At 62.6% G+C, this 52780-nt stretch carries 55 protein-coding genes (1 of these 55 only partly in view); 26 read left to right on the plus strand and 29 right to left on the minus strand.

Features of this window, described 5'->3' with window-relative positions; genetic code table 11:
- The 3 genes in view from KQ296_RS02045 to KQ296_RS02055 are tightly spaced (at most 56 nt apart) and all read right to left on the minus strand, a layout consistent with a single transcriptional unit that may run on beyond the window.
- Positions 1-555, minus strand: partial view of a hypothetical protein gene (locus tag KQ296_RS02045; RefSeq protein ID WP_011934185.1) — the start only. It extends 669 nt beyond the left edge of the window; only the first 555 of its 1224 coding nucleotides appear in the window; the start codon lies at positions 553-555; its stop codon lies beyond the left edge, outside the window.
- 56 nt (positions 556-611) lie between these two features.
- Positions 612-1862 carry a tryptophan synthase subunit beta gene (gene trpB, locus KQ296_RS02050; RefSeq protein WP_011934186.1) on the minus strand — a complete coding sequence of 417 codons (1251 nt, stop codon included), beginning with the start codon at positions 1860-1862 and terminating at the stop codon, positions 612-614.
- A 38-nt stretch (positions 1863-1900) separates the two neighbouring features.
- Entirely contained in the window at positions 1901-2860 is a 960-nt protein-coding gene (locus KQ296_RS02055; RefSeq protein WP_011934187.1) for a class I SAM-dependent methyltransferase, read from the minus strand.
- Positions 2861-2899: 39 nt separating this feature from the next.
- On the opposite strand from KQ296_RS02055, the gene KQ296_RS02060 reads away from it, so the two are divergent.
- On the plus strand, positions 2900-3226 hold the full coding sequence (locus KQ296_RS02060) for a translation initiation factor (RefSeq protein WP_011934188.1): 327 nt from the start codon (positions 2900-2902) through the stop codon (positions 3224-3226).
- 38 nt (positions 3227-3264) lie between these two features.
- Positions 3265-3888: an adenylyl-sulfate kinase gene (gene cysC, locus KQ296_RS02065; RefSeq protein ID WP_011934189.1), complete on the plus strand. Its 624-nt coding sequence runs from the start codon at positions 3265-3267 to the stop codon at positions 3886-3888.
- Here the strand turns inward: cysC and KQ296_RS02070 are convergent.
- Together KQ296_RS02070 and purE are read right to left on the minus strand one after the other, a co-directional pair.
- On the minus strand, positions 3869-4948 hold the full coding sequence (locus tag KQ296_RS02070; protein ID WP_011934190.1) for an AI-2E family transporter: 1080 nt from the start codon (positions 4946-4948) through the stop codon (positions 3869-3871). The genes cysC and KQ296_RS02070 overlap by 20 nt on opposite strands.
- Positions 4945-5466: a 5-(carboxyamino)imidazole ribonucleotide mutase gene (gene purE, locus KQ296_RS02075; RefSeq protein ID WP_011934191.1), complete on the minus strand. Its 522-nt coding sequence runs from the start codon at positions 5464-5466 to the stop codon at positions 4945-4947. The genes KQ296_RS02070 and purE overlap by 4 nt, the downstream gene beginning before the upstream one ends.
- A gap of 115 nt (positions 5467-5581) precedes the next feature.
- On the opposite strand from purE, the gene KQ296_RS02080 reads away from it, so the two are divergent.
- Both KQ296_RS02080 and bchM read left to right on the plus strand, forming a co-directional pair.
- Entirely contained in the window at positions 5582-6736 is a 1155-nt protein-coding gene (locus tag KQ296_RS02080; RefSeq protein ID WP_011934192.1) for an N-acetylglucosamine-6-phosphate deacetylase, read from the plus strand.
- A gap of 26 nt (positions 6737-6762) precedes the next feature.
- Positions 6763-7479 carry a magnesium protoporphyrin IX methyltransferase gene (gene bchM, locus KQ296_RS02085; protein WP_011934193.1) on the plus strand — a complete coding sequence of 239 codons (717 nt, stop codon included), beginning with the start codon at positions 6763-6765 and terminating at the stop codon, positions 7477-7479.
- Here the strand turns inward: bchM and KQ296_RS02090 are convergent, their stop codons facing one another.
- Genes KQ296_RS02090 through KQ296_RS02105 form a run of 4 tightly spaced genes read right to left on the minus strand, consistent with a single transcriptional unit; the run spans position 7480 to position 10297 of the window.
- Positions 7480-8052 (minus strand): hypothetical protein, encoded by a 573-nt coding sequence (locus tag KQ296_RS02090; protein ID WP_011934194.1) that lies wholly within the window; start codon positions 8050-8052, stop codon positions 7480-7482.
- Between the two features lie 41 nt (positions 8053-8093).
- On the minus strand, positions 8094-9038 hold the full coding sequence (locus KQ296_RS02095) for a pseudouridine synthase (RefSeq protein WP_011934195.1): 945 nt from the start codon (positions 9036-9038) through the stop codon (positions 8094-8096).
- A complete protein-coding gene (locus KQ296_RS02100) occupies positions 9035-9748 on the minus strand; it encodes a response regulator transcription factor (protein ID WP_011934196.1) in 714 nt (237 codons plus the stop codon). The genes KQ296_RS02095 and KQ296_RS02100 overlap by 4 nt, the downstream gene beginning before the upstream one ends.
- Positions 9749-9781: 33 nt before the next feature.
- Positions 9782-10297 (minus strand): hypothetical protein, encoded by a 516-nt coding sequence (locus KQ296_RS02105; protein WP_011934197.1) that lies wholly within the window; start codon positions 10295-10297, stop codon positions 9782-9784.
- Positions 10298-10320: 23 nt separating this feature from the next.
- Between KQ296_RS02105 and KQ296_RS02110 the strand changes: the two genes are divergently transcribed.
- Together KQ296_RS02110 and KQ296_RS02115 are read left to right on the plus strand one after the other, a co-directional pair.
- Positions 10321-11499 carry a cysteine desulfurase family protein gene (locus tag KQ296_RS02110; protein ID WP_011934198.1) on the plus strand — a complete coding sequence of 393 codons (1179 nt, stop codon included), beginning with the start codon at positions 10321-10323 and terminating at the stop codon, positions 11497-11499.
- A gap of 87 nt (positions 11500-11586) precedes the next feature.
- A complete protein-coding gene (locus tag KQ296_RS02115) occupies positions 11587-12357 on the plus strand; it encodes a hypothetical protein (protein ID WP_011934199.1) in 771 nt (256 codons plus the stop codon).
- Here the strand turns inward: KQ296_RS02115 and KQ296_RS02120 are convergent.
- Both KQ296_RS02120 and rsmH read right to left on the minus strand, forming a co-directional pair.
- The gene (locus KQ296_RS02120; RefSeq protein ID WP_259726318.1) at positions 12344-12517 is read right to left on the minus strand and encodes a hypothetical protein; all 174 of its coding nucleotides are present in this window, start codon (positions 12515-12517) and stop codon (positions 12344-12346) included. The two genes, KQ296_RS02115 and KQ296_RS02120, sit on opposite strands and share 14 nt — an antisense overlap.
- A 96-nt stretch (positions 12518-12613) precedes the next feature.
- Positions 12614-13531 carry a 16S rRNA (cytosine(1402)-N(4))-methyltransferase RsmH gene (gene rsmH / locus KQ296_RS02125; RefSeq protein ID WP_011934200.1) on the minus strand — a complete coding sequence of 306 codons (918 nt, stop codon included), beginning with the start codon at positions 13529-13531 and terminating at the stop codon, positions 12614-12616.
- A 44-nt stretch (positions 13532-13575) separates the two neighbouring features.
- Here rsmH and KQ296_RS02130 point away from each other — a divergent pair, with 44 nt between their 5' ends.
- Positions 13576-14760 (plus strand): NAD(P)H-quinone oxidoreductase subunit H, encoded by a 1185-nt coding sequence (locus KQ296_RS02130; RefSeq protein ID WP_011934201.1) that lies wholly within the window; start codon positions 13576-13578, stop codon positions 14758-14760.
- Positions 14750-15211 (plus strand): thioesterase family protein, encoded by a 462-nt coding sequence (locus KQ296_RS02135; RefSeq protein WP_011934202.1) that lies wholly within the window; start codon positions 14750-14752, stop codon positions 15209-15211. The genes KQ296_RS02130 and KQ296_RS02135 overlap by 11 nt, the downstream gene beginning before the upstream one ends.
- A gap of 23 nt (positions 15212-15234) precedes the next feature.
- On the opposite strand, the gene KQ296_RS02140 is transcribed toward KQ296_RS02135, so the two are convergent.
- Genes KQ296_RS02140 through menA form a run of 3 tightly spaced genes read right to left on the minus strand, consistent with a single transcriptional unit; the run spans position 15235 to position 18465 of the window.
- Positions 15235-16473: an AMP-binding protein gene (locus tag KQ296_RS02140; RefSeq protein ID WP_011934203.1), complete on the minus strand. Its 1239-nt coding sequence runs from the start codon at positions 16471-16473 to the stop codon at positions 15235-15237.
- Positions 16470-17480, minus strand: a complete 1011-nt coding sequence (gene menC / locus KQ296_RS02145) for an o-succinylbenzoate synthase (RefSeq protein ID WP_011934204.1) — start codon at positions 17478-17480, stop codon at positions 16470-16472. Before menC ends, KQ296_RS02140 begins: the two co-directional genes overlap by 4 nt.
- A 4-nt stretch (positions 17481-17484) precedes the next feature.
- Positions 17485-18465: a 2-carboxy-1,4-naphthoquinone phytyltransferase gene (menA, locus tag KQ296_RS02150; protein ID WP_011934205.1), complete on the minus strand. Its 981-nt coding sequence runs from the start codon at positions 18463-18465 to the stop codon at positions 17485-17487.
- Between the two features lie 70 nt (positions 18466-18535).
- On the opposite strand from menA, the gene KQ296_RS02155 reads away from it, so the two are divergent.
- Complete coding sequence (locus tag KQ296_RS02155; RefSeq protein WP_011934206.1) at positions 18536-19975, plus strand: isochorismate synthase MenF; 1440 nt, start codon at positions 18536-18538, stop codon at positions 19973-19975.
- Here KQ296_RS02155 and KQ296_RS02160 read toward each other — a convergent pair.
- From KQ296_RS02160 to grxC, 3 genes are read right to left on the minus strand one after another with little or no spacing between them, the layout of a single operon-like run.
- Positions 19928-21949, minus strand: coding sequence for a S9 family peptidase (locus KQ296_RS02160; protein ID WP_011934207.1), 2022 nt, complete (start codon positions 21947-21949; stop codon positions 19928-19930). The genes KQ296_RS02155 and KQ296_RS02160 overlap by 48 nt on opposite strands.
- A 35-nt stretch (positions 21950-21984) precedes the next feature.
- Entirely contained in the window at positions 21985-22908 is a 924-nt protein-coding gene (gshB, locus tag KQ296_RS02165; RefSeq protein WP_011934208.1) for a glutathione synthase, read from the minus strand.
- 23 nt (positions 22909-22931) lie between these two features.
- Positions 22932-23186: a glutaredoxin 3 gene (gene grxC / locus KQ296_RS02170; protein ID WP_011934209.1), complete on the minus strand. Its 255-nt coding sequence runs from the start codon at positions 23184-23186 to the stop codon at positions 22932-22934.
- A 52-nt stretch (positions 23187-23238) separates the two neighbouring features.
- Between grxC and KQ296_RS02175 the strand changes: the two genes are divergently transcribed.
- From KQ296_RS02175 to KQ296_RS02210, 8 genes are all read left to right on the plus strand, one after another.
- Entirely contained in the window at positions 23239-24033 is a 795-nt protein-coding gene (locus KQ296_RS02175; RefSeq protein WP_011934210.1) for a hypothetical protein, read from the plus strand.
- The gene (locus KQ296_RS02180; protein ID WP_011934211.1) at positions 24030-25061 is read left to right on the plus strand and encodes an aromatic acid exporter family protein; all 1032 of its coding nucleotides are present in this window, start codon (positions 24030-24032) and stop codon (positions 25059-25061) included. Before KQ296_RS02175 ends, KQ296_RS02180 begins: the two co-directional genes overlap by 4 nt.
- Before the next feature lie 33 nt (positions 25062-25094).
- A protein-coding gene (gene prfB / locus KQ296_RS02185; protein WP_259726319.1) for a peptide chain release factor 2 occupies positions 25095-26223 on the plus strand; the annotation gives its coding sequence in 2 pieces (ribosomal slippage) (positions 25095-25169 and positions 25171-26223; 1128 coding nt in all).
- A 2-nt stretch (positions 26224-26225) separates the two neighbouring features.
- On the plus strand, positions 26226-26399 hold the full coding sequence (locus KQ296_RS02190; protein WP_011934213.1) for a DUF3285 domain-containing protein: 174 nt from the start codon (positions 26226-26228) through the stop codon (positions 26397-26399).
- Positions 26396-26998, plus strand: coding sequence for an rRNA maturation RNase YbeY (gene ybeY, locus KQ296_RS02195; RefSeq protein WP_011934214.1), 603 nt, complete (start codon positions 26396-26398; stop codon positions 26996-26998). The genes KQ296_RS02190 and ybeY overlap by 4 nt, the downstream gene beginning before the upstream one ends.
- A complete protein-coding gene (locus KQ296_RS02200; protein ID WP_011934215.1) occupies positions 26976-27449 on the plus strand; it encodes a diacylglycerol kinase family protein in 474 nt (157 codons plus the stop codon). Before ybeY ends, KQ296_RS02200 begins: the two co-directional genes overlap by 23 nt.
- A gap of 3 nt (positions 27450-27452) precedes the next feature.
- Positions 27453-28061 (plus strand): aminodeoxychorismate/anthranilate synthase component II, encoded by a 609-nt coding sequence (locus KQ296_RS02205; protein ID WP_011934216.1) that lies wholly within the window; start codon positions 27453-27455, stop codon positions 28059-28061.
- 26 nt (positions 28062-28087) lie between these two features.
- Positions 28088-28831 (plus strand): MBL fold metallo-hydrolase, encoded by a 744-nt coding sequence (locus tag KQ296_RS02210; protein WP_011934217.1) that lies wholly within the window; start codon positions 28088-28090, stop codon positions 28829-28831.
- 13 nt (positions 28832-28844) lie between these two features.
- Here KQ296_RS02210 and KQ296_RS02215 read toward each other — a convergent pair whose 3' ends face one another.
- Together KQ296_RS02215 and KQ296_RS02220 are read right to left on the minus strand one after the other, a co-directional pair.
- Complete coding sequence (locus KQ296_RS02215) at positions 28845-29957, minus strand: histidinol-phosphate transaminase (RefSeq protein ID WP_011934218.1); 1113 nt, start codon at positions 29955-29957, stop codon at positions 28845-28847.
- Positions 29958-29972: 15 nt separating this feature from the next.
- On the minus strand, positions 29973-31445 hold the full coding sequence (locus KQ296_RS02220) for a peptide ligase PGM1-related protein (RefSeq protein ID WP_041428694.1): 1473 nt from the start codon (positions 31443-31445) through the stop codon (positions 29973-29975).
- 75 nt (positions 31446-31520) lie between these two features.
- On the opposite strand from KQ296_RS02220, the gene KQ296_RS02225 reads away from it, so the two are divergent.
- Positions 31521-33230, plus strand: coding sequence for a protein adenylyltransferase SelO family protein (locus KQ296_RS02225; RefSeq protein WP_011934220.1), 1710 nt, complete (start codon positions 31521-31523; stop codon positions 33228-33230).
- Here KQ296_RS02225 and KQ296_RS02230 read toward each other — a convergent pair.
- Genes KQ296_RS02230 through KQ296_RS02250 form a run of 5 tightly spaced genes read right to left on the minus strand, consistent with a single transcriptional unit; the run spans position 33222 to position 38933 of the window.
- Positions 33222-34220: an asparaginase gene (locus KQ296_RS02230; protein WP_011934221.1), complete on the minus strand. Its 999-nt coding sequence runs from the start codon at positions 34218-34220 to the stop codon at positions 33222-33224. The genes KQ296_RS02225 and KQ296_RS02230 overlap by 9 nt on opposite strands.
- The gene (locus KQ296_RS02235) at positions 34220-35728 is read right to left on the minus strand and encodes a hypothetical protein (RefSeq protein ID WP_011934222.1); all 1509 of its coding nucleotides are present in this window, start codon (positions 35726-35728) and stop codon (positions 34220-34222) included. The genes KQ296_RS02230 and KQ296_RS02235 overlap by 1 nt, the downstream gene beginning before the upstream one ends.
- Entirely contained in the window at positions 35728-37521 is a 1794-nt protein-coding gene (gene argS / locus KQ296_RS02240; protein WP_011934223.1) for an arginine--tRNA ligase, read from the minus strand. The genes KQ296_RS02235 and argS overlap by 1 nt, the downstream gene beginning before the upstream one ends.
- A gap of 30 nt (positions 37522-37551) precedes the next feature.
- Positions 37552-38427: a carboxylating nicotinate-nucleotide diphosphorylase gene (nadC, locus tag KQ296_RS02245; protein ID WP_011934224.1), complete on the minus strand. Its 876-nt coding sequence runs from the start codon at positions 38425-38427 to the stop codon at positions 37552-37554.
- Positions 38427-38933 (minus strand): TerB family tellurite resistance protein, encoded by a 507-nt coding sequence (locus KQ296_RS02250; protein WP_011934225.1) that lies wholly within the window; start codon positions 38931-38933, stop codon positions 38427-38429. Before KQ296_RS02250 ends, nadC begins: the two co-directional genes overlap by 1 nt.
- A gap of 87 nt (positions 38934-39020) precedes the next feature.
- On the opposite strand from KQ296_RS02250, the gene def reads away from it, so the two are divergent.
- Positions 39021-39554, plus strand: a complete 534-nt coding sequence (gene def / locus KQ296_RS02255) for a peptide deformylase (RefSeq protein ID WP_011934226.1) — start codon at positions 39021-39023, stop codon at positions 39552-39554.
- A gap of 4 nt (positions 39555-39558) precedes the next feature.
- Here def and mnmE read toward each other — a convergent pair whose 3' ends face one another.
- Positions 39559-40941 carry a tRNA uridine-5-carboxymethylaminomethyl(34) synthesis GTPase MnmE gene (gene mnmE / locus KQ296_RS02260; RefSeq protein ID WP_011934227.1) on the minus strand — a complete coding sequence of 461 codons (1383 nt, stop codon included), beginning with the start codon at positions 40939-40941 and terminating at the stop codon, positions 39559-39561.
- A gap of 77 nt (positions 40942-41018) precedes the next feature.
- Between mnmE and KQ296_RS02265 the strand changes: the two genes are divergently transcribed.
- Positions 41019-41468, plus strand: coding sequence for a DUF2062 domain-containing protein (locus tag KQ296_RS02265; RefSeq protein ID WP_011934228.1), 450 nt, complete (start codon positions 41019-41021; stop codon positions 41466-41468).
- Positions 41469-41581: 113 nt separating this feature from the next.
- On the opposite strand, the gene KQ296_RS02270 is transcribed toward KQ296_RS02265, so the two are convergent.
- Positions 41582-43915 (minus strand): bifunctional (p)ppGpp synthetase/guanosine-3',5'-bis(diphosphate) 3'-pyrophosphohydrolase, encoded by a 2334-nt coding sequence (locus tag KQ296_RS02270; protein ID WP_041428696.1) that lies wholly within the window; start codon positions 43913-43915, stop codon positions 41582-41584.
- Between the two features lie 58 nt (positions 43916-43973).
- Between KQ296_RS02270 and KQ296_RS02275 the strand changes: the two genes are divergently transcribed.
- The 5 genes from KQ296_RS02275 to KQ296_RS02295 all read left to right on the plus strand — a co-directional run bounded on the left by KQ296_RS02275 (position 43974) and on the right by KQ296_RS02295 (position 49235).
- Positions 43974-45578, plus strand: a complete 1605-nt coding sequence (locus KQ296_RS02275) for an ABC transporter ATP-binding protein (protein WP_011934230.1) — start codon at positions 43974-43976, stop codon at positions 45576-45578.
- 4 nt (positions 45579-45582) lie between these two features.
- Complete coding sequence (locus tag KQ296_RS02280) at positions 45583-46275, plus strand: response regulator transcription factor (RefSeq protein WP_011934231.1); 693 nt, start codon at positions 45583-45585, stop codon at positions 46273-46275.
- A 191-nt stretch (positions 46276-46466) separates the two neighbouring features.
- On the plus strand, positions 46467-48056 hold the full coding sequence (locus tag KQ296_RS02285) for a cellulose binding domain-containing protein (protein WP_011934232.1): 1590 nt from the start codon (positions 46467-46469) through the stop codon (positions 48054-48056).
- A 75-nt stretch (positions 48057-48131) separates the two neighbouring features.
- Positions 48132-48923 carry a transporter substrate-binding domain-containing protein gene (locus KQ296_RS02290; RefSeq protein ID WP_011934233.1) on the plus strand — a complete coding sequence of 264 codons (792 nt, stop codon included), beginning with the start codon at positions 48132-48134 and terminating at the stop codon, positions 48921-48923.
- 114 nt (positions 48924-49037) lie between these two features.
- Positions 49038-49235, plus strand: a complete 198-nt coding sequence (locus KQ296_RS02295; protein WP_041428697.1) for a hypothetical protein — start codon at positions 49038-49040, stop codon at positions 49233-49235.
- A gap of 45 nt (positions 49236-49280) precedes the next feature.
- On the opposite strand, the gene KQ296_RS02300 is transcribed toward KQ296_RS02295, so the two are convergent.
- The 3 genes from KQ296_RS02300 to KQ296_RS02310 are packed head-to-tail and all read right to left on the minus strand — an operon-like array spanning position 49281 to position 51525.
- Positions 49281-50282 (minus strand): RluA family pseudouridine synthase, encoded by a 1002-nt coding sequence (locus KQ296_RS02300; RefSeq protein ID WP_011934235.1) that lies wholly within the window; start codon positions 50280-50282, stop codon positions 49281-49283.
- Positions 50279-51145, minus strand: coding sequence for a ribosome biogenesis GTPase YlqF (gene ylqF, locus KQ296_RS02305; RefSeq protein WP_011934236.1), 867 nt, complete (start codon positions 51143-51145; stop codon positions 50279-50281). Before ylqF ends, KQ296_RS02300 begins: the two co-directional genes overlap by 4 nt.
- The gene (locus KQ296_RS02310; RefSeq protein ID WP_011934237.1) at positions 51142-51525 is read right to left on the minus strand and encodes a universal stress protein; all 384 of its coding nucleotides are present in this window, start codon (positions 51523-51525) and stop codon (positions 51142-51144) included. The genes ylqF and KQ296_RS02310 overlap by 4 nt, the downstream gene beginning before the upstream one ends.
- Positions 51526-51625: 100 nt before the next feature.
- On the opposite strand from KQ296_RS02310, the gene KQ296_RS02315 reads away from it, so the two are divergent.
- On the plus strand, positions 51626-52780 hold a 1155-nt coding region (locus KQ296_RS02315; RefSeq protein WP_259726321.1), incomplete at its 3' end, for a phosphoglycerate kinase.

The following is a 52780-nucleotide window of genomic DNA, read 5'->3' on the forward strand; positions in this document are numbered from 1 at the left end:
ATCAATATAAAACTGACCCGTGTAAACAAATCCCTGGGAAAACATCCCTTGCCCGAGCTTACGCGCCTCGCGAAGAGGCGTAATCGCAGTGGTTTCAGGATTAATATCATTCTCGAAACTAATCACCTCTTCAATACTCAGTTCTCGCTCAGAAAGGTACTCTTGAAATGCTTGATCCCACTGCATCCATAGGTAGCCCTTGCTTGAAAAAGCGGGAATCTCAAGATCAACATCAAAATTATTGGCCACGTAAACGCCTGCATACACCTTGTACGGAGCTTTTTCCAGAAGCGCTGCATCCCGCTTCACCTCAAGGCCCTGAAGCGGCTTACCCCGAGAGGCCACACCAGAAGCTTCATTCACAATATGTGGCGTACTGGTGAGGCGCAGAATCTCTCTTGATTGAACAATATCGGTCGACTCATAACCCAGGAATCGACCAAGCAAAATCATTGAAATTGCCACCACAATCAGCAACAGCACGTTCCAACGTTTTTGACGCTGGTCTGGGAGCCGCGTGAGAAAAGGGCGCAGACGGTTAACGATGCGCTTCATAGGCACTGCTCAGCAATCCTCTTCAGAGACCGAACTCAGACAAAGGCACGGCTGAATCAGAGGGCATCTCCGAGACGTTCTGCCACGGTGTTGACATCCTTGTCGCCTCGACCTGAACAATTGAGAACCACTTCCGTTCCTGCGGAGAGTGTGGGGCAAAGCGTTTCCAGCCAGGCGAAGGCATGGGCCGTTTCCAGAGCAGGAATAATCCCTTCCAGCCGACTCACCAGCTGCAGGGCTTCCAGCGCCTCGGCATCGGTGACAGCACCATATTCAGCTCGCCCGATCTCACGCAGGTAGCTGTGCTCAGGGCCGACACCTGGATAGTCCAGACCGGCACTGATGGAATGCGCTTCCTGCACCTGACCGTCCTGGTCTTGCAGGAGGAGACTCATCGCTCCGTGCAGCACGCCCACCCGTCCTTCGGTGATGGTGGCGGCATGGCGTCCGGTTGCGACGCCGTCACCAGCGGCTTCCACACCAATCAGACGCACATCGGTGCACTCAACAAAGGGGTGGAACAGGCCCATCGCATTCGATCCCCCACCGACGCAGGCCATCAACACGTCGGGCAGACGCCCAAACGCCTCCCGGCACTGCTGCCGGGTTTCCTGACCGATCACCGCGTGAAAGTCACGCACCAGCATGGGATAAGGATGGGGACCCGCCACAGATCCAAGGATGTAGTGCGTGGTCTCCACATTGGTGACCCAGTCACGGATCGCCTCACTGGTGGCGTCTTTGAGGGTGGCGGTCCCCGCCGTCACCGGGTGAACGGTGGCACCGAGGAGGCGCATCCGGAACACGTTCAAAGCCTGTCGGCGCATGTCTTCAGCGCCCATGTACACCACACACTCCAGGCCGAAGCGGGCACAAACGGTGGCGGTGGCCACACCATGCTGGCCAGCACCGGTTTCGGCGATCACCCGCTTCTTACCCATCCGCAGAGCCAGAAGGGCCTGCCCAAGAGCGTTATTGATCTTGTGGGCACCGGTGTGATTCAAGTCTTCCCGCTTCAGCCAGATGCGGGGACCACCGTCGGCACGGCGGTAGTGCTCCGTGAGCCGTTCCGCTTCGTAAAGCGGTGTAGCCCGGCCGACGTAGCTCTTCAGCAGCCGATTGAGTTCCGCGGTGAACGCAGGATCTTTCCAGGCCTGAGCAGCCGCTTGCTCCAGCTCGGCCAATGCCGGCATCAGTGTTTCTGGGACGTACTGACCGCCGTAACGACCAAAACGGCCAGCAGCCGCTGGACGCGAACTGACGGCGAGATCGGAGGCAGAGGGTTGCGAGGGCAAGGTGCTGGTCACGAAGCAATGGACCGCACGCGCGACCCTTGAGCGTTGACTCAGCGTAAGCAGGCGATCACGCGATGCCGTGGATCACAGGACTGGATCCGCAGATCCCTGAAACCAGCGGAATGCAGCGCTTCAGCCATATCGAGGCGGAAGTACTGCTCGATGTAGGGCTCCGTGCTCTTCAGCAACGTGGCCACGGCGGCAGGCAAACGCTGCAGCACCGACGACGCCGGATCTTGATCCACCATCAGCAAGGCTCCCCCAGGCCGAAGCAACCGGAACGCCTCCGCGAGCACGGCATGGGTGGCGCTCTGAGGCAGCTCATGGCACACAAACTGAAGGCTGATCAGGTCGTACGACGCCGCTGCCAGCCCTGTGTTTTCCGCTGCGGCATGCACCCAACCATCCACCAATCCCTCGTGATCGCGCACGCTGGCGACAGCGAGCATCTCGGGGGAAAGATCCAAACCGTGAATGCGCAGAGGTGACTCCTGTCGCCTCTCGGCACGCAAGCGCAGCCAGCGGCTGAGATGCTGGGTGCTGACGCCCACGGAACACCCCAGATCCAGTGCCTGCTGCACCGGGGTGGTCAGCAGGGGCTCCACCACCTGATGAATGGCATCGCGCAGACGGGTCTGGGCGATCAGAGGGGTGAGGGTCTCCTCAGGCCAGATGCGTAATGCCATGGCATCGGTGGCTTGCTCAGCCTCCGCGGCGGCCTGCCAGCAGAGATTGCCCTGCTCATAGGCATGGAAGCGAGCGCGGTAGTAATCGGGCGGGACCAAACCAGGGGTCGTCAGCTCCGACTGCCGGGAACTCGCTTGATCCCACAGCGTCTTGCGGCGCGCCCTCCAGGGGATGCCATTGCGTTCAGCCGTGCGGATGATCAGCTGCCGAGCCTGAAAGAACAGGGGTCGACGCAGCCAGCCGATGCTGATCAACCGCTCAATCCAGCGACCGAGACCCTGGCTCGAATCAGCCCATTGCGGTGTGGATGCTGAAGCGTTCATCGCAGAGACGGCAGGATGGTGGGGGGTTCAAGGGGAACGATGCCGAAGGGAGGCTGGCAGGAATTCAGCAGCACCGACAGTCTGCAGCGACCGGTGGCCCCGTCGTCAGACCCGACACCCAAGGCAGAACAAAGGGTTCGGGTCCAACCCACCCGAGGAGGGAAGGGTGGCAAAACCGTCACCGTGATCCGCGGACTGGATCTCGACCCTGCCGGATTCAAAACCCTGCTGAAAAAGCTGAAAACCAGGATCGGCAGTGGCGGCACGCTGAAAGGTGATTGCATCGAACTGCAGGGTGACCAGGTGGATCTGGCCTTGGAGCTCTTGACGAAGGAGGGGTACCGACCGAAGCGGGCCGGCGGTTGAGCGACAATGCGCCCTCGATTGTTCACCTCACGTCTCCCATGAGCTCAGCGTCTCCGAAGGCCACCAACATCGTGTGGCATCAGGCCTCGGTGGACCGCGATGCCAGGGCTGAGCAGCGTGGCCATCGCAGCGCCATTCTCTGGTTCACAGGCCTGAGTGGAGCAGGCAAGAGCACCCTGGCCAATGCCGTGAACCAGGCTCTGTTTGAACGCGGCCTGGCCACCTATGTGCTGGATGGCGACAACATCCGCCATGGTCTCTGCCGCGACCTTGGCTTCTCGGACGCAGACAGGGAGGAGAACATCCGTCGCATCGGTGAAGTTGCCAAGCTCTTTCTGGACTCTGGCGTGATCGTTCTCACAGCTTTTGTGTCCCCGTTCCGCGCTGATCGCGATAAAGCCCGTGCCCTGGTGGGTGAGGGTGACTTTCTCGAAATCTTCTGCTCAGCAGACCTGAGCGTTTGCGAAGAACGCGACACCAAGGGCCTTTACGCCAAGGCCAGAGCGGGCGACATCAAGGAATTCACAGGAATTTCCAGCCCCTATGAGGCTCCGGAGCATCCGGAACTCTCTGTCGACACAGGCGCTGGAGAGCTTGAAACCTGTGTCAACGAGGTTGTGAGCGCACTCGAGAGTCGGGGGATCATCCCCGCTCAGGCTTGATCAACTCACTGCTGGCAGGGATGCCTTGATGCTCTGCCCAGGCATCCACCAGCGTTTTGAAACAACTGGCCACCGGAACGGCCAGAAGCAAACCCAGCAACTCACCAAAGCCATACAGCTCTCCCGCTTTGGCGCCGAGAGGAAGGGCGATCAGCAGCCAGGCCGGCTGCAGTCCAACGATGCTGCCCATCAAGCGCGGTTGGATCACCTGATCCACCAGCTGACCGACCAGGATCGCCGCCACCAGGATCTCCAAACCTGTCTTGGGGTCCTGAAAAGCCAGAAGTCCACTCACCGCGATGATCGTGAGGGCGCTCGCATAGGGGATCAAGGTGGTGAAACCGATCAAAACGGCAAACAAAACGCCGTAGGGAATCTTGAGCACCGTGAAGACCACGATCTGACCCATGGCCAGGATCAAAGCCAGCAGAACCTGGCCGGCGAAGTAGCCCCGGAATGTGCGTGAAAGCGTGCTGATCACGAGCTCACGCCAAGCCGTGGGAAGCCAACGGGCCAGGCCCGCTGCAATCGAGCGGCCACCCAGAAGAAAGAACACCGCCAAGACCAACACAATCACTGTGTTGATGGTGGTTCCCAGGGTTGCCCCGAGGATGCCGAGCAACCTCTGGCTGATCTGGCTGGCCACCCGACCGGCTCGGGTGACCAGGTCACTGCTCAAGTCCCCGAATTCGCTTGGCAATCCCCTTGCTTCAGCCAAGGATTGCAAGCCTGTGATCCAGCCCTCAGCCTGATTGAGCAAACTCGGCAGGGCATTGATGAGCTGCCCGAGTTGGTCGATCAGCAGAGGCACCAGGGTGACGCCCGCGAACACGAGCAGGCTGATGGTGAACAGAGTCACCATCACGATCGCCAACCACCGGGGAAGGCCACGGCTTGTAAGCCAGACGCAAGGAATATCGAGCAGAAACGCGATCAGTGCCGCCGTGAGAAACAGTCCTGGAAACGGAGCCAGCGGAACTGTGAGCTGGCGAAGCACAAAAAGATTGAGGGTGAGCAGAGGCAACGCCAGGCTCCAGCGCATCCAGGCAGGACCATTCATGGGGCGTTGTCTTTTGCTCTCATTGTGGCCGTGGTGTCCAGATAGGCCGCCGATCCGAGCTCGACCAGCCGTTGATCCTTCGCGATCACGGCATCGTGCAGCTGACGTCGATAAGCCCCGAGACGCTCCATCAAGGCGTGGTCTTGGAGCGCCAGAATCTGCGCCGCCAGCAGTCCTGCATTCAGTCCGCCCCCGATGGCGACCGTCGCCACGGGAATACCACCCGGCATCTGCACAATCGAATGCAGGGAGTCCACACCGGAGAGCATGGTGCTGCGCACCGGCACGCCGATCACCGGCAGGGTCGTCAGAGACGCCACCATCCCCGGCAAGTGAGCCGCGCCGCCAGCACCGGCCACGATCACTTGCAACCCGCGGTTGTGGGCCTCACGGGCAAAGTTCACCATCTCCAAAGGTGTGCGATGGGCCGACAACACACGCACCTCCACGGCAACCTGGAGCCCCTCCAGAACCTCAACGGCTGGGTGAAGGGTTGGCAGGTCGGAATCACTGCCCATGATCACGGCCACCCGCGGTGTGATCGATGACTGGACTGGATCGGAAGGCGTCATGGCAACAGGCAAAACGCGCAGAGAGGGCGAGACTTCCATCGTCCCGCACAAGACCGCCCGCATGCGCCGGATCACCCACGTGCGACTGCCTCAATGCGCTGGAACAACACCAAGCCAGGGTCTGCACTGGCTGATCTTGAGTGATCAAGGTGTGATCACCGAGATCGGCCCCATGCCTGCGATGGCTGCGATGGCAGGAGAAAGCTGGAACGGAGACTGGCTCAGTCCACGGGGAATTGACCTGCAGATCAACGGGGGGCTCGGTCTCGCCTTCCCTGAACTCTGCGACGACGATCTCCCTCGACTGCTGCAGCTTCTCGAGCAGTTGTGGCGTGATGGTGTTGAGGCCATCGCCCCGACCCTGGTCACCTGTGGCGTCGCTCCCCTGCGCCGCGCACTCTCCGTGCTGCGCCAGGCCAGAAGCATGCACCACGAGGACCGCTGCCGCTTACTGGGGGCGCACCTGGAAGGTCCGTTTTTGGCGACAGAACGCCGAGGCGCTCACCCGATCGCGCACATTGCGCCACCGAGCCTTGCTGAACTGAACCAGCGGATCGCAGGATTTGAAACAGAGATCGGCCTGGTCACGCTCGCCCCGGAACAACCTGGCGCAGAGCACCTGATCACCCATCTGAACGCCCTCGGAATCACCGTGGCCCTGGGCCACAGCACAGCCACCGCTGAGCAAGCCGCGACAGCCTTTGATCAAGGGGTGAGCATGCTCACCCACGCGTTTAACGCCATGCCGGGCCTCCATCACCGCGCTCCTGGCCCCGTGGGGGAGGCCTGCCGTCGCGGCGGCATCGCTCTTGGACTGATTGCCGATGGCGTTCACGTGCACCCCACCATGGCGGTGTTGCTGCAACGCATGGCCGGCGATCAGACCGTGCTGGTGAGTGATGCGCTGGCACCGTATGGGTTGGCCGATGGTGAACACCGTTGGGACGAACGCGTCCTGCACGTGCAAGACGGAACCTGCCGGCTGGAGGACGGAACCCTCGCGGGCGTGACCCTGCCCCTGCTCGAAGGTTGTTGCCGGCTCGCCCGCTGGAGCGGCGATGCGGATGGGGCGATCTGGGCCGCAACAATGGCACCGAGACGGGTGATCGGCATGGATCACAGCGTTGAAGGACTGGTGGGGCAACCCATCGACCATCTGTTGCGCTGGAACCTCAGCGAGGAGGGTGCATCCCTGGCCTGGCGTGAGGCTGTTTAAGATCCCGCCGACGCACCACCAAGCCGATGACCCCTGAACAGCAGCTGAAGGACAAGCTGGCCGAGAAGCAGGAGGTGAAGGGGTATTTCGAAACCACAGGCTTCGATCGCTGGAATCGCATCTACAGCGAATCCGACGATGTGAACAAGGTGCAGCGCAACATCCGCATCGGCCATCAGAAAACCGTGGATGAAGTGCTGGCCTGGATCAAGGACAGCGGCGAACTCAGCGAGGTGAGTTTCTGTGACGCCGGTTGCGGTGTTGGCAGTCTCAGCCTGCCTCTGGCAGCGATGGGTGCGGGCTCGATCAGTGCCAGCGACATCTCCGAAGCGATGGCCAAGGAAGCGGAACGCCGTGCAGGGGAGGCCGGCCTCGACATGAGCAAGCTCAACTTCTTCGCCAGTGACCTGGAGAGCCTGAGCGGCTCCTTCCACACGGTGTGCTGCCTGGATGTCTTCATCCATTACCCCCAGGCAGCCGCTGAAGAGATGGTGAAACACCTCTGCAGCCTCAGCGAGCAACGGCTGATCGTGAGCTTCGCTCCCTACACCCCACTGCTGGCGATCCTGAAGAGCATCGGCCAGTTGTTTCCAGGCCCCAGCAAAACCACCCGCGCTTACACCTTGAAGGAGGAAGGCATCGTTAAGGCTGCAATGGCCTGCGGCTTTGAACCCGTTCGACGGAGTCTGAACAAGGCCCCGTTTTATTTCTCAAGGCTGATCGAATTTCGCAAGAAAGACTGATCAGGAGCCAAAGCGATTAAAGAGCTTGAACTCCGCGACAGGGGGGGTACCGGGGACGAACATTGCCGTTCCGACGTAACCGTTGTAGACACCACCCTCCCCCACAACAGTTGCTTGATGCTTCATCGGAAAAATATCACTGATCACAAGTTTCATAGCCCCTGATCGATTCATCGACTGCATTTGCTTCTCATTTGCTCGGAGATGCCCCAAGGATCGAACTTGAAGATTGCCATTTTCGAAAATGAAAGTGCCTTGAGCTTTGGTCAAAAACGTCTCTTCTCCATCGACCTTGCGCTGCTCAACAATCTGCTCAAGGCCATAGAAAGACCCGTCAACCTTTTCACAACCTTGATCACCAGGTGAAGAAGCAACCACGAGCTTGTAAGACACAGTATCTCCCACACTGAGCTTGCGATCGTCATTTGCATCAATGAAGGTTCCCTTTTCAACACCACAAAAGGCCACCCTCAAAGTCCTGGTTTCAGGCTTCGAGACCCTCTTTTCACCCGTGGCACACCCTGCCACCAGCAGGAGTGAACTCAAAGCAACAACAGTCAGCGAACGTTGCACAACCAACAACCTAAAAGCAATTCAATCTTGGCAAGCAGCGGTTAACCCGGGGTAAACCGAGACCCGGCCTCACAGCTGAGATGCAGGCCGTTCTCAAACACCAGCGTGTGGGCATGCAACCGATAGCCGCCATCCCCAGGCACTGCAGCAGTGTTGATGCGCTGCTGCGGCAGGTACAGCGGATCGCCGAGCAAGGGTGACCCCAATTGCGCCAGGTGGATGCGGATCTGATGCGGGCGACCGGTGCTGATGGCCACCTCCACAAGATCGCCTTGGCTGCAGCGCCTGAGAAGGCGAAGCTCACTGCGGGCCTGCAAACGCCTGCGCAGAGGCTCTCCATCAGAAGGATCAGGCCCCCAGACCCATCCGAGAAGGGGATGGGAACGCTCGACCACATCGGTGGTCACCACCAACGGCTGATCCGCTCGCAATCCCGCCATAGGCTGCGCCCAGGCCAGATAGGTCTTCCGGCAACCGCCCTCTGGCCGGAACTGCCGTGAAAGCCTGGCCCGTGTTTGCGGTCGGCGCGCACACACCTGAAGCCCTGACGTAAAGCGCCCCAAACGATGCACCGGCTTGGGAGCCTGGCTGGAGCCAGCCAAGCGACTGGTCTCCATCAACAAGGCCGAGAGGGTGTGCTGGAGAAATCCGCCGCCCGGCATCACCGGTAGACCCGACGGCTTGTTGATCACCAACACATCACCATCGTCGTAAACGACGGACCACCGATCCGGAATCGCAGGCTCAAGCCATGGAGGTCGCCGCCATTGCACGACATCCTTTGAGCCCACAGGCACATCGTTCTGAAGACACGTTCCATTCAGAAGCAATTCGCCGGTACGGATGCGGCTCTGCCAAACATCCCTCGACGAATGGCCGTACCGGCTGGCCATCACGGCAGTCAACATCTGGCCCGACTCGGACCTTTCGATTCGATCCGAATACGTCCAGCCCTGATTCAACGCAGCGGGCCGCCAGCCCTTCACTCCACCAAGCGATGCTGCAGGGCGTAGCGCACCAGCTCGGTGCGACTGGAGGTTCCGGTCTTGATGAAGAGGCGACTCACGTATTTCTCCACGTTGCGGATCGACGTTTCCAGCTGCCTTGCGATTTCCTTGTTCATCAACCCCTCGGCAACCAACTGGAGCACACTGCTTTCGCGGGGAGTGAAGGTGTGCTGAACGGGCTCCTGCGCGGGGAGAGCCTCTGCCTGGGCCAGCAATGAACGGATTTCAGTGATCTGCTTCGCGATCTGCCCCATGTCCGCGTCTGCAAAGCGAGCTGCTTCTTGAAGCAGGCGCTGCTGGCGCTGGGCCACGTTGCGAACCCGGGCGACCAATTCATCGGGGTCAAAGGGCTTGGGAATGTAATCATCAACACCCGCGAGATACCCCTGGGTGCGGTCAGCGGTCATTCCCTTGGCCGTCAGGAAAATCACCGGTGTGCCTCCCAGCCGTTCATCAGCCCGCAAGCGCGTAAGCAGCCCGTAACCATCCAGGCGCGGCATCATCACATCAGTGATCACCACATCCGGCAGCAACTGCTGGGCTTTGCCGAAACCCTCTTCACCGTCTACAGCCGTGGTCACCTCGAAACCTTCGTCCTCGAGGTAGGCCTGAACGGCGGAACGCAGCCCCGGTTCGTCGTCCACCAGCAACAGACGAACGGGTGGCTGCTCGGGCACTGAGGCAGTCATGGCCTGATCAAGTCTGGGCGGAATCTAGGTGGGTCAGCCCCCAGGCAACCGCAACACTTCCTGGGATTCGATTAGCAGGGTGGAATAACCGAGTTCTCTGGCTTTATCCGTCAACGAACCAGGATCCTGACCCGCCAGTTCGGGATGGCAGGCGGCCCACCACACCAGATGGTCTTCCCTCGCTGTGGCACGCACCGGGCCACCCGGGTTGAGTTTGCGGATGTAAATCGCTTCTTGATCGCGGGTGACCCGCACTGGCTCTTCGGCACTGCAATCCACCGACTCACTGGGGATCAAGAGATTGTCGGGATACTCCTGCCACAACTTGAATTTGCGCAGCGCCGGGTTGGCCGGATCGCGCTTGATCGCAAAAATGCCCAGGGTGTACTCACCGCCCACATTCCGCGTTTCAAGAACAACCAGATCCGGGGGACGCATGGATTTCATCTGCTCGAGGATCTGTTCGCGGCTGAACCCTTCGGCCATCACGGGTTGCACAGCAGACGCTGCCATCAGGCCCAGACTGGAGATCAAGCACAAGGCACGCATCGCATCGATCACAACGTCACACCATGCTGCCAACAACCAGCGCCGATCTGATCCCAGGCGACCTCATCCAGCTTGACCATCAAGCCACAACCCCGTGCCATCCCCTGGTTGTGAAGGCGATGGAGCCTTGGTGGGAGCAGGACTGGGGCAACGCCTCAAGCCGGCAACACCGACTGGGACTCACCGCAGCGGCAGCCGTGGCTTCAGCACGGAGCAGGCTGGCCTCCCACCTGGGGGTTGAAGCCAACGACCTGATCTTCACCAGCGGGGCCACGGAAGCCAACAACCTCGCCCTTCTGGGCCATGCCCGTGCCCGCGCCCAGGCTGAAGGGCGCTGCGGTCACGTGGTCACCCTGGCCACGGAACACCATGCGGTGCTGGATCCCATGCACCAGCTGCAGCGGGAAGGCTTCGCGCTAACCGTGCTGCACCCGAAGGACACAGGCCTGATCGATGCGAACGCCCTGAAGGGCGTGCTTCGGGACGACACACAGCTGGTGAGCGTGATGGTGGCCAACAACGAGATCGGCGTGGTTCAGCCAATGCGCGAACTGGCGGAGCTCTGCCAGAGCAGGGGCATCACCTTGCACACGGATGCCGCCCAGGCGTTCGGTCACCTCCGCCTGAATCGGGACGAGCTGGGCTGCGATCTCATCAGCCTCAGCGCCCACAAACTGAATGGCCCCAAAGGAATCGGCGCGCTGGTGAAACGCCGCAACGTTTCCATCCAGCCGCTGTTCTGGGGAGGAGGCCAGGAACAGGAGCTGCGGCCGGGGACCTTGCCCGTGCCCTTGATCGTTGGCTTCGCTGCGGCGGCAGACCTCGCACACGCCGACCTGGAGACCAGACAAGACCAGCTCGCCACTCTCAGGGACCAGCTTTGGCAGGGGCTGAAGTCCCGTCATCCCCAGTTGAGGATGAATGGTGCCCCTGAGCCGCGGCTGGCGCACAACCTGAATATCACCGTCCCGGATGTTTCGGGTGTGCGCCTGCATCGCTGCTTGAAGCGCTCACTGGCTTGCAGCAGCGGTTCCGCTTGCAGTCGGGGTCAGCCATCCCATGCTCTTCAGGCCATCGGCCTCAGCCGACGGGAAGCGGAAGCGTCCTTACGCCTAAGCCTGGGGCGAACCACAACCGTTGCCGACATCCATCGCGCTGTGGACGCGATCTCGGCATGCATCACCCAGCTTCAAGGAGAGTGAAAGACTGGGCGAAACATTTTCCGCCCTTCATAAACCTGGAAAAGTCCGTCAAAACGGTTACCTTTCGGACAATTAATTAGTCAGTCCATGACAGCAGCACCTGAAAACGGTCGCCTCCACGTTCTGAAGGCTGTTGAAGATGGCTGGAATGCATTTGCGAAGGCTCCGTGGACCTTCCTTCTTTATCAGGCTCTTGTAGTAGTGATCGCCTTATGCTTTGCATTTTTGGCAACCATTAACGGCCTACGCTTAGCGTCATTTGAAGGGCTTTCCGAGATTCACCCAGCAGGAGCAACCCTTGGCCTAATAATTGGCCTCATTGGTTATGTAATTACTATGCTGTGGGGAGCAATAGGGATTATACGCGGAGCTTGGATCAGCCTTGAAGGACAAAAACCAACCTTTCGAACTTTTACGCGCTGGGATGGCAACGCGACACGCCGCTTATTCATCAAAGGCATCTCATTAATAGCTGTAATTCTGATAATAGCCATTATCACTTTAGTCGCAGGCCTTGGACTAGCCCAGATTAACAGGGGGTTAGCAGTAGCCCCTGCAGCAGTTTTTGTTATTATTTATGTTTACTTAATTATAAATCAAAAATTTCTACCCTTTATTGCACTCTTTGAAAAGAAAACGCCCTTTGAGGCAATAGCTCGGGGTCGCAAAGTGATTGATCCTTCCTGGTGGATGGTTGCCTGGTTCTTCATTGTAGAAGCCGTCTTGTATGCAATCGCAGGACTCTTTCAATACGGCGGATTATTTGTCGTCTTTCCCGTATTGACTTGCATTTCGACTGCAGCTTACCGTCAATTGTTTGGCAAAGAAGATCAGACCGGTCTTCTCAGCGGAAATTAAGCGCAGCAATTTCGAGAAGAACCAGCAGCTCCTGGGCTACCAGGCTCACCAGCAAACCAGCCACCGAACTTTCGATCAATGGATGGTTCCAGGCTGCGAACGGTTCGATGGAAAACCCGCACCTGGGCATTACTGCTGCCGGCGTGATCAAACCAGCCACGGATAGGCGGTAACAGCTCCCAGGCTGCCGCTCTCCGCCCGCAGAACGTAGACGCCATCGAGCCAACATAAGCAGCAGGAAGGGATGGGCCTGTCATCAAGACTCTGAACGCTTCCTAGCGATGCGCAGCTTGGCGCTGCGGCTGCGTGGATTGCGCTCCTGCTCTTCAGCAGAAGCCACCAACGGGCGCCGGGTGATCCTGTCCAGCCGCTCATCCTGGAGAAATGCCGTTTTCACACGCCGGTCTTCCAGTGAGTGAAAACTGATGATCGCCAACAACCCCCCAGGCTGGAGCCAGCCGGGAGCAGAGCTCAGCAGCTGGTCCAGCACCCCCAGTTCGTCATTCACGGCGATGCGCAGAGCCTGAAAGGTGCGCGTCGCTGGATGGATCCGCCCGCGCCGGGCTTTGGGTGGATAGCAGCCGGCGACCGCGTATGCGAAGGAGGCGGTGCCTGCGTAGGGCCCCTGCGCGGCCAGATCCGCCTTGATCCGGCGAGCAATCCGGCGGGACAGGCGCTCCTCGCCATAGGCATAAATCAGATCAGCCAGATCGGACTCCTCCATCCGTTCGATCAACTCCCCTGCCGTCTCCCCATCGCTCTCCGGATTCATGCGCATGTCGAGGGGACCATCGAGGCGAAAGCTGAACCCCCGCGCTGCGACATCAAGCTGGGGACTGCTGACGCCGAGATCCGCCAGCACCAATGATGCCGACTGAGGAGGGCTGTAATCGGCGAAATTCGTGGCCACGATGCTGACCCGTTCCTTCCAGGGGCTCAGACGCGTCGCGGCCGCCGCTCTCGCTGTGGGGTCTTGGTCAAGCCCGATCAAGCGCAAGTCGGGATAACGGTCCAGCAACAGACTGCTGTGCCCGCCACCGCCGAGCGTGGCATCCACAACCAGGCCAGACTGCCAGTGAACACTGGGCTCCTCGTCCAGTGCGTTCAGCAGGACATCGGCCAGGACCGGCACATGCCGAAACGTCGAATCGGTCGCAGGGAGCTGATCGGGCATGGGTCCTTCCTAAGATCCCAGCACGAATGTTTTGTACCGGCCCCATGACGCAGCTGGAAACGCGCACGGAGCCGATGGTGGTCAACTTCGGCCCCCATCACCCCTCCATGCACGGGGTATTGCGGCTGGTGGTGACCCTCGACGGCGAGGACGTGGTGGATTGCGAACCGGTGATCGGTTACCTCCACCGCGGCATGGAGAAGATTGCCGAGAACCGCACGAACGTGATGTTCGTGCCCTACGTGAGCCGCATGGACTACGCGGCAGGCATGTTTTACGAGGCCGTTGTGGTCAACGCCCCGGAGAAACTGGCGGACATCCCCGTACCCAAGCGCGCCAGCTACATCCGGGTGCTGATGCTCGAACTGAACCGGATCGCCAATCACCTGCTCTGGCTTGGTCCTTTCCTCGCTGATGTGGGCGCTCAGACCCCGTTCTTCTACATCTTCCGGGAAAGGGAGATGATCTACGACCTCTGGGAAGCCGCCACCGGCCAGCGGCTGATCAACAACAACTATTTCCGCATCGGCGGAGTCGCCGCCGATCTTCCCTGGGGCTGGCTGGAGAAATGCCGTGATTTCTGCGACTGGTTCGGCCCCAAGATCGATGAATACGAAAAGCTGATCACCAACAACCCGATCTTCCGCCGTCGCATCGAAGGCCTGGGCGTGATCGGGAAAGAGGAAGCCATCAACTGGAGCTTGTCTGGGCCGATGCTGCGTGCCTCAGGTGTGCCCTGGGATCTGCGCAAGGTGGATCACTACGAGTGCTACGACGACTTCGATTGGGATGTGGCCTGGGAGAAGGAAGGCGACTGCTTCGCGCGTTATCGGGTGCGCATTGAGGAGATGCGCCAGTCCCTGAAGATCCTGCGTCAAGCCTGCGACATGATCCCCGGTGGACCCACGGAAAACGTGGAAGCCCGGCGCATGGCCGAGGGCAAAGACAGCGAATTCGCAGGCTTCGATTACCAATACGTGGCCAAGAAAGTCGCCCCCACCTTCAAGATTCCGAACGGTGAGCTCTACACCCGCCTGGAATCAGGCAAAGGGGAGATCGGAATTTTCATTCAGGGAAACAACGACGTCACTCCCTGGCGTTTCAAAATCCGGGCCGCTGACAGCAACAATCTTCAGATCCTTCCCCACATCCTCAAGGGACACAAGGTGGCCGACATCATGGCGATCCTGGGATCGATCGACGTGATCATGGGATCCGTTGATCGCTGATTCCTCCAGCTGGCTCAAATTGACAAAAAAGGTGCGCTTTGGCGACACCGATGCTGCTGGTGTGATGCATTTCCATCAGCTGTTGCGCTGGTGCCATGAGGCCTGGGAGGAGAGCCTTGAGCGTTATGGCCTAGAAGCCCAAGCTGTCTTTCCAGGCTGCCGCGGCCAGGAGCAATGGCCGGCGATTGCCTTACCGGTGGTGCACTGCCGTGCCGACTTTCTTAGGCCGGTGCATGGCGGCGATCAACTGAGCCTGCATCTCACCCCACAACGCCTGGATCCCAGCAGCTTTGAGGTGCACCACCGCTTTCTGCTGGAGCAACAGGATGTCGCCCATGGCTGGATCCGGCACGTGGCCATCAGCACGGAAACACGACGACGCTCTGCCTTGCCGGATGCCATCGAACGTTGGCTGGAAGCCTCTCTGATCGGCCGGATCAGCGAGCTCTGAGGGCTCTTCAGAACAACAGCTTGCTAGTGCTGCAACGCCAGCCATTGGCGCCAACGCTGACGCTCCCACTTGCCGGCCGCAGTGGGCTCCAGATCCGGACAATGCAGCCAACGCCTCGGACGTTCCGCGGCAGGCCAGTCGCACACCAAAGCGATCAGAGACTCCAGCGGAGGCTCGCACCCGCCGCTGATCGACCAACGAAACAGGGCAACCAGCTGCTCGCCCCACTCCAGCTGCGGTTCCCCGAGCATCAAAACAGCATCGAGCGGCAGGCCTCCATGCCGAGCCGCAGCCATCAACCGCTCCTCAAGCTGGGATGGATACACCGTGACCCCTCCAGAGAGGATCGCGCCATCCCGGCGCCCCAGAACATGCAGGTGTGGCTGAGCAGCAGTCTCTGAAAGCCGGGCCCGATCACCGCTCCACCACCAGCCCGCAGGATCGGAGAGCGGATGCACGCTGCCGGCAGAGTCCACCCTGGCCAGGGCCAAGCGATCACAACGCACAGCCAGGGCTCCATCTCCATTCACCTTGAGCTCAACGCCCTCAAGGGGCTGACCACAACCATCGCCGCCCTTGAGAAAATCCCGGGGCTGTTGGGCCGTGACCATCGCAGCGGTTTCGGTTGCGCCGTAACAGGGAGCCAGCTTCAAACCGATCGCGCGCGAAGCGGCAGCCAGATCCTCGGGCAAGCCTGCCCCGCCAACCCAAATCACATCCATGGCCTGCAGCCAACAACAACCGTCGGGGTGGGCCAGCAAACGGCGCAGCTGGGTGGGAACAAGCGACAGCAGCATCGGCCGCTGCCGCCAGCCAGGGTGCTGCACACTCCACTCCAGCAGTCGAGCCGGATGTTTCATCAGCTCGGAGGCCAGCCAGCGATGGGCAGCGTTCCACTGGCGTGCCCGCCACCAGGGCATGAAGCCACTCACATGATGAAACGGGAGCGGATTCCAGACCAAGGCCGTGGTGGGGTCGATGCTGATGCAGCGAAGCCACTGGGCAGTGGCCTGAGCCGAGCGCTCGAGATTGCCAACGGGATGCAGGCAGAGGGAGCGCCCGCCGGTGCTGCCTCCCGTGGACAACACCAGCCCAGGGCCTTCTGGCCACCCAACAGCCTTTGGATGCAGTAAAGCCGGATCCGCCGAGGACTCACGGCCGAGCAGCCGCACCCACTGTCCCTGACCGAGAACCTCCTGCAGGCGGGTGGCGGTGTCCTCCGGGTTCAGGGGATCGCACAGCACGGCGACAGCAGAGGTCATGGCATTGCCTCCGCCGCCTGGGCCCAGACCTGCTCAGGATCAGAGGCGAACAACGGTCCTGAAGGGGTCCACCCCGGTGCCAAGCCGGGGGCAACCGGTGTGGGGCCCTGCTGTTGCACCTGGGCCAGCAGAGCCAGCCAGCGCGCACCGATGCCGGTTTCAAACGCCGTACTCAGCATCAGCTTCGGACGTCCTCGCTGCAGATCCTGAAGCAAGGGTCTCGGATCACCCTCCAACAGCGGACGCCGAACCTGCCAACCCGGCCACTGCTCACGAAGCTCAGGGTTCTGGGCCAGAGATTCATCCAACGCCACGGGGACCCTCTCCCCTAACCGCAACAACCCCTCCAGATCATGGGCCGCCAGCGGTTGCTCCAGCCAGTCCAGACGCGGATCGCCCTCGACGGCATCGGCCCAGCGGTCGGCAGTGTCCCGGTCCCAGCCGCCATTGGCATCCAGACGCAGGCGAGCCTCGTTGGGGAGACGCTCAAGGAGCAGGCCCAAAAGCTGCCACTCCAAAGCCGGCTCAGCAGCAGCCACTTTCCACTTCAACGTGAGCGGCGCCACCCCGCACGAGTCGCCCGAAGCCTCTCCGCGCTGCGCGAGCAGGGCCTCAAGCGCTGCGGGCATGGCATGACCCGCCGGGAGCAGTTGGGCCGATTGCGGCGGAGGGCACCAACACGGACCATGGGCATCGCCCACCACACCGTCGAGCTCGGCCAGGGCAGCTCCGATCGCAAAGGCCAGGGCGGCGGGAAGGGTCGGCAGCAGCGCCTCCAACTCCCCGCGGGAGCGGCACAGCTGCAGGCTCCAAGCGCTGAGCACACGCTCACAGCAGCGTTGCTCGCCAGGCTCGAGCGGAGAGACCTCCCCCCATCCCGCCGAATCGGAACCAGGGGCGACGATCTTGAGTAACCAGCCTCGGCGCTTCTGCCAGCTCCCGCGGGAGGTCACCAGCGGCCGCGTGAGAGCGAAGGCATAGGGACGGAATACCAGCTGCAGGGTCATGCCCTCAGGTCAGCTGCTGAACCACGGCCTCGAACCGGGGTCCGATCGCCAGGCCGAGACTGAGCCCCAACCCATTGAGCGCCTGGAAGCGCAGGGCCAAGAATTTGCTGCCAGAGATCCTCTCGGGATGCCGGTGGTGGTCGCGCAGCAAACGGATGAGCGCTGACGCGGCAGGCAGCCCCAGGCCTCCGAGCAAAGCAGTGAGAGGCCAGTATCCATCCAGAATCGGCACCCATTCCAGAGCGAGGGTGCCCGCGATGAACCAGGGCACGAGCGCCGCAGCGCGGGCCGTTCCCATCCGCACCACGGGCGAGCGCTTGCCATGACGCGCATCCGTCTCCACCTGATGGAAGTGGGAGCAGAACAGCACCAGGGTGGTGGCAAGCGCAGGACCCGAACCGAGCGCCAGGGCTGAGGCCCAGGGAACGCCGACCGTCACGGCGTCAGCCCGCGCCGGCGTGAGCACCATCAGCGCTGCTGCCGTGGCCAGTGGACCAAAGGCCATCCAGCACAGGGGCTCGCCCAGGCCGAGATATCCCAAACGAAAGGGAGGCCCTTGATAGAGGTAACCCAGAAGGCAGCACAGCAACACCAGGGCCAGCACCCAGATGCTGCTGCGCAAGGCGATCGCCGCCATCAGCAGCAACCCGGCCACCAGGGCGCCATGCGCCAGCCGTCGGACAGGGCGTCGTTGTCCCAGCAGCGCCACCACGGAATGGGGTTTGCCCTCAACATCCACCCCGGTGTCCGCATCGAACAGATCGTTGCTGAGGTTTTCCCAGAGCAGCAACAACACGGCTGCCACAAGAAAACCGATGGCCTGTCCCCAACGCACCGGAAGACCGGCGCCGATCCTCCAGCCCAGGGCCAGCAGCATCGGCATCACGGCCACGGAGTACATCGGCCACTTGATGGCCGCCTTCCAAAGACGCTGCCGTTCAGCGTCCGGGGAGTGAAGGGTTGCAACAGCCTGGCGATCTGGCATGGACTGGACCCCTGGAGTCCTCATCAAGACTCATACATTTGAGCAGCACCCTTTCCACACTGCCGCCCGGATGTCGGCCGCGTCCTTCCCAAGCTCGATGGCGATGCGCTTCGGCGATCGGCTCCAGCAGGCCCTCCAGGCCTGGGAGCAGCGCCAGGGTGAGGACTGTGTGATGAGTCTGGCCGTCCCCATCGGCGGCCTCGACCCCCTGCGGCACCTGCCAGGTCTGGAGTCCTGCGACCCCTTCCGCTTTCTCTGGGACGGCGCACCGGGTCTGAGCCTGGCCGCATCCGGTCGCTGCCACCATCTGGATCTTGCCGGTCCGAAGCGATTCGAGCTGGCCCAGCGGTTCTGTGATGCCACCTTGGGCAGGGTCTTGGAAGGATCGCCGGATGCACCGGCCCAAGCCCGATCCCGCATCCTGCTGGCCTTCTCCTTTTTCGAACAGCCCAGCGAACAACAACCTCAGGGAGGCATTCCCTCCGTGCAGGCCGTGCTGCCCCGCTGGCAACTGAGTCGGCAGGGGCGCCAGGGCTGGCTGCGGATCCACGGGGTCGCCCACGAAGCCGAGGACGTTCGGCTGCTGACCGAAACGCTTTGGCTCAGGGCCGAGCAATTGCAGGCCCAGCCTCCGCAGCCAGAGCCATGGCCCGACACGGTGCACGGCAGTCTCCGCCCTGGCGACTGGGAATCGCGCTATGCGTCGGCCCTGGAACGCGGGTTGGAACTGGTGACCCACGGTGAACTGCACAAGCTCGTGCTGGCCGTGCAGCAGTCCATCCAGCTCAGCGCACCCCTCAATCCCCTGCCGCTGCTGGATCGCTTGCGTCACCAGCAAGCCGGCAGCTGCCGCTTTCTCTGGCAGCGGGACGCGCAAGACTCCTTCTTTGGAGCCTCTCCGGAGCGGTTGCTCAGCCTGCGTAACGGACAGTTGCGCAGCGATGCTCTAGCCGGCACCGCCGGTCGGCTCGAAACAGGGGAGTCGCTGCTGAATTCCGAAAAAGACCGCAGAGAGCATGAGCTGGTGGTGCAGGCGATCACCGATCACCTCAAGAGCCTCGGGCTGACCCCCCGCAGACCAAGGCGCCCCCAACTCGCCCGGCACGGACGCTTGACGCATCTCCACACACCGATCACAGCGGCTGGGGAAGGGCAGTTACCGCTAGCCCTGGCAGGCGCCCTGCACCCCACACCGGCGGTGGCCGGTCTGCCCAGACGTCAGGCCATGGGCTGGCTGCGCAGCCTTGAACCCTTCGAGCGCGGAGGGTATGCCGCTCCCATCGGCTGGATCGACAGTGCCGGTGATGCCGAACTGCGGGTTGCCATCCGCTGCGGCCATGCCCACGGCTCTCAACTCGACCTCACCGCTGGAGCCGGACTGGTGAGGGGTTCGGTGGCGGAGCGAGAGCTGCAGGAAGTTGCGCTCAAACTGACCGTGCTGGCCGATCAGTTGGACCTGCAGTCAGGATCCGGAGCGCGGGAGCGCCCGTTGCCGCCACTGCATGGATGACTGATCGAGCACCGTTCCGAACGGCTGCGCCCGTCCGCCGAGATGCTCGCTGAGGAAAGCTTCCACCAGAGCGGTTAGCGCCAGAGCATTGCGCGGATTCGACAGACCATGGCCTTCATCAGGGAACACCACGAAATCAACAGGCAACTGCCGAGCGACCATCGCCTCAGCGATGGTTTCGCTTTCGCTGAGCTTCACCCTGGGGTCGTTGGCGCCATGCACAAGCAGGAGTGGGCGCTGAATCCGATCCACATGACGAATCGGTGAAATGGCATCGAGATCAACGGATCCCACCCCGATCATCCGTTCGAAGATGACGCGGGCCGACTCCCAGTAGGGAGGGATCGATTCAAGAAGGGTGCGCACATTGGAAGGTCCCACCTCCGCAATCGCAGCCGCGAAGAGCTCGGGATCCCGCGTCAGTCCCGCCAATGACGCATAACCGCCATAGGAGGCACCCATGATGGCGATGCGATCAGGGTCGGCGATGCCTTCTGCAATGGCCCAGCGGACGGCATCAACCAGATCGTCTTGCATGCGGCCATACCACTCGCCCTCACCCGCGAGGAGATGGGCCTTGCCGAAACCGGTTGATCCTCTGTAGTTCACGCTGAGCACGTGGTAACCACGATTGGCCAGCAATTGATGGGTGGGATTCAGTCCCCAGTAATCCCTGGCCTGGGGACCTCCATGCACGAGCAACACCAGAGGGCGCGGGCCTTGATCGGGACCCAAGGCCGTGCGGGTGAGATAGCTGGGTAAACGCCGGCCGTCGCGAGCCTGGAGGTTCAGACTCTCCATCGGGCGAAGCGTGTAATCATCCAACCGCGGCTGCACGGAAAACAAGCGCCGACTCTGTTGGAGGTCGCGATCCCAGAGCAGGTATTGCGGACCCCGATCATCGGAGCCGACCACCACCAGCCAGCGGCGATCGTTCAGGTCCTGATCCACCACACCGAAGTCATTGGTCCCTGCCAGCCGCTTCAGCTGATCGATATCCGGCTGAATGGATGGATCCAGCACCACGAGACGGCGGCGCAGATCCACCTCATTCAGGGCAACGGGCCGACCGCTGTCTGGATCACTCAAGGCACCACCAAGGGCACCCGCTGAAGCGCGATACACCAGCTCTGGCGTGCAGGTGTCCCCACAGGTCTTGAGGTGATCCCGACTCCAGCGCACGAGACGGGGAATCTCCTCATTCGTGCTCAAGATCCCGTAGAGCCACTGACCGTTCCGGGTGAACGCACTCGGTCCCGACCCACTGATCGTGTCCTCGAAATTGAACTTGAGAAAGGGCCTCCAGTCGGCCTCACCCGGCGGCCGCAATTCCCAGGCACTGCCACCGTCTGGAAGCACCTGGGAGCGCAACACCGGCTGCCAGACGCCGTCGATCCAATCCACCGACACATTGCGTCCGTCGTCGGTGGAGCGATAGAGCAAACGGCGCTGGCCGTTGTTCACATCGATCACATAAAGATCGTGAAACCGGGGGTCGCGGTCATTGAGACCGACCACAAGCTCGGAGGGAGCGTCCTGATCACCAGCCACCAGGATTGCTTTTACGCCTTTGGCAGGCGTGAGGTCGGTGGCTTCGCCGGTTTTGGGATCGATACGAACCAGCACGGTGTTCTCATCGCCCTCAGCGTCGCGGGATGAGATCAGGTAGCGACCATCCGCCGTCCAACTGGCAGCGCGTTGTGGTCGATCCCGTTGCTGGGTGAGAACCCGGGCCGGAGCGTCGCCATCGAGATCTCGGACCCAGAGATTCAGCACACCACCGGAGGGCGCCAGGTAAGCGATGCGCTGGCCGTCAGGGCTGAGCGAGACGCCGGCGATCTCAGGATTCCCGAACAACACCTCCCGGGGAATGAGAGGCGGGGGAGATCCGGCCAACACCGGACGCAGTGGGGAGGAGAAGGTTCCGATCGCTCCCATCAAAAGAACGGTGCCGAACAGACATCGCTTGTTCACCAGAGTCCATCCACCGTTGCGTGGATTGTGGACGTTCAGCCGAGTTGCTGCAGCCGCTCGATCACCTGATCAGCGAGGGGCTGCTGCATCAGCCGTTCCACCTCCCGAATCCCGGTAGGGCTGGTGACATTGATTTCACTCAGCATCCCGCCGATCACATCGATGCCAACAAAGAACAACCCCTCAGCGCGCAAAGCAGGCGCCAGCGCACTGCAAATCTGCCGTTCCCGTTCGCTGAGTTCGGTGGCCTCCGCTTGCCCCCCCACAGCCAGGTTGCTGCGGAACTCCCCGGCAGCGGGACGACGATTGATCGCTCCCAACGGCTCACCATCCACCAGAAGAATGCGCTTGTCGCCTTCGGACACCGAGGCAAGAAAACGCTGAGCCATCACAGGAAGCCGTTCCTGCTCCGTGACCAGTTCCAGCAGGGCACCCAGCCCCGGCGCTTGCGCTGACACGCGAATGACCCCAAGACCAGCCCTGCCGCCCAGAGGCTTGAGCACGATGTCACCCTGATCCTCGGCAAAGGCCTGCAGTTCTCCAACCCGACCTGAGACCAGGGTGGGGGCCATCCAGCGGCTGAACCGCAAGGCACCGAGCTTTTCATTCCAGCTGCGCAGAGAGGATGGCCTGTTCAGCACGCACACCCCCGCCCGTTCAGCCACATCCAACAAGTGGGTGGCATAGAGGTAAGCCTCATCCACGGGCGGATCCTTCCGCATCCAGATCACCTTGAAGGTGTTGAGAGGCAACCGCTCGGGCTCGCCGGCCCTCACCCAGGGATCGGGCTGGACCGGGGCTGCCATCGCCAGAGGCTCATCACCGAGAGCAATGAGATCGGCAGGCGTGCAGGCCCAAACCTCCAGGGAGGCGCGAAACGCCGCCTGCATCAGCGCCGCTGTGGAATCCTTGGCGGGGTTGATCCGCTCCAGCGGATCGAGCACGAACAGATGGCGCATAACCAGATCGCTGAATCCTCGGCTCAGGAGAGCAGGGCATCGAGTTTCCCGGCCCGTTCAAGAGCATGGAGTTCATCGCAACCGCCGATGTGCTGATCCGCAATGAAGATCTGGGGCACACTGCGGCGACCATTACCCCGTGCTGCCATGGCATCGCGGGCCGGCTCATCACCATCCACGGAGTACTCGGTGTAGGTGACACCCTTGCGATCCAGCAGCTGCTTGGCGCGCACACAAAACGGACAGGTGCGCCAGGTGTAGATCTCGACGCTCGGCATGGAGCACTCATCATGGACCCGAATCTTATGCAGGGCTGACCGGTTCGGAGCGATGGCGATTCACCCACCATCCGCCCGGCAGATCCGCAACGCCCTGCAGGTGGGGTTCGCGGGCTTCCTGGCCACCGGTCTCTTCTTGCTTGCAGGGCCTGAAGCCACCCGAATCGATGCGTTCTATCTGGTGTACGGCGTGGCCCGCAGCCTGCTGCCCACCCCGGAGGCCTCGTTGAAGGCAGCACGGGCAAGGGTTGTGGGCACCCTGTTCGGCGGCCTCGTGGTGATGATGCTGATCCAAGCGTTGAGCAACTGGCTCGCCGTCGGCATCGGCTACGTGCTGGTGAAACTGCTGGGTCGGCGTCTTGGGCTTGATCAAGCCACCTTGATGAATGCGGTGCTCATGGCGGTGCTTCTGGTGGCGATTCCCGATTACCGGGACTTGGGCGGCCTCTATGTGCTGTACCGCACCGGGTGGCATCTGGTTGGGTTGATGCTCGGAATGGCGGTTGAACGGCTGTTCTGGTTTACACCCCTGTTGCAACGCCTTGAGCGCAGTGAATCCGCTCTGATCGCCCAGCTGCAGGATCTCCTGAATCAGGAGCCGGCAGAGCGGGCTCCTGAGTTGATCAGTGCCTATGCATCCCACTGCAGCCTGCGCAGCATCGTGCTGAAGAGTGATCAGGCCGCCATGCTCGGCACCCCCGAATCCCAGCAGCGGCAGGAATGGCTGGAACGGGCCGTGCGCCACGGCGTGGCCCGGCAGCGGGTCCCGCTGCAGCTGGCCTCGATTGATGCGGATGGCTGCCGAGACGCACTGCGCCAGCTCGCCTCGATTGGAGGGGTTGCATGACCACAACGCCGCAACTGGCGCTGGTGCTGCGCAACGGACTGTTGCTGATGCTGTCCCTGGCAGCTGTGGACAGGCTCGGCCTTCCCGAAGGCTTGTTTTTAGCCCTCGCCATCCTCGTGGTTCTCGAAGCGGATCTCGGCGGTGGAGTGATCGCTGGCCGAGAGCGGGTGATCGGATCGTTGATGGGCTTGTTGGCCGTGGTGATCACCGCAGGGATCACCCTGATCCTGCCCCTGCCGGCCAGGGTGTTCAGCGGCCTGCTCCTGGTGCGCCTGTTTGGCTTCGCGGCGGGCTTGAGCAGTGGATTCATCGTGGGCGGCCACGTGGTGGCCGGCAGCTTGCTCCACCATCCCGACAACTGGTGGTACTACGCCTTCTGGCGCACCGCCATGACCATCCTCGGCGTTCTGATCGGCGTCTACATCTCGCGGCATCTCTACAGCCAGCGGTCGGTGAGCCGTTGGCGAGAGCAATGCTGCAGCTGGACCGGGGATCTGGCCGATGCCCTTCGCCACCTCAACGACATCCCTGAGAGGGAGCGGTTGTTCCTGGACCTTCGCGAGCGCCGCAATGCGCTGCGCCGCAGTCTCCCCCAGCTGATCGCCGAACAATCCGTGACCCGCAGCAGGCAGGACAGCGTGCGCTGGGCCCAGGAGGTGCTGCAGCACTGCAGCACCGTGATGAGCTGTTGCAGAGACCTCAGCGCCCTGCTTCAGCACCAACCCGTGCTCACACCGGCCCTGCGTGAATCCGTGCAGGGATTGCAGCGCCTGGGCAGCGAGCGCCTGACAACCCTGGGACAGACCATCGCCATGCAGACCAGTGCACACCACGATGCCTGGTCTCGACTGCGCCTTGCCCTCAACGATGCCGTGGAGGACCTGTTGCAGACGCCGGCCGGCACAGAGTCTGGATCCGACAACTCGGAGCACCAGCAGCGACGGTTGCTGGCCAGCCGCCTGCTGCTGCTCAGCGATGCCCTGGAGCGGATGCCTTGTTCACCACCGAATCGAGGCGTCGCTCACTGAGATAGGGTCTGAAAATCTTGCCTTAGAGCAGCTTTGCTCGATCTCACCGACTTCAAACGCGACCTCTCCGAGCTCACTGACCGCCTGGGCCATGCCCAGGACTGTCTTTGACGTTCCTGCACTGAACGCTCGGCAGCAGGACCTCGAACAACTCGCGGCGCAGCCTGACTTCTGGGACGACCAGCAGAACGCGCAGAAGCAGATGCGGCGCCTTGATGAGGTGAAGGCGATGCTGCAACAGCTCGACACCTGGCAGGGGGCGGTCTCTGATGCTCAGGCCACGCTTGAGCTTTACGACCTAGAGCCCGACGACGACATGCTGGGCGAGGCCCAGAGTGGCCTGACCCAGTTGCGCCGCGACCTGGATCGCTGGGAACTGGAACGTCTGCTCAGCGGTGAGTACGACAAAGAGGGAGCCGTGCTCTCCATTAATGCCGGTGCTGGCGGAACCGACGCTCAAGACTGGGCCCAGATGCTCCTGCGCATGTACACGCGCTGGGCTGAAGACCGTGGCATGAAAGTGACGGTGGACGAACTCAGCGAAGGAGAAGAAGCGGGAATCAAGAGCGCCACGATCGAAATTGAGGGGCGTTACGCCTATGGCTATTTGCGCAACGAAAAGGGGACCCATCGCCTGGTGCGCATCTCTCCGTTCAACGCGAATGACAAGCGCCAGACCAGCTTTGCCGGTGTGGAGGTGATGCCCAAGCTTGAGGAGGATGTCGATATCGACATTCCCGACAAGGATCTGGAGGTCACAACCTCACGCTCTGGAGGTGCTGGCGGTCAGAACGTGAACAAGGTGGAAACCGCTGTGCGCATCCTGCATGTCCCCACGGGCCTGGCCGTGCGTTGCACCCAGGAGCGCTCCCAACTTCAAAACAAAGAAAAAGCCATGGCCCTTCTCAAGGCCAAGCTGCTGGTGATCGCCCAGGAGCAACGTGCTGCTGAGATCGCCGATATCCGCGGCGACATCGTGGAAGCCGCCTGGGGCAACCAGATCAGAAATTACGTGTTTCACCCTTACCAGATGGTGAAGGATCTGCGCACCCAGGAGGAAACCAACGATGTGCAGGGCGTGATGGATGGCGACCTGGACCCCTTCATCCAAGCGTTGCTGCGCCAGGGTGTGGACAGTCCCGGACAGGAGGAAGACAACTGACCATGCCCGAGCAGGAAGGATCCACCACCCCACCCCCGAGTTTCGTCAAACAGGCGATGCGCAACATGGTGCGCAAAGGAAGCAAAAGCCTCTTCCACTTCGGACTCACCGCTGCCGGCTTCATCGGATTCATCCTGGTGGTGGCCTGGCTGGGACGGCCAACCCTGCCGCAATGAGTGCACGTCAGTGCGATCCGGTCGTTCTCGACCTGGCCTTCACGGGGGCTGACGACGCGCAAGTGAACAGCCTTGGGAGATCGGCCTCAACGCAGCGGCTGCAGAACCCTGAGCTCTGGCAGAGCGACCTCTGTCGTTGGCTCGAGACGCTGCGCGAGAACCGCGTCGATCCAACAGTGCCTGAACTGACGGCCTGTGAGGAGATCAGCCTCGGCCTGCAATTCACCGGAGATCAAGAGATCGCCGAGCTCAACGGCCGCTGGCGAGGTCTGCCCCAACCCACGGATGTGTTGTCTTTTGCAGCACTTGAATCGGAGATGCCGCTCCAGCAGACGACAACCCTGGAACTCGGGGACATCGTGGTGTCCGTGCCCACGGCCGCGCGCCAAGCGCTGGAGCAGGGGCACAGCCTGGAACGAGAGCTGCAATGGCTGGTCAGTCACGGGCTGTTGCATCTCCTGGGCTGGGATCACCCCGATGAACCAACGCTGAACGCGATGATCGCCTGTCAGGAGCGCCTGCTTGCCATGGCCGGTAATGTTCAATCCCACGGTGAGATCAACTGTGAAAGAGCAGATGAAATCACTGCTGAACCCTGAAGACGGAGCACCGTTGTCCGAGGAGATCAGCCAACGCAGCACCCACCAGGCCCATCGCGCTGCCCAACGAGGCGCCTGGCGCATTGCTGGCGACCTGCCGGCCAGCTTCCGCTACGCCGCCCAGGGACTGGCCTACGGATTTGTCAGTCAGAGGAATTTCCGGATCCATGTGGGCATCGGTTCGGTGGTCTTTGGCCTCGCGCTCTGGCTTCAACTGCCGGCCATTCAGCTGGCCGTCCTCGTGCTCACCGTGGCCGCTGTCTTGGTACTTGAGCTGCTCAACACGGCGATCGAATCGGTGGTGGATCTGGCCATCGGTCGTCGCTTCCATCCTCTGGCGCGAATCGCCAAGGACTGCGCTGCTGCGGCGGTGTTGGTGGCGGCCATCAGCTCGCTGCTGATCGCCCTGTTGCTCTTGCTTCCTCCTCTGACCCTTCGCCTCAGTCTTTGAACGATGCTCCTCGTTATCGATAACTACGACAGCTTCACTTACAACCTGGTGCAGTATTTCGGTGAGTTGGCGGCCCAGCATCCTCTGGCCGCCGAACTGCGGGTGGAGCGCAACGACGCCCTCAGCGTTGCAGCGATCAGCGCGCTCAAGCCCGATGCCATCCTTCTGTCCCCTGGGCCCGGAGATCCCGATCAGGCTGGCGTTTGCCTGGATGTGCTCAGGCAGCTGTCTCCGCAGATCCCAACCCTGGGGGTGTGCCTGGGCCATCAGGCCCTGGCTCAGGCCTACGGCGGCCGCATCGTCCGTGCGCCTGAACTGATGCATGGCAAAACATCCCCGGTGCAGCACCGTGGGGAAGGGGTGTTCGCAGGCCTGCCGCAACCACTCACGGCCACGCGCTACCACAGCCTGATCGCGGAACGCAGCAGCCTGCCGGCCTGCCTTGAGATCACCGCCGAACTGGAGGACGGCACCGTGATGGGCCTGCGCCACCGCGACCACCACCATCTGCAAGGGGTTCAGTTCCACCCTGAAAGCGTGCTCACCGAAGCCGGCCACAACCTGTTGGCCAACTTCCTGCAGCAAGCGGAAAGTCGCGGGCAGCACTGCTAGCTTCCAAAGCCCTCCGGTACGCCCCCATGACCGATCTCCTGCACCAACGGAGTGCCGGCCGCATGGCCTCGGCACTGGCGGCGACGGCCCTGCTCAGCACACTCGCCATCCCTGCGGCCCGAGCCGCAGGGGTGACCATCACCAGCTACGGCCACAGTGCCCTGCTGATCAACGGAGGGGGCCGCTCAGTGCTGGTGAACCCGTTCAAGGCCGTTGGCTGTGCCAAAGGACTGCGCGAACCGCGCGTGAACGCCACCGTGACGCTCGCCAGCTCAGAGCTGCCCGATGAAGGGGCTCGGATCGGGGGAGGGACGTATCTGGTGAAGCCCGGCTCCTATCGGGTTGGGGGGCTCAACCTTGAAGGATTTTCAGCGCCCCATGACCGTGTCGGAGGCCGACGGTTCGGCAACGCCACCATCTGGCGCTGGCAGCAGGGTGGCCTGAGCTTCGCCCATCTCGGTGGTAGCGCCGCTCCCCTGAGCGGGGAAGACAAGGTGCTTCTCGGCCGCCCCGATGTGCTGATCATCGGCGTGGGCGGCGGCGGCAAGGTGTACGACGGCAAGGAAGCCGCCGAGGTGGTGAGGCAGCTGAACCCACGGCGCGTGATTCCTGTGCAATACGTCAGCGGCGATGCGCCCCAGGGTTGCGACCAAGGAGGCGTGCAGCCCTTCCTCGATGCCATGGGGGGAACAAAAGTGCGACGCGTTGGCACAACGCTGTCCCTTCCTGGGACCTTGGGCGACAACACCGTGATCGATGTGATGCGCTGAGGCTGAGCCTGGATCAGGCGCAGATGCTGCTGTAAGCCCGCCAGAACCGCTGCATCTGCTCGAGGGTACCGATGCTCACCCGCAAGGCACCCTCGAGCTGGGGCTTGCCGGTCATCGAGCGCACGAGGATTCCCTGAGAGCGCAGAGCCTGCTCCACCGCATCAGCAGGCCGCTCTGGCCAAACCAACAGATAATTGCCCCCGTCGCAGTGAAAAACAACACGCGAACGCGTCAATACAGACACGAGCCAGTCACGCGCGCGTAACACTTCCCGCACATAGTGGTCGGTGTAGGCCTGGTCCTCCAGGGCCGCAAACGCCGCCGCCACCGCCAGGCTGTTCACGTCATAGGGACCGGTGACGCGGCCAACTCTGTCCACCACGCCAGGGTGGCCAATGGCAAAGCCCAGTCGCAGCCCGGCCAGACCTGCTGTCTTGGCGAGAGACCGCAGCACCAGCACATTGGCCTGCGTCTGGAAATCGACGACGGGCAGCACGCTATCTCCGGTGAACGCTTCATAGAGCTCATCCACCACCACCAGCGTGTCCGGGGCAGACGCTGCGAGGGCCAGCACCTGATCCGCAGCCAGGCGGGCGCCGGTGGGATTGTTGGGGTTGCAGAGCATCAGAATCCGCGGCTTGCGCGCCAGGGCCGTGCGCAGCGCATCCAGAGGAACCACGAACCCCGGCATGCCATGGGGAATCGCCTCGAGCGCCATCCCCTGCATGGCGGCGCAAGGGGCGTAGTACCCGAAGGTGGGACTCGTGGTGAGCAGGGTGTCCCCGGGAGACCCATAGGCGTGAATCACGGCATGGATGGCCGCATCCACGCCGTTGAACACCCCCACCTGCTGCGGATCCAGGGGATGGGCAAGGCTCGCTTTCGACGCCTTCAGATTGGCGATCAACGCCTCGCGCAGTCCGTCGTATTCCGGATAAACGGCGATGAGTTCCTCAGGGAATGATCGGATCGCCTCCACCACCTTCGGGCTGGGGCCCAGCGTGTTCTCGTTGAAATCCAGGCGCAACAGACCGCGACGCCCTTCCAGGGGAGCGCTGTAGCCCTTGAGGCGTTCCACCTCGGGCCGGGAGTCAGGGGGCGGGAAGGGTGGAGTTGATCCGGTCATAGCCTCAGCAACGCGTCACATCTCCAGCAGCCGGGCCCGCGTGCGGGCATCCACCTCCCGGGCCTCCGCCAGGGTGGTGCCGATGCAGGTCATCCCCAGCTTGCCGTGTTCTGAAAGACAACCGAGAAGGTGAAACACGCTTCCGCTCTCCTTGAGGGCGTCGTAATGCAAACCGGCCTCAGCCACAGCATCGATCAGATCCATGGGCAGCAGACCCCGGAGTTGGGGGTGCATGAAGTTGTCTGTGGCCAGGTAATGCAGCTCACTGCCCTGGGGAGACAGGAAGGCACCGGTGGTGGCATCCATGTGGCCATTGCTGAGAAAGCGCAGCACCTGATGGGGATGGGTGGTGCCGCCTTTGCGCAGGTTGATCTCAATGGCCTGGAGATCCCAGCGATCGCCGAACCGTCGGGCCAGTCCATCCACCGAGAAATGATCCAACGCCCCCAGCGCAGCCAGAGCCTCGCCAACCGCCTGCCCCCAGCGCTGCAACTCGAGCCGGTAGGCCGGATCGGCCGGGAACTGACAACCGAGATACACCTGGCCGGACTCACCGCCGAGGTGCTGCTCATGGGTGGAGAGCACCTCCACGCGGCCGCCGGGATGGATCACCCCCTGCACGCTGGGGGAGGAGATCGCCTCACCACCCTCCAGCCATTCCTCCACCAGTGCCCCCTGATCCTGGAGCTGGCTGCGCCATCCAGCCGCAGGCATGGGCAGGGTCTCCAAAGCCAGCCTGAGGCGATCACGGCGTTCCTGGGGTGAACAGTCGTGAAGCTGCAGCGGCTCGAGCTCAAGCCGGGCATTCCCCTCACCACTGAAGCCCTGATTGAGCTTCACCACCGCCCGGCGCAACCCTGGCTTGCGCTCCAGCAGATCCAGGCAGGCGTCAAGCAGGCCGTCGAAGCTAAACACCAACTCCGATCCATCCGGATGGGGGAGCCCGCAGCGACGGAACAAGGCGCGACCACCGGCCTTGTGGCCCCAGCTGGACAGCTGCGGATCACACCCCATCAAGGGAAGCTGCAACGCCTCGGACAGGCGGCATTCGAGATCGCCGACGTTGTAACAACTCAGGTAACTGCGCCCTGGCCGCAGGCTGTCGCGGATGCGGCTGAGCAGCCGCGGTCGCTCCAGCAACTTGGCGGCCAGGGGGCGGGGGCTGGCGTCATCGGTGTCGAAGAGCTGCAGGCGCTGACGGGCATGGGAAATCGGCACCCCTTGCAGCAACTCCAGGACGGAATCCACCACCAGATCAGGCAGCAGCTTGCTGGTGACAAACACCATGCGCGCCCGCGGCTGGCGCAAGCGGATCAGCTCGAACAGCTGGCGTTCCTCGTAGTGATGCGCCCCCTCCACAAGCGCCATCTGCTCCCGGCTCACGTTGAGGGACGGCATCACCAACACATCCCAGGGGTCGCTCCCTGGTCCCACCTGAGCGATATCGGGTTGCAGCTGGCGCTGCAGATCCTGGAAGGACAACGTCAACCCCACACCTCCACAGACACCTGACCACTCTGATCCTTCAGGTTCCGCATTTCATGATGGAGCGGTGTCGGGGCCATGCCCATGGGAGCCAGCTCCAAATTCTCAAACTCAGCGACGACCGCAACGTTCCGTGCATTCGCAGAGAAAGCGGACTACTCGCTGCTGTCCCAGCTGAAGGCGGATCCCCAGTCCACAACGGACGGACGCGATCACCGGCCCCGGCAGGTGCACTCCGGGCACTACGTGCCGGTGCAGCCGACCCCGCTCCCCGACCCGGCCTACGTCGCCCACAGTTCCGCCCTGTTCGATGAGCTTGGGCTGAACGAATCGCTGGTGCATGACGAGGCTTTTCGCAGGCTGTTTTCCGGAGACCACTCAGCGGCCACCGATCCCATGCGCCCCTGGGGCTGGGCCACTGGTTATGCCCTGTCGATCTACGGCACCGAGTACACCCAGCAGTGTCCGTTCGGGACCGGCAACGGCTACGGCGACGGCCGGGCCATCTCCGTGTTTGAAGGCGTGTTCAACGAGCAACGCTGGGAGATGCAACTCAAGGGCGGCGGACCGACGCCCTACTGCCGCGGTGCCGACGGCCGCGCCGTTCTGCGCTCGAGCGTGCGCGAATTCCTGGCCCAGGAGTTCATGCACGCCCTCGGTGTGCCCACCTCGCGCTCATTAACGCTGTACCTCTCCCAATCCGAAACGGTCGCCAGGCCCTGGTACTCGGAGAACTCGCGCTCCTTCGATCCGGACGTGATGGTGAGCAATGCCGCCGCGATCAGCACCCGCGTGGCCCCCTCCTTCCTGCGGGTGGGGCAGATCGAACTGTTCGCACGCCGTGCCCGCAGCGAGGCCCACCCGGAAGCACGCCGGGAGCTGCAGCTGATCGTGGAGCATCTGATCGAAAGAAATTACCGGCCGGAGATTGATCCGGGCCTGCCCTTCCACCAGCAGGTCATTGCCTTGGCACGCCTCTTTCGCGGACGGCTCACGTCGCTTGTCGCCCACTGGATGCGCGTGGGCTACTGCCAGGGCAACTTCAACAGCGACAACTGCGCCGCCGGCGGCTACACCCTCGACTACGGCCCCTTCGGATTCTGCGAACTGTTCGATCCCCGCTTCCAACCCTGGACCGGTGGCGGGACCCACTTCTGTTTCTTCAACCAGCCCGTGGCCGCAGAAACGAACTTCAAGATGCTCTGGGCGTCGCTGCGCACGCTGCTGGATGGCGACACCCAGGCCCAGGAGGAGCTGGACGCACTGCACGACGGTTTTTCCAGGGCGATGCAAGCGGAGATGGAGGTGATGTGGAGCAACAAGCTGGGCCTGAGCGCCTACGACGAAGCCCTGGTGACGGAACTGTTGCAGCTGCTGGCATCAACCCGAGCGGACTACTGCCGGGCCTTCCGCATCCTGTCGACGCTTCCCAGGGACGTCTCCGAGCTGGATCCCAGCTTCTACCTGCCCCGTTCTGATGCGCTCACAGACCAATGGCAACGCTGGCTGCAGCGCTGGCGCAGCCGCCTGGAAGCCCAGGGTGACCTCCACCAGACGGCCGCGCTGATGCAGCGCGTCAATCCCGCCATCACCTGGCGCGAATGGTTGATCGCTCCGGCTTACCAGCAAGCAGAACGCGGAGACATGCGCCTCATCCATGAGCTGCAGGCGGTGTTCAAAGATCCCTACTCCCCACTCTCAGCAGACCTGACAAGCCGCTACGACCAGCTGCGACCCCGGGAACTCTTCAACGCTGGAGGGCTGTCGCACTACAGCTGCTCATCCTGAGAGGGTTTTGAGCCGGGCTGCCAAAGCATTGCGATCATCTCCTGCCATCAAGGCCAACAGCAACAGCACTCGCGCCTTCTGAGGACTGAGATCACCGGCGGGGAGCAAGCCAAGCTTGGCGTGGTCCTCACAGCGGTGCACCGGCCCCGAACCGCAACGGTTCGCGCGCAGCATCAGGGGCGGTTGACCATCCCACTGCGCCAGGGCATCCCGCTCCACAACCGACAGCTGCCCAGCTCCAGTACCTGTGAACACCAGACCCTGCACCCCAGCGGAGAGCAACGCTGGGATCAACGCCTGGGGAGGCTCCACACATCCATGCAGGATCACCACCTGGGGCCAGACCCTCGGGAGGGACAGACCGGCAAAAAGTGCGGGCTCACTCCGTTCCACTTCAGGCAAATGAACACCGAGATCATCCACCCAGCCCAGGGGGCCTCGACCCGAACTGTGAAAGGCCCCTACCCCCTGGGTGGCGCGTTTGCTGACCGCTCGGGCGCAGTGGATCTGGCCATCCATCACCACCAACACGCCGCGGCCGCGCGCCTCCGCACTGATGGCCACCTGAACAGCCTGGTAGAGGTTGAGAGGGCCATCGGCACTGAGAGCGGAGGCAGGCCGCATCGCTCCCACCAGCACCACCGGCCGAGGGTCATCGATCAGGAGGTGCAGCAGCCAGGCCGTTTCCTCCAGGGTGTTGGTGCCATGGGTGATCACCACCCCCGCCAGGCCAGGATCAGCCGCCAGGGACTGGCGGATCCGTTCCACCAGAGAGCGCCAGTGGCTGAAACCAAGGTCGGCGCTGTCCACATTGGCGATCTGCTCCACCTGGATCTCGGCGAGCAAAGCCAGCTCCGGCAAGGCGTCCAGCAGGCCCTCGGCAGCAATCACCCCCGCGGCGTAGCGGTTGAGCTGCGTTGATTCAGGCGCTGTTCCGGCGATGGTGCCACCGGTGCCAAGCAGGAGGAGCCGAGGATGTTGCATGGCCATCAATCAGGGCGGGCTGGAAACGCGGGAGGGCGGCTCAGCTGGGCATCCGCGGGAGGCTCCCCGTTGAGCAGCGGGGCATCGAGCAAGGCACATTGGGCATAGGGAGAGCGCGGGAACCACTGGTCATTGCGCTGCACCGGCACACCGGCATCCGCACCGCTGCGGTAAGCAGCCAGGTCTGAAAAGAAAGCCTGCAGCACCAACCGTCTGGCGGCCACGGGTCTGAGCTGCGCCGACGGACCCAGCAGCAGCACGATCACCAAGACCGATCCGGCCAAGACAACGCTGCACTGGGTGACACGTCGCTCGCTGCGCTTGAGCGCTGCCGCGAGTTCTGGGATGAGGCGTTCGAGGGTGTGCGCCATGCACAGCAGCAGGAACGGCAGCAACACCATGCCGGCGTACACATGGAACACAAACAGATTTTTCATCAGCACCACCCAGAGGACAGCGGTCCCCCCGGTACTCCAGAGCATCTGGCGACGGAAGGTCAGCGCCTGCTCAGGCAGGGCAGGGGGGATTGGGCCAGCAGCCGGGGAGAGCCGTCTGCGCCTTGCCACGAGGCGCGTCAGCACGAGCACCGCCGCGACCAGCAAGAGCGGCAGCATGAACTCCGTGCTGTAAGCGATCAGTTTGGGCAGCGCCCCCCCCAACCAGCGGGTGCGCTCCAGGGCTCGCTCGGAAAACCCATTCCCGCTGAGGCCAAGTCTGCGCAGAGCTGACTGCACCACCGTGGTGCTGGTCCAGCTCACAGCATTGAGGCGGGCTTCCCAAACGATGTTGTAAGCGGTTGCGACGCCAACGGTTGCGAAGGCGATCGGCACGCCCAGCCACAACCCCCTGCGCCGGCCGGCCAGACCCCGCTGCAACGGCAACACCAGGGAGGCGATCAGCACGACCGCAGACCGACCGCTCAGGGCGGCCAGGCACAGTGCCGCCGAGTACCAGCGCAGATCAGGCTGATCAGGAAGAACCTTGCGCACCACCACGAGCAGCAGCAGCCCGTAGGCCAGCAACGCAGGCTGGTCGAAGTGGAACATGTTGCGGTACTGCAGCACCACCGGAGCGGAGAGCGTGAACAGCAGGGAGGCCATCGCCACCGGCCGGGAGAAACGCAGGGCCCGAAGCCACCACCACAGCACCAGAGCTGTGGCGATAAACATCACATTCATCCACTGCCGAGCCGCATACAGCCAGGCCGCTCCATCGCCGGCCCAGGGCAACAGCAGCCAACGGCTCAAAACCGCGAAGACGATCGGGTAGCGATTGAAGTACTCGAGGTGCGTGGAACCATCTGAAGTCAGCCACTTACAGGAATAACCAACGCCGCCATTGGCCAGGCTGCTGTGACGGGCGATGGCCAGGGAGTGCAGCGACACCCAGTTGAAATGCCCTTTCTGAAAGAAATCGACGATGGCCGGCTCTGACAGAACGAGCACGGCCGCGAGCACCATGGCGATGCCGATTGGCCAGTGCCGGGTCCGCAGAGCTTGCAGCCGTCGATGCATCACATGCGGTCCAGGGTGGGGATGCCCAGCAGGCCGAGGCCCGATTTGAGCGTGTCGGCGGTCAGCCGGCACAGCGCCAGGCGGGAGGGGAGGGCCTCCGCGTCAGCCTTGAGCACCGGCACCTGGTCGTAGAAGCGGTTGAACACCTGGCTGAGCTCGAACAGGTAGCTGCAAAGGCGGTTGGGCAAGAGCTCCTCCTCCACCTCGGCAATCACGGCATCGAACTTGAGCAGCTCGCGCACAAGGGCCCATTCCTGGGGTTCGCTGAATTGCAGCTGGCCCGTCAACACCTCCAGGTCACCCCCTTTGCGGGCGATGCCGGCGATGCGCACCACCGCATAGAGCAGGTAAGGGGCCGTGTTGCCCTGCAACGCCAGCATCCGATCGAAGGAGAACTGGTAGTTGGTGATCCGGTTCTGGCTGAGGTCGGCGTATTTCACCGCCGCCAAACCCACGGTGCCTGCCACATGCTGGATGAACTCCTCCGACTCGCTGCGTTCCTCCTCATTCAGGCGTGAGCGCAGATCGGTTTCGGCGCGCTCGACGGCTTCATCGAGCAGATCCCGCAACCGCACGGTGTCACCGGCGCGGGTCTTGAGCTTCTTGCCGTCCTCCCCCTGCACAAGCCCGAAGGGCACATGCTCGAGGCGAGCGCCCTCCGGGATCCAACCGGCCCGCTGCGCCACCTGGAACACGCCGGCGAAATGATTGGCCTGGCCGGCATCGGTCACATAGATCACCCGGCGTGCGTCATCCCCATCCGGCGCCGCTCCAAAGCGGTAGCGGATCGCCGCCAGGTCGGTGGTGGCGTAATTGAAGCCGCCATCGCTCTTCTGCACGATCACCGGCAGGGGCTTGCCGTCCTTGCCCTGAACGCCTTCGAGGAACACGCACTGGGCACCGTCGTCGGTGACCAGCAGCTCGGCGTCCTTCAAGCCATCGATCACCGCGGGCAGGAAAGGGTTGTAAAACGACTCACCTCGCTCATTGAGGCGAATGTCGAGCCGGTCGTAGATCTTCTGGAACTCCCGCCGCGACTGGTCGCAGAGCAGTCCCCAGGCCTTGAGCGACACCGGATCGCCTCCCTGCAGTTTCACCACCTCCTCCCGGGACGTGGTCTGGAAGGCCTCATCGTCGTCGAAGCGTTTCTTGGCTTCGCGGTAGAAGGCCACCAGATCGCCCAGATCCACTGCATCGGCGGTGTCCAGGGCGTCCGGCGCCACCTGCTTGAGATGAGTAATCAGCATGCCGAATTGGGTGCCCCAGTCACCCACGTGGTTGAGACGCAGCACGGGGTGGCCGCGGAACTCGAGCACCCGCGCCAGGGAGTCGCCGATGATCGTGGAGCGCAGATGGCCCACATGCATCTCCTTGGCGATGTTGGGGCTGGAGAAATCCACCACCACCGGCGCCGCCTGCTCCACTGCAGGCACACCGAGTCGCTGATCTCCCAGCCGTGCTGACACCTCGGCCGCCAACCGCTCGGGCCGGACCGTGAGGTTGATGAACCCAGGCCCGGCGATCTGGGGCTCCAGGCACAGGTCTGTGAAAGCAGGATCAGCCTGCAGTTGCGCAACGATCGCCGTGGCGATCTGGCGTGGCGCCTGCTTCAAGGGTTTGGCCAGGGCAAGCGCACCGTTGGCCTGGAAGTCACCGAATTCGGGTTTGCTCGCTGGCGCCAGCTGGGGGTCGAGCGGTTGCGAAGCCTGTCGGGCGGCCGCTGCCTGCTCCGGAAACGCCCGGTCCATGGCCGCACGCAGCTGAAGATCCAAACGATGGGCGATGCGCAGCATGGAAGAAGCGTTGGGCTTGGCGGGCTCTGATCATCCCGCGGCGCCGGCAAAGCGCATGCTCAGATCAAGCCAGCTGCTGCGCGTGACCGGAGCACTGGTGGAAATCAGATCAATGCCGGTGGCGGCATAGGCAGCAAGGGCATCCGGATGAATCCCTGAAGCCTCCAGCACCACAGGTGCGGCATGGTCACGGCCGCGCGCTTGATCCCGCAGTCTGGGCACCAGCACCGCCAGCTCCTGTGGGCTGAACTCATCGAGCAGCACACCATCAGCTCCTGCCTGCACCGCGGCCATCGCCTCCGCCTCGGTTTCCGCTTCAACGATCACCCGGGCCGGCCAAGGCGCAGAGGCTCTCACCGCTGTGATGGCCGCCTCCACGCCACCGGCCCAGGCCAGGTGGTTCTCCTTGAGCATGGCGGCATCATCCAAGCCAAGCCGGTGATTGATCCCGCCTCCGCAGCGGACGGCGTACTTCTCGAGCTGCCGCAGGCCAGGCGTTGTTTTGCGGGTATCCGCGAGCCGCACACCAGTTCCATCCAGCCCAGCCACCAGGGCTGCGGTGGCCGTGGCGATGCCCGACAGCCGCATGGCCAGGTTGAGGGCCGTGCGCTCAACAGCGACCAGCGCCGTGGCCGCACCCTCCAACTCCAGCACCCGCTGCCCTGAAGCAACCCGCTCTCCTTCAGCCACCAGCAGCCGGACCTGAGCCAACGGATCAAGCGCACGCACCATGGGTTCCAGAAACACCCCACCACAGAACTGTCCGTCTGCTTTGGCGATCCAGTGAGCCGCCCCATGGCAGCCCTGAAGTGCTGATGCTGTGAGATCGCCGCGGCCGAGATCCTCCTGCAACCAGGCCTCCAGCTGCCGTTGGAGCTGAGGTGTGATCGGCAAGGAAACCACCATCAGAGCCAACTGGTCCCGGAGGCTTCCAGTGCGGCCACGGAAGGCCAGGCGCCCCAGCCAAACAGAAGCTGATTGAGACGGTCGATGAGAGCGGGGGTCTCCTTCAGGGCCTGGCGAGCCGCCCATTCAGCCTCCTGAACCTGAGCGTCAGGCAGGTCGAGCGCATCGAGAAGGCGCCGGTAGGCCACACGCTCAGCCGCATTGATGGCACTGTCATCCTCCTCACCCTGGCTGCTGCAAGCCATCTGGAAGGCCAGGGACACCAGGGCCATGCGCTCGTCACTGCCTTGAAGCTGCGCCACCCAGGCTTCGACGTCTGTCTCCTGCTCAGCCTGCAACGCGGCCAGCGCATCCTGCGGATCCTCCAGCGGCAGCAGGCGCGCCGAGAGCTTGCTGAGCAGCGCCCGCTCCTCCGCAGCCACATCACCATCCACACTCGCCACCCAGCACAGCACTTTCAGCTGGGCCCTCTGCGAGGGCTTGAGAGCAGCCAGTGGATCAATCACAGGAGGTTCCGATCGAGACCTTCATTCTGAGGGAGCTGCGGCGCAACAAGACCGACGATGGAGGCAGCCTTGCTCCCCAACGCTGCCATGACCATCCGCGCCGTGCTCCGGCTTGGCCACCCGGCCCTGCGCCAACGAGCCCGTGACATCGAAGACGAGGTGTTCGGAACCCAGCAGCTGCAAACGCTGATCGACGACCTCCTCGAAACGAAAGCAGCCCGTTCCGGCGCCGGGCTGGCGGCACCGCAGATCGATGAGCCCTGGAGGGTGGTGGTGGTGGGCATGGGAGCCAACCCCCGTTACCCCGAAGCACCACCAGTGCCGGAGCGGGTGCTGATCAACCCAGAGATCACACCCCTGAGCGAGGCAACCAGCGCCGGCTGGGAAGGCTGCCTGAGTGTGCCCGGGCTGCGGGGGGAGGTGGAGCGCTGGCAGCGGATCCACCTGAGCTGGCGCGATCCGAACGGTGGCTGGCACCACGAAGAGCTGGAAGGTTTCCATGCCCGTGTGGTGCAACACGAATGCGACCACCTCGATGGCGTGCTGTTCCCCGATCGGTTACGCGATCCCACGGCCTTTGGCTTTGAAGCCGAACTGCAATCGGACGGACGGATCCCCTGAGCCGTCACTTGCCGATGCAAAAACGGGAGAAGATCCGATCGAGCACCGATTCCGTGAGCTCCTCCCCAGTGATTTCACCGAGGCTGTGGATCGCCTGACGCAGATCGATCGTCCAGAAGTCCCAGGGCAAGCCGTCAGCCGCCACCTGCGCACTGCGGGCCAGGGCATCGGCGGCCTGCTGCGCCAAATCACCCTGGCGCTGGTTGAGGGAGAGCAGCAGGGAGCCATCGGCGAGGGCGCCACAACGCTCCAACACGGCTTGCACCAGCTCAGCCTCCCCAGCTCCGGTGCTGGCACTGAGGCGAATGTCGGCAGCAGAGCCGCTGGTCCCCGCGCGCGCATCTGAGACCGCAACATCCACTTTGTTGCCCACCAGCAGATGGGGCACAGCGGCGGGGATGCGCTGCCGAAGGGCTTCATCGTCAGGCGTCCAGCCCACGCTCAGATCAAAGAGAAGCAACACCAGATCGGCACTGGCCAGGGCGTCATGACTGCGGGCAATGCCGAGCCGCTCCACCGCATCGCTCGTCGCCCGGATCCCCGCGGTATCGAGAAGGGTGATCGGCACGCCTTCCAGCACGATCTCGCTCTCCAACAGATCACGGGTGGTCCCGGGCAGGTCGGTCACAATCGCCCGCTCACGCCGGCTGAGCCGATTGAGCAACGAACTCTTGCCCACATTGGGGCGTCCCACCAGAGCCACCCGCAGCCCCTGGCGCAGTGCGGCACCAACCTGTCCGTCCTTCACAAGCTGCTGCAACGCACCACGCACCCTTTGCAACTCCTCGAGCAGAGCTGCTCCATCCAGCGCTGGCAGGTCCTCCTCGAAATCCACCCGGGCCTCCAGCTCACTGAGCTGATCGAGCAGACGGTCACGCAGGGCGGTGATCCGTTTCTGAATTCCCCCATCCACGCCGGCCATCGCCAGCTCTGCAGCACGCTGACTGCGCGCCGCCACCAGATCACTGATGGCCTCCGCACGGGTGAGATCAAGACGACCGTTGAGCACAGCACGCTGGCTGAACTCTCCCGGCAGCGCCCGGCGCACCCCGGGCTGATCCAGCACCCGGGCCAGCACCCGTTGCACGGCGATCACCCCGCCATGGCAGTGAATTTCCACCACGTCTTCCCCCGTGAAACTGCGCGGCGCCAGCATCAACAGCACCAGCACCTCGTCAATCCGCTCGCCGCTCTCCCCCGCCAAAACGTGGCCATAAAGCACCCGATGGCTCTCCCAGGACTGCTGGCCAGGAATGCGCGTGACGGACTGCACGGCAGCCTGCGCCTGGGGACCGGAGAGACGGATCACGGCGATGCCTCCCTGCCCAGGAGCCACCGCGGTGGCCACGGCAGCGATCGTCTGCGCGTCTCGATTGATCTCCTGCATCGAGCAGCTCACCAGCCCCTGCGCTCCTTCCTACGATCACACTCTCCTTCGCGGTGCAGGGGCCGCAGCCAACTCCCATGGGCCGGATGCTGATGGAGGCACGCCAACGCGTGCAAGATGCCCTGCAATGGCTGTGGCAACAGGAGGGCACACCTGGCCAGCGCGCCCGCGGACTGGCTGCGGGGATCTTCTGCGGCTGCTTTCCGATCTTTGGCTTCCAGACCCTTCTGGGCATCGCCCTGGCCAGCGTGGTGCGCGGCAATCACCTTCTGGCCGCAGCCGGCACCTGGATCAGCAATCCTTTCACCTACGTGCCCCTCTACTGGTTCAACTTCAGAGTGGGATCGCTGGTGCTGGGTCCGGGGCGCCCCTGGCCAGGGTTCGACGCGGTGCGCCAAGAAGGCTTCAGCGATGTGGGCTGGAGCGTTCTCACCCGGCTGCTGCTGGGCTCGGCCATCACCGGTGCGGTCTGCGCCGCACTGGGGTGGTGGTTGAGCATTCGCTGGCTGCAGCGCGCAAAGCCATGACCGTGGACGCCGTGCTGCCTGCGGCCCTGATCGCCTCAACGCTGGCTCCCCAACCGCTCAGCCGACTTCCCGCCGATTTACAACCTCTGTGCAAACCTTGCAGAGCAAGGGACTCAGCTCTGGCCCGTCCGGGCGATATCGAGAACATCCGCCATCGAACGGATTTGATCCATGGTGCGCTGCAGCAGATCTGCACTGGCCAGCTCCACGCGCAGGTCAATGCGGGCCGGTTGTCCGAACGCCGTTTTCACGCGGGCGTCACTGACGTTGATCGATCCATCCGAGAGGCGCATCAGAATGTCTTTGAGAATGCCCACCCGATCGATCACTTCGATGCGCAGCTGCACGGGAAAACGCTGACCGCTACCGGCGTTCGCCTGATTCCAGCGCACCGGCAAGCGCCGTTCACTCGGGATCGACTCCACATTCGCGCACTCTTGCCTGTGAATGGTGATGCCATGGTTGCCGAGTGCCACCGTGCCCACAATGGCTTCGCCGGGAAGTGGACTGCAGCAACCGCCCAGGCGGTAATCCAGCCCCTCCATACCGAGAATCGGCACGGTGTCTCCTGGATCCTGCCGAGCTGGCGCTGATTCGGCCTGCGCCACCAGCTTGCGGGCCACATCTTCATTGCTGAGGGGCTTGACCGCCGCGTCGGATTGCAAACGGATTTCTTCCCGCAGCCGGTTGAGCACCTGATGGAGAGTGAGCGCACCGAAACCGAGAGCCGCAAGCAGATCATCGGTGCAATGCATGTTGCAACGCTCAGACACCCGGGTCATCGCTTCGCTGTTGAGCAATGCGTCAAAACCGCTGCGCCCCAACTCGCGCTCGAGCAGTTCCTTGCCGCGTTGAATCGTTTCATCGCGATGGCTGCGTTTGTACCACTGACGGATGCGATTCCGTGCTGTTGGCGTAGCCACGAAATTGAGCCAATCGAGGCTGGGGTGAGCGGTTTTGCTCGTGAGGATGTTGATGAAGTCGCCGTTCTGCAGCGGCGTGGACAGCGGACAGAGACGATCATTGATCCTGACGCCGTGGCAATGATTACCAACCTCGGAGTGGATGCGATAAGCAAAGTCCACAGCCGTTGACCCCTTCCTCAAACCGACAACATCACCTTTGGGAGTGAACACGAACACCTCCTCATCGAAGAGATCTTCCTTAATCGACGCGAGATAATCGTTGTGATCATCAGAGCCGCCCTCCTGCTGCCAATCAACCAGCTGCCTGAGCCAGTTGAAGCGTTCGGTGTCGCCCCCCGCGGCGGGTGAACCTCCTTCCTTGTATTTCCAGTGCGCCGCAATCCCGAATTCCGACACCTGGTGCATCTCCAGGGTGCGGATCTGCACCTCGATGGGCCGATGCCGACCAATCACCGCCGTATGCAGCGATTGGTAGCCGTTGGGCTTGGGCAAGCCGATGTAGTCCTTGAATCGGCCGGGAATCGGCCGGAAGGTGTCGTGCACCACGGCCAGGGCCCGATAACAGGCTTCCACGCTTGGAGTGAGGATGCGCAGGGCCGCCACGTCGTAGATCTCGTGGAAGGCTTTCTGCTGACGTTGCATCTTGGTCCAGATGCCATAGAGATGTTTGGGGCGTCCATTCACCTCGCAGTTCTCAAGACCTGCCGCCGCCAGCCGATCGCTCAGCAGCTGCACAGTGACCCCAAGACGCTCCTCCCGCTCGCTGCGTTTGGTGGCCACCTCCTGCTGCATCTCCCGGAAAGCCTCCGGCTCGAGCAGCTTGAACGAAAGGTCCTCCAGCTCCCACTTGAAGCGGCCGATCCCGAGGCGATTGGCGAGGGGTGCATAGATCTCGCGGGTTTCACGGGCGATGCGCTGCCGCTTCTCCTCACGCAAGGCCCCGAGGGTGCGCATGTTGTGGAGTCGGTCCGCCAGTTTCACCAGCACAACGCGGATGTCGCTGGCCATGGCCAGAAACATCTTGCGCAGATTCTCCGCCTGAGCTTCGGTGCGATTGGTGAAATGCAAGCCTCCAAGCTTGGTGACGCCCTCCACCAGCTCCCTCACTTCCGGGCCGAAATGACTTTCCAGTTGCTCTGGGGTCACATCGGTGTCTTCCACCACGTCGTGGAGGAAGCCAGCTGCGATCACACTGGCGCTGGCGCCGATGTCGCGCAGCAGATCAGCCACCGCCACAGGGTGAACGATGTAGGGATCGCCACTGGCGCGGAACTGCCCTTCGTGAAGCTGGAACGCGAAATCAAAGGCCGCAGCCAGCAGGGCTTCGGAATCAGTGGGGCAGCTATGGCCGATTCCCGGGGGAACGTGATTGATGCATTCACGCAGCCAGTGCGGCAGCTCGATGCCGTAATCGTCGGGAGAGCGGATCTGACGGTCGCGTAACGCCACCAAACCGCAAGCGGGGTGAGCCGGTCGTGGGTCGATCGGCTGAACATCCGGTGCGGAGGTGGCGTTGAGCATCCGTCCTGGCAGATGAATCCATGGTATGTAGCCATCAGCCCCAGCGCCTCCTTCTGCCATGACCGACGCACCTGGGGCCGTTCTGGAACTACGGCAACTGCGCCTGCGTTATCCGGGCAGTTCCGCCTGGACCCTCGACGGCTTGGATCTCCGCCTGGAAGCCGGCGAGCGTCTGGCGCTGGTGGGCCCTTCAGGCTGCGGTAAAAGCACCGTTGCCCGCGCAGCCCTACAGCTGTTGCCCCAGGGAAGCCGCTGCGAAGGAGGTCTCTCGCTCAACGGCCGTGATCCGCGCCACCTGGCGATCCCTGATCTGCGTGCCCTTCGGGGAGACTCGGTTGGCCTGGTGTTCCAGGACCCGATGACCCGGCTCAACCCTCTGATGACAGTGGGGGGGCATCTGCTGGACACCCTGCGGGCCCACCGCCCGGACATGAAGGCTTCAGCGCGGCGGGAACGGGCCGAAGCGCTGCTGGAACAGGTGGGCATCGGTGCTGAACGTTTCAAGGCCTATCCCCATGAATTCAGCGGCGGCATGCGCCAGCGCCTCGCCATCGCCTTGGCCATCGTTCTGCGCCCACCCCTGGTGATCGCTGATGAACCCACCACCAGTCTGGATGTGGCGGTGGCCGGTCAGGTGATGGCTGCCCTGCGCGACCTCTGTGAAGACCTCGGCAGCGCCCTGCTGTTGATCACCCACGACCTGGCGATGGCCCACCGCTGGTGTGAACGCATGGCGGTGCTGGACGGAGGCCAGGTGGCGGAAATCAATCGCAGCGATGTGGTGCTCACCTACCCAAGTTCGCGGGTGGGGCAGCGACTGCTGGCAGCGGCCCGAGCCCGGGAGGGGGGCACAACCCCGGCAGCCCCTGCAGCCACCACCGTGCTGGACGTGCAGGAGCTGCGCTGTTGGCACAACCTGGGGGGACCGCCCTGGGCCCCCAACTGGTTGAAGGCGGTTGATGGGGTCAGCTTTCAGCTGCAAGCGGGAGAAACCCTGGGCGTGGTGGGCGGATCAGGCTGCGGCAAAAGCACGCTCTGCCGCGCTCTGATGGGGTTGACACCCATTCGCGGCGGACGGGTCCAGCTGTTCGAACGCGACCTGTTGCAGTCCCGCGGACGGGAGGCGACAGCGATGCGTCGCTCGATCCAGATGGTGTTTCAGGACCCCCTGGCCTGCCTCAATCCCGCCATGACCGTGGCGGATGCCATCGCCGACCCTCTGCTGATTCATGGCTTGGCGTCCCGAGCCTCAGCGAGAGAACGGGCCCGAGAGCTTCTGGAACGGGTGGGTTTAGGACCAGCGGAACGTTTTCAGAACCGCCTGCCTCGCCAGCTGTCTGGGGGCCAGCAGCAACGGGTGGCCATTGCCAGGGCGCTCGCCCTGGACCCAAAGGTGCTGATCTGCGATGAGAGCGTCAGCATGCTGGATGCAGAAATCCAAGCCGACGTGCTGGCTCTGCTCCGTCAACTGCAGCAGGAGCTGGGACTGGCGATGATCTTTGTCACCCACGACCTCTCGGTGGCCAGCGGCTTCTGTCACCGCCTGATCGTTCTGGATCGCGGCCACATCGTCGAGAGCGGTCCAGGGGATCAGCTGCTGAGCACCCCCCAAGCGGACATCACAAAAATCCTGGTGGATGCCTGTCCGCGGCTGCCGGTCTGACGTCATGGCCGATAGCGCATCTGTAGCGAGTGATCTGGAGCGTGTGCGTTCGATCCGGGCATTGATCGCAGATCAGGATCTTTTGATCTGCCTGTACCCCCATCTATTCGCCGTGAAACAGATGGCACGCCTGGCTGGAATACACAGCCGGCGGCAACGGGTGTTTGTTGAGAGTAGAGCCGACGCTCTGGGCCACCTCCACACCATGACCACGGTTCCTTGGCTTCTGGTGTCCGAGCGCTTGAGCGACAGCTCGGGACTGACGCTGCTCAGCGACTGTCGACGGCTCATCCCCAGCCATCGCAGTTTGCTGCTGCTGAACCGGCCCAGCGCTGAAACCCTGAAGATCGCCCGCCAGCTTGGTGTTGATGCTCTTCTGGATGAGCGCAGTGTGGAGAAGCGTTCCGGTGCACTGATTCAGGCTCTGGCTGCCCTTCAGGAGGGTTCGCGCTACGAAGATCCACGGCTGCAAGACGAGCATCAAGCGCCGCACACCAGCAACAAGACTCTTTCAGGCCGGCAACTCGAGATTCTTGCTCTCGTTGCAGAAGGTCTTAGCAATCGGGTGATCGCGCAACAGCTGCAGATTTCAAGCAACACCGTGAGAGATCACCTGAGCGAGATCATGCTGCGACTGGACGTGAACAATCGCGCCAGCGCGGTGTCATCGGCCTTGCGGCGAGGGCTGATGCCCTAAACCAGACGGCCGATGCGCAAACCCCCCGTTTGGAGGATGGTGAATCACGTCCTTTCTGATCTGAATGGGTAAGCCGAAAGACCCCATTCAGTGCGCATCAACATTGCTTCTGGTCACACAAAGGTGGCGGCCGGTTGCATTTGCTGCATCTCTTCTCGCTGCACTGAAACGGTTGCCTACCCGTTCAACCCATGACTCCCTCCAACACCCTGCAGATCTCCGTCAACGGAAAGCTCTGGTGGGGTGGTTTCACCGCCGAAATCGCCGTACGCAATGCCTCGGACCAGCCATTGGAGAGCTGGAGCACCAGTTTCATCAGTGCCCATGACCTGGACCCTGAGGCCTGGGGAGTGGAGATCACCCGTGAACCCCTGGGAGAAGGCCTCAGCCGCTACACACTCAGAGGAACCTCCTGGGGACAGAGCATTCCCGCCGGAGGGGAGATTCGCGTGGGATTCAATGGCCGCCAGGGCGTCGATCTCGGCAGAGATGGCGCCTTGAGCGAAGCCATGCTGATGACGGAAAGACCACTGGGCGAATCGGTGATGGCCGACGCCGACGCCCACAACCACGCTGCTGAACACACCGCCGAACGCCCTGCTGAACAGGCCTCACCGTCCCATGGCCACAGCACCATGCCTGGCTCTTACACCGACATCACCACCTGGGGGAGCTTCCATGGCGCCAACCACAACTCCGAGCACAACGAACTGGTGGGGGGCCGCACGGCGATCACCACTGAAGCGATGGAGGCCTACAACGACTTACGCGCCTTTGCTGGACTGGAGGCCGTTTCGCTGGAGGATGTTGGTGCGTGGGCTTATGCCCAGGGTTTGACCAACAACGCGCAGGCCTGGGGCGATGACCGCAAAGGCGTTGGCCTCTGGTATGCGATGCAGGGCGCAAAGGTGGGCTGGATCGCGGATGAGACCTACAACCCGCAGATCCTGGCGGACATTCAACGCACCGCCCGCCAAGGCGACACCGACGCGGTGATGGCCATGGTTGAACGCTTCGGCCACGAGGGCTTCGCCAGCTATCTGCGCAGCAATGCGCTCGTGGACACCTTCACCAACACCCTGAAGATGGAGCCCCACTACGGCGGCTGGATGCACGGCCGCACCCATGGGTTCCTCAGCATCGAAGGCGTGGCGATCAACCACGACATCAACCACCTCACGGTGCTGGGCTGGGATCAAAACCAACCGTTCATGAATGACACCTTCGACTACCCGCAGTGGCCTGCGTTGGAGGTGAGCGATGACACCGTGATTAACTACTTTCAGTCGATCGTGACGCTGGGAGACCCGCTCAGCAGTCAACTGGAGAGCCTGGGGGTACCGAACGGGGCTGGGGCGAACGCGACGCCATCTGTTGCGAGCACGCCCTCTGCCTCAGCGGAGACAGGGTCCACAACCGACGACCCAATCACCGGTGAATCGCTCGCTGTGGAGATCAGTGGAGACCGCTGGTGGGGAGGCCTAACGGCCTCACTGGCGCTGACCAACGTGGGCGACCAACGCACAGACAACTGGAGACTGAACTTCATCAGCCCCCATCAATTCACTGGAGAGAGCTGGGGCACGACGATCGAGACCGAGACACTGGCCGATGGTCTGTACCGTTACCAGCTCACGGGTGCTGACTGGGGACAGTCCATCGAGGCCGGAGCAACCATCCGCGTGGGCTTCAACGCTCAATCGGCAGACGCAAGCGAGAGCGGGGGTGTCCTGACCCCTGACATGCTGCTGGCAGTGAACAGCGAGCTGGTGGTGGTCTGAGCCAAAGCGCGGCATGGGGAGGGGCACCAGCATGGACTTGACTGGTGTCCCCAGGACGAGCGCGTCATGCATCCCATGCTCAGCCGGAGTGTCCGTCTGACGATTGGGGCACTTTGCAGCGCCCTGCTGACAGCTGAATGCATTCCGATCAGCCAAGCCCAGGACCTCACGGCTGAGGCCACCGATCCGGTGGATGTGATCTGGTTCCCGAACCCTCCCTACGCCCTCAACGAGAAGGGGATCCCCGCAGGCTTTGAAATCGATCTGTGGCGGATGATTGCTGAAAGCCGGCAGATCCCTTACCGCATCCGCAAAGCCGACAGCTTTGAAGATCTCCTCGCCGCGATCAGCAGCAACCAGGCCGACTTAGCGATCTCAGGCGTGTTGATCAATGAAAACCGCAGCAAAGCCTTTCGGTTTTCCTTTCCCACCGCGAGCAGTGATCTCAAGATCTACACCGTTAACAACGAGGAACCAACAGCCGTCAAATTACTTCGGGTTTTGTTGTCCAGGGAAGTGCTCCTGATCTTCCTGGGCTTGATCCTGATCGCCTGCATCTTTGCGCTGCCTGTTTGGATGATGGAGCGTCACCGGCCAGACCTGGCCGACGAACAGAAGCGCCATCAATTGGTTCTCATTCTTCAGAAAACCCTGTTGCTCTCTACAGACCACACAAAACGCACAAAAACACGCCTCATCTCCATCGCATCACTGTTTGCCAGGGTTCTATTAACAGCCTATTTCGCCTCCTACATCCTCAAAGTCGCCAGCAGCGAACAACTGACCAAAAAACAAAACTTGATCGAAGAGATTAACTTTGAAACCCTTAAAGACACAACGTTTGCAGCGATTCCAGGCTATATCTAAACTTCAATCCTGAAAAGCAACGGTGCCAAAACCATCGAATGCGATGTCGCAGAAACATGCATTCAGCTGCTCAAAACAGGACAGGCTGATGCCAGCCTCGACGACATGCTGACCATGCAAACAACCTTGCCCCTGATGCAGGGAGCGAAGGTCTCCGCTGCTTCAGAGAAGCTCATGACGTTGTTCATGGCCTTTGCATTCTCAAAAAACTTCAGCAAAGATCAGCGCGCTCTCGCCATCAATGACGCGATCGCCAGGAGCTATTACGACGGCACTCACGCGAAACTGAGCAGGATCTGGCTGCGGCCATGAGCCACGAGTCACGAGTCACTCATGGCCATCCATTGACCTTGGCGCTTACGGGAACGACGATCGCCGCCTCAGCACCGCCAGCAGTTTGTCCATCACTGGTGGCAGCGGCGCTTCAAACAGCATCCGTTCCCGTGTGATCGGGTGATCCAGGCCCAGCTGAAACGCATGGAGGGCCTGTCCAGGCAGCTCAATGGGCAGCTTGCGGCAACGGCTGTAGGTGGGGTCCCCCACCACCGGATGGTTCATATGCGCGCAATGCACGCGGATCTGATGGGTGCGGCCAGTATCGAGCTTGAAGCGCAGCAACGAGTAATCACCGAGTCGCTCCTGCAAGCTCCAGTGGGTGCAGGCGTAACGACCGTTCTCGCCACTGACCACCGCATATTTTTTGCGATCGGCGGGATGACGGCCGATCGCCCCCACGATCGTGCCGCTGTCTCCGGCCGGCACCCCATGCACCACGGCCAGGTACTCCCGTGAAGCGATGCGCTTTTGGATCTGCACCTGCAGCTTCACCAAGGCCTCCTGGGATTTAGCGATCACGATGCAGCCCGTGGTGTCTTTGTCGAGGCGGTGCACGATGCCTGGCCTGAGCTTGCCGCTGATCCCCGGCAAGTCGGGGCAGTGATGCAACAGGCCGTTCACCAGGGTGCCGTCCTTGTTGCCGGGGGCTGGGTGCACGGTGAGGCCGGCCGGCTTGTTGATCACGATCAAGTGCTCGTCTTCGAAGAGCACATCCAGATCCATGGCCTCAGGCTTTAGGTAGGGCAGGGGCTCGGGTGGAGGCATCCAAAGCTGCACTTCATCGCCCTGGCGCAGGGGGGTTTTGGCTTTGCCGGTGTTGCCGTTCACCCGCACATAGCCGGCATCGATGAATTTCTGGATGCGGGCGCGGCTCTGCTCACTGCGCTGACTCACCAACCAGCGGTCCAAGCGCATCGGCAGTGGTTTGGGGTAGATCAGCGTCACCAGCTCGCCTTCCCCTTCACCGAAACTGCTCGTGAAGGTTTCCTCCGGCAGCGGCGGCCTGCGCCAGACAGGGCTCATGCCGGCAGCTCCAGGGCAATGCTGCCCAGGGCAGATTTCCGGAAATCATCGAGCAAGCGCTGAGCCATCCGCGCGGTATCTCCTGACGTGTGGCGCTCCGCCACCGCCTCCAGCCAAAAAACCGGATCCTGGGTGGCCCCTTCCAAAGGAACGCCGTAGCGGCTCTCCAGGAGGGCCAAGCCCACTCCTGAGGCCTCCTGCGGCTGTAAAGCCATCAGAAGATTCAGAAAGGCCTGGGCCACGAGCTCACCGTCATAAGCGGCCTGGCCGATGTCGTCACACAACGCCAGATGCAGCGCCGCTTGCTGGTCATCCAACCGCGGCGGCAGCACCCCGGGCGCATCGAGCAGGTCGAGGTCTTGGCCAAGACGCACCCAGCGCAGGGTGCGCGTCACTCCGGCACGCCGGGCACTGGCCACCACCTTCTGCTTCACCAAGCGGTTGATCAATGCCGACTTGCCCACATTGGGGAACCCCAAGGTGAGGGCCCGCACCGGCCGGGGGCGCATGCCGCGGTTGCGCCGCCGCTCGTTGAGCTGATCGCCGGCGCGAATCGCCGCCTGCTGCACCTGCTTCACACCGGTGCCGGCCTTGGCATCGCACCACACGGTGCGCTGGCCGCGGGCTTTAAACCAGGCTTCCCAAGCAACCCGAGCAGCCGGCGTGACCATGTCACGCCGGTTGATCACGAGGAGATGCTGCTTACCGCTGATCCAACGATTGAGGTGGGGATGCCCCGTTGCCAGGGGAATGCGCGCATCGCGCACCTCGATCACCAGATCCACCTTGTCGAGATTGCGCTTGAGCTGCTGCTCCGCTTTGGCGATGTGGCCCGGGTACCACTGAATCGGCGGTGAACTCACGGCACCACCAACACAGGGCAGGGGGCCAACTGGATCACCCGCGACGCCGTGCTGCCGCTTTCAGATTGCAAATTCACACCCCGCGTTCCCATCACAATCACATCCACATTCAACTCGTCGGCCACATCGCAGATCACGAACGCCGGCTTGCCTTCACGCTCCACCACATCGCAGGCGACCCCCGCCTGTTCGAAACGGGTTCTGGCCTCAGCCAGCAAGGTGGCCACCGCCTGATGGTCGTGCATCTCCGGCCGCTCGGGCTGAACCACCGACAGCACCACCAATCGGCTGTTGTGACTGCGGGCCAACTCAAGGGCCTTCGCGGCGGTTTCCGCAGCCTCCCGGCTCTGATCAATCGGGAACAAAACGGTTTCAAACATCGCGACGGCCTCCTGTAGACAGCGCTCTATCAGTCCTAGCGCCGAGGGCAGGGAACTCGGGTTAACCTCACCCCGTTTTCCTACCGCACGACACAACCCCATGGCGAAGCGTTCCCTGGCCAGCCTCAACGCCGGCGACCTGAGCGGCAAACGCGTTCTCGTGCGGGTTGATTTCAACGTGCCCCTGAACGATGCCGGTGCGATCACCGACGACACCCGCATCCGCGCCGCCCTGCCCACGATCAACGACCTGATCGGCAAAGGCGCCAAGGTGATTCTCTCGGCTCACTTCGGCCGTCCCAAGGGTCAGGTGAACGACGCCATGCGCCTCACCCCCGTGGCCGCCCGCCTGAGCGAACTGCTGGGTAAGCCCGTGGCCAAGACCGACAGCTGCATCGGCCCTGACGCTGAAGCCAAGGTGGGCGCCATGGCCGATGGCGATGTGGTGCTGCTCGAGAACGTGCGCTTCTTTGCCGAGGAAGAGAAGAATGAAGCCGGTTTCGCTGAAAAGCTGGCTGGTCTGGCCGAGGTGTACGTGAACGACGCCTTCGGCGCCGCCCACCGCGCCCACGCCTCCACCGAGGGCGTGACCAAGTTCCTCAAGCCCGCCGTGGCCGGCTTCCTGATGGAGAAGGAGCTCCAGTACCTCCAAGGTGCTGTGGATGAGCCCAAGCGTCCCCTCGCCGCCATCGTGGGTGGCTCCAAGGTGAGCTCCAAGATCGGCGTGCTCGAGGCCCTGATCGACAAGTGCGACAAGGTGCTGATCGGCGGCGGCATGATCTTCACCTTCTACAAAGCCCGTGGCCTCTCGGTGGGCAAGAGCCTGGTGGAAGAGGACAAGCTGGAACTGGCCAAGGAGCTGGAAGCCAAGGCCAAGGCCAAGGGCGTTGAGCTGCTGCTGCCCACCGATGTGGTGCTGGCCGACAACTTCGCCCCCGATGCCAACAGCCAGGTGGCTGATGTCACCGCCATCCCCGACGGCTGGATGGGTCTGGACATCGGTCCTGATGCGGTGAAGGTGTTCCAGGCCGCTCTGGCCGATTGTCAGACCGTGATCTGGAACGGCCCCATGGGCGTGTTCGAATTCGAGAAGTTCGCCACTGGCACCAACGCCATCGCCACCACCCTGGCGGAACTCAGCGCCAAGGGCTGCTGCACGATCATCGGCGGCGGTGACTCCGTGGCTGCTGTGGAGAAGGCCGGTCTGGCCGAGAAGATGTCCCACATCTCCACCGGTGGCGGCGCCAGCCTCGAA

Source organism: Synechococcus sp. CS-197, from assembly GCF_025128215.1.
In the GTDB taxonomy this organism is placed as follows: domain Bacteria; phylum Cyanobacteriota; class Cyanobacteriia; order PCC-6307; family Cyanobiaceae; genus Synechococcus_C.

Bases quoted from the DNA above. Each gene is read 5' to 3' on its own strand.
- KQ296_RS02225 (WP_011934220.1), top strand. From the start codon at position 31,521: ATGCCCATGGGAGCCAGCTCCAAATTCTCAAACTCAGCGACGACCGCA.
- purE (WP_011934191.1), bottom strand. From the start codon at position 5,466: ATGGGCAGTGATTCCGACCTGCCAACCCTTCACCCAGCCGTTGAGGTT.
- KQ296_RS02130 (WP_011934201.1), top strand. From the start codon at position 13,576: ATGACGCAGCTGGAAACGCGCACGGAGCCGATGGTGGTCAACTTCGGC.
- menC (WP_011934204.1), bottom strand. From the start codon at position 17,480: ATGACCCTGCAGCTGGTATTCCGTCCCTATGCCTTCGCTCTCACGCGG.
- KQ296_RS02110 (WP_011934198.1), top strand. From the start codon at position 10,321: ATGCTGCCAACAACCAGCGCCGATCTGATCCCAGGCGACCTCATCCAG.
- def (WP_011934226.1), top strand. From the start codon at position 39,021: ATGACCATCCGCGCCGTGCTCCGGCTTGGCCACCCGGCCCTGCGCCAA.
- KQ296_RS02270 (WP_041428696.1), bottom strand. From the start codon at position 43,915: ATGCTCAACGCCACCTCCGCACCGGATGTTCAGCCGATCGACCCACGA.
- grxC (WP_011934209.1), bottom strand. From the start codon at position 23,186: ATGCCGAGCGTCGAGATCTACACCTGGCGCACCTGTCCGTTTTGTGTG.
- KQ296_RS02140 (WP_011934203.1), bottom strand. From the start codon at position 16,473: ATGACCTCTGCTGTCGCCGTGCTGTGCGATCCCCTGAACCCGGAGGAC.
- KQ296_RS02275 (WP_011934230.1), top strand. From the start codon at position 43,974: ATGACCGACGCACCTGGGGCCGTTCTGGAACTACGGCAACTGCGCCTG.
- KQ296_RS02200 (WP_011934215.1), top strand. From the start codon at position 26,976: ATGAAATCACTGCTGAACCCTGAAGACGGAGCACCGTTGTCCGAGGAG.
- gshB (WP_011934208.1), bottom strand. From the start codon at position 22,908: ATGCGCCATCTGTTCGTGCTCGATCCGCTGGAGCGGATCAACCCCGCC.
- KQ296_RS02105 (WP_011934197.1), bottom strand. From the start codon at position 10,297: ATGCGTGCCTTGTGCTTGATCTCCAGTCTGGGCCTGATGGCAGCGTCT.
- bchM (WP_011934193.1), top strand. From the start codon at position 6,763: ATGACCCCTGAACAGCAGCTGAAGGACAAGCTGGCCGAGAAGCAGGAG.
- KQ296_RS02310 (WP_011934237.1), bottom strand. From the start codon at position 51,525: ATGTTTGAAACCGTTTTGTTCCCGATTGATCAGAGCCGGGAGGCTGCG.
- KQ296_RS02210 (WP_011934217.1), top strand. From the start codon at position 28,088: ATGACCGATCTCCTGCACCAACGGAGTGCCGGCCGCATGGCCTCGGCA.
- KQ296_RS02190 (WP_011934213.1), top strand. From the start codon at position 26,226: ATGCCCGAGCAGGAAGGATCCACCACCCCACCCCCGAGTTTCGTCAAA.
- KQ296_RS02290 (WP_011934233.1), top strand. From the start codon at position 48,132: ATGCTCAGCCGGAGTGTCCGTCTGACGATTGGGGCACTTTGCAGCGCC.
- menA (WP_011934205.1), bottom strand. From the start codon at position 18,465: ATGCCAGATCGCCAGGCTGTTGCAACCCTTCACTCCCCGGACGCTGAA.
- KQ296_RS02055 (WP_011934187.1), bottom strand. From the start codon at position 2,860: ATGAACGCTTCAGCATCCACACCGCAATGGGCTGATTCGAGCCAGGGT.
- KQ296_RS02205 (WP_011934216.1), top strand. From the start codon at position 27,453: ATGCTCCTCGTTATCGATAACTACGACAGCTTCACTTACAACCTGGTG.
- KQ296_RS02115 (WP_011934199.1), top strand. From the start codon at position 11,587: ATGACAGCAGCACCTGAAAACGGTCGCCTCCACGTTCTGAAGGCTGTT.
- KQ296_RS02100 (WP_011934196.1), bottom strand. From the start codon at position 9,748: ATGACTGCCTCAGTGCCCGAGCAGCCACCCGTTCGTCTGTTGCTGGTG.
- rsmH (WP_011934200.1), bottom strand. From the start codon at position 13,531: ATGCCCGATCAGCTCCCTGCGACCGATTCGACGTTTCGGCATGTGCCG.
- KQ296_RS02230 (WP_011934221.1), bottom strand. From the start codon at position 34,220: ATGGCCATGCAACATCCTCGGCTCCTCCTGCTTGGCACCGGTGGCACC.
- KQ296_RS02235 (WP_011934222.1), bottom strand. From the start codon at position 35,728: ATGCATCGACGGCTGCAAGCTCTGCGGACCCGGCACTGGCCAATCGGC.
- KQ296_RS02070 (WP_011934190.1), bottom strand. From the start codon at position 4,948: ATGAATGGTCCTGCCTGGATGCGCTGGAGCCTGGCGTTGCCTCTGCTC.
- KQ296_RS02215 (WP_011934218.1), bottom strand. From the start codon at position 29,957: ATGACCGGATCAACTCCACCCTTCCCGCCCCCTGACTCCCGGCCCGAG.
- argS (WP_011934223.1), bottom strand. From the start codon at position 37,521: ATGCTGCGCATCGCCCATCGTTTGGATCTTCAGCTGCGTGCGGCCATG.
- KQ296_RS02280 (WP_011934231.1), top strand. From the start codon at position 45,583: ATGGCCGATAGCGCATCTGTAGCGAGTGATCTGGAGCGTGTGCGTTCG.
- KQ296_RS02265 (WP_011934228.1), top strand. From the start codon at position 41,019: ATGGGCCGGATGCTGATGGAGGCACGCCAACGCGTGCAAGATGCCCTG.
- KQ296_RS02155 (WP_011934206.1), top strand. From the start codon at position 18,536: ATGTCGGCCGCGTCCTTCCCAAGCTCGATGGCGATGCGCTTCGGCGAT.
- KQ296_RS02060 (WP_011934188.1), top strand. From the start codon at position 2,900: ATGCCGAAGGGAGGCTGGCAGGAATTCAGCAGCACCGACAGTCTGCAG.
- KQ296_RS02285 (WP_011934232.1), top strand. From the start codon at position 46,467: ATGACTCCCTCCAACACCCTGCAGATCTCCGTCAACGGAAAGCTCTGG.
- KQ296_RS02180 (WP_011934211.1), top strand. From the start codon at position 24,030: ATGACCACAACGCCGCAACTGGCGCTGGTGCTGCGCAACGGACTGTTG.
- KQ296_RS02080 (WP_011934192.1), top strand. From the start codon at position 5,582: ATGCGCCGGATCACCCACGTGCGACTGCCTCAATGCGCTGGAACAACA.
- KQ296_RS02175 (WP_011934210.1), top strand. From the start codon at position 23,239: ATGGCGATTCACCCACCATCCGCCCGGCAGATCCGCAACGCCCTGCAG.
- nadC (WP_011934224.1), bottom strand. From the start codon at position 38,427: ATGGTGGTTTCCTTGCCGATCACACCTCAGCTCCAACGGCAGCTGGAG.
- ybeY (WP_011934214.1), top strand. From the start codon at position 26,396: ATGAGTGCACGTCAGTGCGATCCGGTCGTTCTCGACCTGGCCTTCACG.
- KQ296_RS02295 (WP_041428697.1), top strand. From the start codon at position 49,038: ATGCAAACAACCTTGCCCCTGATGCAGGGAGCGAAGGTCTCCGCTGCT.
- mnmE (WP_011934227.1), bottom strand. From the start codon at position 40,941: ATGCAGGAGATCAATCGAGACGCGCAGACGATCGCTGCCGTGGCCACC.
- cysC (WP_011934189.1), top strand. From the start codon at position 3,265: ATGAGCTCAGCGTCTCCGAAGGCCACCAACATCGTGTGGCATCAGGCC.
- KQ296_RS02300 (WP_011934235.1), bottom strand. From the start codon at position 50,282: ATGAGCCCTGTCTGGCGCAGGCCGCCGCTGCCGGAGGAAACCTTCACG.